At 72.0% G+C, this 57,671-nt stretch carries 46 protein-coding genes and 2 pseudogenes (2 of these 48 only partly in view); 28 read left to right on the forward strand and 20 right to left on the reverse strand.

The genetic code is table 11. The features are described from left to right. Positions 1-145, forward strand: partial view of a hypothetical protein gene (locus tag ACZ7DL_RS31470; RefSeq protein ID WP_470779465.1) — the 3' portion only. The gene continues 335 nt to the left of window position 1, outside the view; only the last 145 of its 480 coding nucleotides appear in the window; the start codon falls outside the window, past its left edge; the stop codon is at positions 143-145. 210 nt (positions 146-355) lie between these two features. Here the strand turns inward: ACZ7DL_RS31470 and ACZ7DL_RS31475 are convergent. Beyond that, positions 356-649, reverse strand: a pseudogene (locus ACZ7DL_RS31475) (family 1 glycosylhydrolase); the annotation flags it as partial. A 465-nt stretch (positions 650-1,114) separates the two neighbouring features. Between ACZ7DL_RS31475 and ACZ7DL_RS31480 the strand changes: the two are divergent. From ACZ7DL_RS31480 to arsM, 4 genes are all read left to right on the forward strand, one after another. Further along, positions 1,115-2,137 (forward strand): carbohydrate ABC transporter permease, encoded by a 1,023-nt coding sequence (locus tag ACZ7DL_RS31480; RefSeq protein ID WP_470779357.1) that lies wholly within the window; start codon positions 1,115-1,117, stop codon positions 2,135-2,137. A gap of 369 nt (positions 2,138-2,506) precedes the next feature. Further along, the gene (locus ACZ7DL_RS31485; RefSeq protein ID WP_470779359.1) at positions 2,507-2,938 is read left to right on the forward strand and encodes a hypothetical protein; all 432 of its coding nucleotides are present in this window, start codon (positions 2,507-2,509) and stop codon (positions 2,936-2,938) included. Continuing rightward, on the forward strand, positions 2,935-5,406 hold the full coding sequence (gene fxsT / locus ACZ7DL_RS31490) for an FxSxx-COOH system tetratricopeptide repeat protein (RefSeq protein ID WP_470779361.1): 2,472 nt from the start codon (positions 2,935-2,937) through the stop codon (positions 5,404-5,406). Before ACZ7DL_RS31485 ends, fxsT begins: the two co-directional genes overlap by 4 nt. Before the next feature lie 129 nt (positions 5,407-5,535). Then, positions 5,536-6,324 carry an arsenite methyltransferase gene (gene arsM / locus ACZ7DL_RS31495; RefSeq protein WP_470779364.1) on the forward strand — a complete coding sequence of 263 codons (789 nt, stop codon included), beginning with the start codon at positions 5,536-5,538 and terminating at the stop codon, positions 6,322-6,324. A 13-nt stretch (positions 6,325-6,337) separates the two neighbouring features. Here the strand turns inward: arsM and ACZ7DL_RS31500 are convergent, their stop codons facing one another. After that, a complete protein-coding gene (locus ACZ7DL_RS31500; protein WP_470779366.1) occupies positions 6,338-6,910 on the reverse strand; it encodes a dihydrofolate reductase family protein in 573 nt (190 codons plus the stop codon). A gap of 161 nt (positions 6,911-7,071) precedes the next feature. Between ACZ7DL_RS31500 and ACZ7DL_RS31505 the strand changes: the two are divergent. Both ACZ7DL_RS31505 and ACZ7DL_RS31510 read left to right on the forward strand, forming a co-directional pair. After that, positions 7,072-7,426: pseudogene (locus ACZ7DL_RS31505) on the forward strand (fumarylacetoacetate hydrolase family protein); the annotation flags it as partial. Between the two features lie 83 nt (positions 7,427-7,509). Beyond that, positions 7,510-9,492, forward strand: a complete 1,983-nt coding sequence (locus ACZ7DL_RS31510; protein WP_470779367.1) for an acetoacetate--CoA ligase — start codon at positions 7,510-7,512, stop codon at positions 9,490-9,492. 101 nt (positions 9,493-9,593) lie between these two features. On the opposite strand, the gene ACZ7DL_RS31515 is transcribed toward ACZ7DL_RS31510, so the two are convergent. Further along, on the reverse strand, positions 9,594-10,796 hold the full coding sequence (locus tag ACZ7DL_RS31515) for a PucR-like N-terminal domain-containing protein (RefSeq protein ID WP_470779370.1): 1,203 nt from the start codon (positions 10,794-10,796) through the stop codon (positions 9,594-9,596). A 10-nt stretch (positions 10,797-10,806) separates the two neighbouring features. On the opposite strand from ACZ7DL_RS31515, the gene ACZ7DL_RS31520 reads away from it, so the two are divergent. The 3 genes from ACZ7DL_RS31520 to ACZ7DL_RS31530 all read left to right on the forward strand — a co-directional run bounded on the left by ACZ7DL_RS31520 (position 10,807) and on the right by ACZ7DL_RS31530 (position 14,568). Beyond that, complete coding sequence (locus ACZ7DL_RS31520) at positions 10,807-11,361, forward strand: hypothetical protein (RefSeq protein ID WP_470779371.1); 555 nt, start codon at positions 10,807-10,809, stop codon at positions 11,359-11,361. A 488-nt stretch (positions 11,362-11,849) separates the two neighbouring features. Beyond that, positions 11,850-13,064 (forward strand): carboxylate-amine ligase, encoded by a 1,215-nt coding sequence (locus ACZ7DL_RS31525; protein WP_470779372.1) that lies wholly within the window; start codon positions 11,850-11,852, stop codon positions 13,062-13,064. A gap of 154 nt (positions 13,065-13,218) precedes the next feature. Beyond that, positions 13,219-14,568 (forward strand): vanadium-dependent haloperoxidase, encoded by a 1,350-nt coding sequence (locus tag ACZ7DL_RS31530; RefSeq protein ID WP_470779374.1) that lies wholly within the window; start codon positions 13,219-13,221, stop codon positions 14,566-14,568. A gap of 204 nt (positions 14,569-14,772) precedes the next feature. On the opposite strand, the gene ACZ7DL_RS31535 is transcribed toward ACZ7DL_RS31530, so the two are convergent. The 9 genes from ACZ7DL_RS31535 to ACZ7DL_RS31575 all read right to left on the reverse strand — a co-directional run bounded on the left by ACZ7DL_RS31535 (position 14,773) and on the right by ACZ7DL_RS31575 (position 23,279). After that, positions 14,773-15,777 carry a 2-dehydropantoate 2-reductase gene (locus tag ACZ7DL_RS31535; protein ID WP_470779376.1) on the reverse strand — a complete coding sequence of 335 codons (1,005 nt, stop codon included), beginning with the start codon at positions 15,775-15,777 and terminating at the stop codon, positions 14,773-14,775. Between the two features lie 185 nt (positions 15,778-15,962). Continuing rightward, the gene (locus ACZ7DL_RS31540; RefSeq protein ID WP_470779378.1) at positions 15,963-16,394 is read right to left on the reverse strand and encodes a DUF5959 family protein; all 432 of its coding nucleotides are present in this window, start codon (positions 16,392-16,394) and stop codon (positions 15,963-15,965) included. Between the two features lie 103 nt (positions 16,395-16,497). After that, positions 16,498-17,907 (reverse strand): FAD-dependent oxidoreductase, encoded by a 1,410-nt coding sequence (locus ACZ7DL_RS31545; RefSeq protein WP_470779380.1) that lies wholly within the window; start codon positions 17,905-17,907, stop codon positions 16,498-16,500. A gap of 33 nt (positions 17,908-17,940) precedes the next feature. Continuing rightward, a complete protein-coding gene (locus ACZ7DL_RS31550) occupies positions 17,941-19,110 on the reverse strand; it encodes a polysaccharide pyruvyl transferase family protein (protein WP_470779381.1) in 1,170 nt (389 codons plus the stop codon). 137 nt (positions 19,111-19,247) lie between these two features. Further along, entirely contained in the window at positions 19,248-19,973 is a 726-nt protein-coding gene (locus ACZ7DL_RS31555) for an alpha/beta fold hydrolase (RefSeq protein WP_470779382.1), read from the reverse strand. Between the two features lie 68 nt (positions 19,974-20,041). Beyond that, positions 20,042-20,266 carry a hypothetical protein gene (locus ACZ7DL_RS31560; RefSeq protein WP_470779384.1) on the reverse strand — a complete coding sequence of 75 codons (225 nt, stop codon included), beginning with the start codon at positions 20,264-20,266 and terminating at the stop codon, positions 20,042-20,044. Positions 20,267-20,570: 304 nt separating this feature from the next. Continuing rightward, positions 20,571-21,791, reverse strand: a complete 1,221-nt coding sequence (locus ACZ7DL_RS31565; protein WP_470779386.1) for a beta-ketoacyl-[acyl-carrier-protein] synthase family protein — start codon at positions 21,789-21,791, stop codon at positions 20,571-20,573. Continuing rightward, positions 21,788-22,096, reverse strand: a complete 309-nt coding sequence (locus ACZ7DL_RS31570; protein ID WP_470779387.1) for an acyl carrier protein — start codon at positions 22,094-22,096, stop codon at positions 21,788-21,790. The genes ACZ7DL_RS31565 and ACZ7DL_RS31570 overlap by 4 nt, the downstream gene beginning before the upstream one ends. Positions 22,097-22,100: 4 nt before the next feature. Further along, complete coding sequence (locus tag ACZ7DL_RS31575) at positions 22,101-23,279, reverse strand: MFS transporter (RefSeq protein WP_470779389.1); 1,179 nt, start codon at positions 23,277-23,279, stop codon at positions 22,101-22,103. A gap of 125 nt (positions 23,280-23,404) precedes the next feature. On the opposite strand from ACZ7DL_RS31575, the gene ACZ7DL_RS31580 reads away from it, so the two are divergent. Next, positions 23,405-23,932 (forward strand): hypothetical protein, encoded by a 528-nt coding sequence (locus tag ACZ7DL_RS31580; RefSeq protein WP_470779391.1) that lies wholly within the window; start codon positions 23,405-23,407, stop codon positions 23,930-23,932. Positions 23,933-24,225: 293 nt separating this feature from the next. Here the strand turns inward: ACZ7DL_RS31580 and ACZ7DL_RS31585 are convergent, their stop codons facing one another. Together ACZ7DL_RS31585 and ACZ7DL_RS31590 are read right to left on the reverse strand one after the other, a co-directional pair. After that, positions 24,226-25,005: a GNAT family N-acetyltransferase gene (locus ACZ7DL_RS31585; protein ID WP_470779463.1), complete on the reverse strand. Its 780-nt coding sequence runs from the start codon at positions 25,003-25,005 to the stop codon at positions 24,226-24,228. Between the two features lie 181 nt (positions 25,006-25,186). Continuing rightward, the gene (locus tag ACZ7DL_RS31590) at positions 25,187-26,143 is read right to left on the reverse strand and encodes a LysR family transcriptional regulator (RefSeq protein ID WP_470779393.1); all 957 of its coding nucleotides are present in this window, start codon (positions 26,141-26,143) and stop codon (positions 25,187-25,189) included. Positions 26,144-26,308: 165 nt separating this feature from the next. On the opposite strand from ACZ7DL_RS31590, the gene ACZ7DL_RS31595 reads away from it, so the two are divergent. Further along, positions 26,309-27,004: a type 1 glutamine amidotransferase domain-containing protein gene (locus ACZ7DL_RS31595; protein WP_470779395.1), complete on the forward strand. Its 696-nt coding sequence runs from the start codon at positions 26,309-26,311 to the stop codon at positions 27,002-27,004. 114 nt (positions 27,005-27,118) lie between these two features. On the opposite strand, the gene ACZ7DL_RS31600 is transcribed toward ACZ7DL_RS31595, so the two are convergent. Beyond that, the gene (locus ACZ7DL_RS31600) at positions 27,119-27,511 is read right to left on the reverse strand and encodes a nuclear transport factor 2 family protein (RefSeq protein ID WP_470779396.1); all 393 of its coding nucleotides are present in this window, start codon (positions 27,509-27,511) and stop codon (positions 27,119-27,121) included. A gap of 268 nt (positions 27,512-27,779) precedes the next feature. On the opposite strand from ACZ7DL_RS31600, the gene ACZ7DL_RS31605 reads away from it, so the two are divergent. The 5 genes from ACZ7DL_RS31605 to ACZ7DL_RS31625 all read left to right on the forward strand — a co-directional run bounded on the left by ACZ7DL_RS31605 (position 27,780) and on the right by ACZ7DL_RS31625 (position 33,236). Beyond that, on the forward strand, positions 27,780-28,976 hold the full coding sequence (locus ACZ7DL_RS31605; RefSeq protein ID WP_470779399.1) for an exo-beta-N-acetylmuramidase NamZ family protein: 1,197 nt from the start codon (positions 27,780-27,782) through the stop codon (positions 28,974-28,976). Positions 28,977-29,075: 99 nt separating this feature from the next. Next, positions 29,076-30,065, forward strand: coding sequence for a GNAT family N-acetyltransferase (locus ACZ7DL_RS31610; protein ID WP_470779400.1), 990 nt, complete (start codon positions 29,076-29,078; stop codon positions 30,063-30,065). Beyond that, entirely contained in the window at positions 30,062-31,414 is a 1,353-nt protein-coding gene (locus ACZ7DL_RS31615; RefSeq protein ID WP_470779402.1) for an ABC transporter substrate-binding protein, read from the forward strand. The genes ACZ7DL_RS31610 and ACZ7DL_RS31615 overlap by 4 nt, the downstream gene beginning before the upstream one ends. After that, entirely contained in the window at positions 31,408-32,370 is a 963-nt protein-coding gene (locus ACZ7DL_RS31620; protein ID WP_470779404.1) for a carbohydrate ABC transporter permease, read from the forward strand. The genes ACZ7DL_RS31615 and ACZ7DL_RS31620 overlap by 7 nt, the downstream gene beginning before the upstream one ends. Further along, on the forward strand, positions 32,370-33,236 hold the full coding sequence (locus tag ACZ7DL_RS31625) for a carbohydrate ABC transporter permease (RefSeq protein WP_470779406.1): 867 nt from the start codon (positions 32,370-32,372) through the stop codon (positions 33,234-33,236). Before ACZ7DL_RS31620 ends, ACZ7DL_RS31625 begins: the two co-directional genes overlap by 1 nt. Before the next feature lie 63 nt (positions 33,237-33,299). On the opposite strand, the gene ACZ7DL_RS31630 is transcribed toward ACZ7DL_RS31625, so the two are convergent. Beyond that, positions 33,300-35,384 (reverse strand): SpoIIE family protein phosphatase, encoded by a 2,085-nt coding sequence (locus ACZ7DL_RS31630; RefSeq protein ID WP_470779407.1) that lies wholly within the window; start codon positions 35,382-35,384, stop codon positions 33,300-33,302. 351 nt (positions 35,385-35,735) lie between these two features. Then, positions 35,736-36,542: a sulfite exporter TauE/SafE family protein gene (locus tag ACZ7DL_RS31635; RefSeq protein WP_470779408.1), complete on the reverse strand. Its 807-nt coding sequence runs from the start codon at positions 36,540-36,542 to the stop codon at positions 35,736-35,738. Positions 36,543-36,643: 101 nt separating this feature from the next. On the opposite strand from ACZ7DL_RS31635, the gene ACZ7DL_RS31640 reads away from it, so the two are divergent. The 4 genes from ACZ7DL_RS31640 to ACZ7DL_RS31655 all read left to right on the forward strand — a co-directional run bounded on the left by ACZ7DL_RS31640 (position 36,644) and on the right by ACZ7DL_RS31655 (position 43,741). Continuing rightward, entirely contained in the window at positions 36,644-37,420 is a 777-nt protein-coding gene (locus ACZ7DL_RS31640; RefSeq protein ID WP_470779409.1) for an AraC family transcriptional regulator, read from the forward strand. Positions 37,421-37,591: 171 nt separating this feature from the next. Beyond that, on the forward strand, positions 37,592-41,785 hold the full coding sequence (locus tag ACZ7DL_RS31645; protein WP_470779411.1) for a molybdopterin-dependent oxidoreductase: 4,194 nt from the start codon (positions 37,592-37,594) through the stop codon (positions 41,783-41,785). 65 nt (positions 41,786-41,850) lie between these two features. Then, positions 41,851-42,813: an alpha/beta fold hydrolase gene (locus ACZ7DL_RS31650; RefSeq protein ID WP_470779413.1), complete on the forward strand. Its 963-nt coding sequence runs from the start codon at positions 41,851-41,853 to the stop codon at positions 42,811-42,813. 121 nt (positions 42,814-42,934) lie between these two features. Continuing rightward, positions 42,935-43,741, forward strand: a complete 807-nt coding sequence (locus ACZ7DL_RS31655; RefSeq protein WP_470779415.1) for a maleylpyruvate isomerase family mycothiol-dependent enzyme — start codon at positions 42,935-42,937, stop codon at positions 43,739-43,741. A gap of 57 nt (positions 43,742-43,798) precedes the next feature. On the opposite strand, the gene ACZ7DL_RS31660 is transcribed toward ACZ7DL_RS31655, so the two are convergent. After that, positions 43,799-44,899, reverse strand: a complete 1,101-nt coding sequence (locus ACZ7DL_RS31660) for a PP2C family protein-serine/threonine phosphatase (RefSeq protein WP_470779417.1) — start codon at positions 44,897-44,899, stop codon at positions 43,799-43,801. 291 nt (positions 44,900-45,190) lie between these two features. Here ACZ7DL_RS31660 and ACZ7DL_RS31665 point away from each other — a divergent pair, with 291 nt between their 5' ends. The 4 genes from ACZ7DL_RS31665 to ACZ7DL_RS31680 all read left to right on the forward strand — a co-directional run bounded on the left by ACZ7DL_RS31665 (position 45,191) and on the right by ACZ7DL_RS31680 (position 52,064). Then, positions 45,191-45,907, forward strand: coding sequence for a FadR/GntR family transcriptional regulator (locus ACZ7DL_RS31665; RefSeq protein WP_470779419.1), 717 nt, complete (start codon positions 45,191-45,193; stop codon positions 45,905-45,907). Further along, entirely contained in the window at positions 45,904-47,298 is a 1,395-nt protein-coding gene (locus ACZ7DL_RS31670; protein ID WP_470779420.1) for a hypothetical protein, read from the forward strand. The genes ACZ7DL_RS31665 and ACZ7DL_RS31670 overlap by 4 nt, the downstream gene beginning before the upstream one ends. After that, on the forward strand, positions 47,295-49,151 hold the full coding sequence (locus ACZ7DL_RS31675; RefSeq protein ID WP_470779422.1) for a GMC family oxidoreductase: 1,857 nt from the start codon (positions 47,295-47,297) through the stop codon (positions 49,149-49,151). The genes ACZ7DL_RS31670 and ACZ7DL_RS31675 overlap by 4 nt, the downstream gene beginning before the upstream one ends. A 129-nt stretch (positions 49,152-49,280) precedes the next feature. Then, positions 49,281-52,064 (forward strand): SpoIIE family protein phosphatase, encoded by a 2,784-nt coding sequence (locus tag ACZ7DL_RS31680; RefSeq protein WP_470779424.1) that lies wholly within the window; start codon positions 49,281-49,283, stop codon positions 52,062-52,064. Positions 52,065-52,101: 37 nt separating this feature from the next. On the opposite strand, the gene ACZ7DL_RS31685 is transcribed toward ACZ7DL_RS31680, so the two are convergent. Next, the gene (locus ACZ7DL_RS31685) at positions 52,102-52,968 is read right to left on the reverse strand and encodes an alpha/beta fold hydrolase (protein WP_470779426.1); all 867 of its coding nucleotides are present in this window, start codon (positions 52,966-52,968) and stop codon (positions 52,102-52,104) included. Positions 52,969-53,203: 235 nt separating this feature from the next. Here ACZ7DL_RS31685 and ACZ7DL_RS31690 point away from each other — a divergent pair, with 235 nt between their 5' ends. Then, a complete protein-coding gene (locus ACZ7DL_RS31690) occupies positions 53,204-54,721 on the forward strand; it encodes an MFS transporter (RefSeq protein WP_470779428.1) in 1,518 nt (505 codons plus the stop codon). Positions 54,722-54,946: 225 nt separating this feature from the next. Then, positions 54,947-55,162, forward strand: coding sequence for a hypothetical protein (locus ACZ7DL_RS31695; protein ID WP_470779430.1), 216 nt, complete (start codon positions 54,947-54,949; stop codon positions 55,160-55,162). A 211-nt stretch (positions 55,163-55,373) separates the two neighbouring features. On the opposite strand, the gene htpG is transcribed toward ACZ7DL_RS31695, so the two are convergent. Next, entirely contained in the window at positions 55,374-57,284 is a 1,911-nt protein-coding gene (gene htpG / locus ACZ7DL_RS31700; protein WP_470779431.1) for a molecular chaperone HtpG, read from the reverse strand. Positions 57,285-57,494: 210 nt separating this feature from the next. On the opposite strand from htpG, the gene ACZ7DL_RS31705 reads away from it, so the two are divergent. Continuing rightward, positions 57,495-57,671, forward strand: the start of a protein-coding gene (locus ACZ7DL_RS31705) for an SRPBCC family protein (protein ID WP_470779432.1). Its footprint extends 300 nt past the window's final position; 177 of the gene's 477 nt are visible here — the first part of the coding sequence; the start codon lies at positions 57,495-57,497; the stop codon falls past the right edge of the window.

Below are 57,671 nucleotides of genomic sequence, written 5' to 3' on the forward strand. Positions count from 1 at the left end.
GGCGAGTGTGGAGGCCGCGACGAACTTCGACATCGTCCTCGCCCCCTGCGGCGCCGCCAATCTCCTGAACGTGGTGCCGGCCGACGAGGCGGAACGTGCGGAGAACCGGCGCGTCGAGTTCGTGATCTCCACCTTCACTCCCTGACCGGCTCCACCGAGTCGCCGTATGGGCGGCGCTCCCCCGCACTGCCTCCGTCAGCAGCCGGTACTGGGCAGCGTCTCCCGGGGCGGTCAGGATGTCGGTGCCGGGAGGCACGACCTCGGGGGGAGCCTGCTGCCCGTCCCGGAGGCGTTCCATCGCCCCGGCCCTTTTGCCGCTTTGACGGCGCTCCGGTCCGAACCGGTGATGCGCGGCGGTGGGAGCCGGCGTCCCGTCGCGGGAACCGGGGTCGTGGTGGCCGTGGGCATACCCCGGGGAGGCGCTGCACCAGGGCTCGTCAAGCGTGATCCACCAGGGCACCCGGTCGGCCAGAGCCTCGGCGGTCAGCCGGGTGCAGTCGGCGCACCGGGCGGCGATGTCACGGTTGCGCCGGCCGCCCTCCTCTTCCAGCGCTTGGGGCAGGTCCCCGTGGTGGAGCGTCACGGCGGGCTGACACCGGCGTCCAGCAGGCCGTCGACCGGGCGCTGACAGCAATCGAGAGCCCCTCACGAGATGTCCGTGTCCTGTCGCTGTCGGTACATCTAGGATCCTCGGGAACTAAACCGGTTCTGTCCAGACACGGTGGCTACTTACACGTTCAATTCACTGAACCGGGGCTCAACTGAACGATCCGGCTGGACAACGTTGCCAGGGGAACCTTGTTGACAACGATGTCACCCTGCTGGAGCGCTCCGAGGCGAAGACCGGCCAGGTCAACGCGATCGACAACGCGGCCGAGATCGGCCTGAACAAGCCGGACTACCGGCAGAAGCTCGTCGACACCGCACGCGGCGCACAGAAGGGCAGCCTCGACGACTTCTTCGCGGACCTCGACAAGAGGTGGAACGAGGCGGCCGGCACCGTCGGTTCCTGACCCCCGCCGACTCCTCTTCCACCAGCCGTCACCGGCCCTGCCCGGACCAGCGGACGGGGCCGTCCGCCCGTCGCAGATCAGCGGACGATGAAAGGCCCGACATGACCGAGACGACCCGCACGGCACCCGCGAAGGTGCCGCGTGCCGCCGCCCCGCCTCCCGGTACGGCGCGCCACCCCTCGCCCCCGCGCGGCAGTCTGCTGCGCCGCCTCACCCCGTGGCTCTTCCTCGCCGTCCCCCTGGCCCTGCTGGTCACGTTCACCTACGTGCCCGTAGGGAACATGATCTACTACAGCTTGACCGACTGGGACGGTGTCAGCCCCGACCGGAACTTCACGGGTCTCGACAACTACCGGCAGATCTTCACCCGGCCCGAGCTGTTCCGGGTGTTCTTCGTCAGCTTCTACTACCTCGCCGCCTCGGCCGTGCAGATCGTGATCGCCCTGTACTTCGCGACCGTGCTCAGCTTCGATCTGCGTTTCCGCAACCTGTTCAAGGGGATCCTGTTCTTCCCCTACCTGATCAACGGCGTGGCCATCGGCTTCCTCTTCCTGTACTTCTTCCAGGGCGGCGACACGCTCGACTCGGTGATGTCCTGGTTCGGCGCCGGCTCCGACCACGCCTGGCTCGGCGACCCCACCTCGGCGAACACCTCGTTGGCCGGGGTGTCCGTCTGGCGCTTCACCGGACTGAACTTCGTGCTGTTCCTCGGCGCGATCCAGTCGATCCCCGCCGAGCTGTACGAGGCGGCCCAGCTGGACGGGGCCACGCGCTGGCAGCAGTTCCGGCACATCATCGCCCCGAGCATCCGCCCGGTGGTCAGCCTGAGCGTCATCCTGGCGGTTTCCGGGTCCCTTTCGGAGGGGATCACCGTCTACAACGACTTCTACATCCCCTTCCTCTACATGCCCTCGGAGGACCTGGGCACCGTCTCCACCGCGCTGTTCCGCTTCAAGGGGCCCTTCGGCGCGCACTGGGAGGATCTCGGCCGGCACCATCCTGGTGATCGCCCCGACTCTCCTCGTGTTCCTCTTCCTCCAGCGCTACATCTACAACGGCTTCGCACAGGGCGCGACCAAGTGACACCGGCCGGCTCCGCGGTCACCGCCGCGGAGCCGAGGTGACGCGGGGCGCGGGAGGTGAGATCACGCGAGGCACGGGAGGTGAGCGGCTTACCGACCGCTACACGAACCAGCCCGGACCGACCCTGCGCGTGCCCCCTCCGAGACGGAGACCGACGGCCACGACGGTATCGGCACTTCCCAGGAGTGAGCAGGGGTTTCGGCTCCGTAGCCACCTTGCGCCCGGTACCCGCCCGGGCCGTCTCGGGGGGCCGCCCGGCAGAACGGGAAACGCCAAGGTTTCTGGACGGTTCCGGTGAATACGGTGCGGGTAGGCCGCTACGGTCTCACCAGAACTGACGGGGCGTCGAGCCGTGGCCACCGGCTGTGGTTCTCCGCGCCCAGGCGCACTGATGTGAAGGACGGTGGCAGGTGGCTCTGACGGGGGCGGCACGCGTGTGGGTGTGGGTGACGGCGGTGGCGACCGGCCTGGCGGCGGTCGGGCTGACGCTGGTGGCGGTGTGGGGGAGCCTGGACACCGCCGGGCAGGCCGCGAGCGTGGCCGGCGCGGTGGTCAGCCTCGCGGGCCTGCTGGTCGCGGTCATCGCTCTGTTCCGCAGTGGCGGCAGCGGTGGGGGCTCCGGGGGCGGACGGAGGGTGCGGGCCGGGCACGGTGGCGTCGCGGCCGGCGGCAACATCACGGGCTCCGCGCTCGGCAAGAACTCCAAGGTGACCGGTCCTCACTCCACGGCGAGTGCCGCTCCCGCACCGTCGAACGGGGACGATGTCCGCGCCGGGCGGAACGGGGTCGCAACCGGCGGCAACATCACCGACAGTGCCCTGGGTGAGGGCAGCGAACGGTGAACCTGCTCCCTCGGCCGCGCAGGAGGAACAAGCCCGGCCAAGCCGCGGACGGCATGGTGCCGCAGCGGCCGGAAGCCCGGCACACCGTGTCCGCCGGCCTGGGCGGCGTGGCGGCCGGCGGGGGGATCAAGGGCTCGGCGCTGGGGGCCGACAGCACGGTCACCTATGCCGAGAACCTGTATCTGACGCAGTCCGACGCGCAGGTGGAGTGGCCGGTGGTCGTGGGCACCGTCCCGGTACTGGCCTCGGCCTTCCAGGCCCGCACCGGACTGCGCCAGGCCATCGACGAAGCCCGCGGCAACGGCCGCACCGTCGTCCTCACCAGCGACGGGACGGATCCGGCCCTGCCGGAGCCCGGCACGCGCACACCGGTGCAGGTGATGTCCGGCGGTGGAGGAGTCGGCAAGTCGCAGCTGGCCGCCGCCTACACCCGGGAAGCCCTCCAGGACGGCACCGATCTGGTGCTGTGGACCCCGGCCACCGAAACCCAGCAGATCCTCACCGCGTACGCCCAGGCCGCCGTCCTCGTCCAGGCCCCTGGCCGCACCGGAGGGGACCTGGAAGCGGATGCACGTGCCTTCGTCGGCTGGCTCGCCGCCACCGACCGGCGGTGGCTGGTTGTCCTGGACGACATCACCGACCTGGACGCGGTCGAAGCCTGGTGGCCGGACAGCCAGCGCGGCACCGGCTGGGTTCTTGCCACCACCCGCCTCAAGGACCCCCGCCTGACCGGCGGCGGCCGCACGCGCATCGACATCGACGTCTACACCCCGATCGAGGCGACCAGCTACCTGACCGCCCGCCTCACCCGCGACCGCAAACTCCACCTCCTGGACGACCAGGCCCCCGCGCTCGCCGAGGCCCTCGGCTACCTTCCCCTGGCCCTGGGGCACGCCGCCGCCTACATGCTCCGCGAGAACATCCCGTGCGGCACCTACCTCGCACAGTTCACCGAACGTGCCGCGCACCTGGACGAACTCCTGCCCCGCTGGGCGGACACCGAACGCTACGGCAGGCAGATCACCACCACGCTGCTCCTCGCCCTCGACGCGACCGACCAGGATCCGCACGGCCCCCTGGCTCGCGCCGCGCTCCGCGTCACCGCCTTCCTCGACCCCGCAGGACACCCGGCCGCGCTCTGGCACACCCCGGCCCTCACCACCTATCTGGCCGCCGGCAAGCAGCCCGCTCGGCCTCGCCGCACGTGGGGGTTCCGCCGCCGCACGTCCCGGCCGAGCCGCATCACCGGTGCTGAAGCACAGGCCGTCCTGCGACTCCTGGACCGCTACGGCCTGATCACCTACGACACGACGGCCGACCAGCATCGCGCCGTGCGCATCCATGCCCTCACCGCACGTGCCGTCCGCGAGAGCACCGCCGAGGACCAGCTGGCGTCCGTCGCCCTCGCTGCCGCCGACGCCCTCCTCCAGCTGTGGCCCCATCCCGACCAGCCCCACCGCGACCTCTCGGCCACCCTGCGCGCCAACACCGACGCCCTCGCCGATCACACCCTGGACCGTCTCTGGTATCCCGACGGCCACCCCCTGCTGTACCGGGCCGGCAACAGCCTCCTGGATGCCGGCCTGATCGCGTCGTCCACCGCGTACTGGGAGAAGATGGCCGCCGACTGTGGGCGGCTGCTGGGCGGTGACCACCCCGACACCCTCACCGCCCGCGCCAACCTCGCCTCCTGCTACTGGCAGGCGGGTCGCACCGGCGACGCCATCGCGCTCGACGAACGGGTGCTGGCCCACCGCGAACGGCTGCTGGGCGACGACCATCCTCACACCCTCGCCGCCCGTGCCAACATCGCTGCCGCCTATTGGCAGGCGGGCCGCACCGCCGAGGCCACAGAACTGCTGGAGCGGGTGGTGGCCGACCGCGAGCGGCTGCTGGGCGACGACCACCCCGACACCCTCACCGCCCGCGCCAACCTCGCCGCCTCCTACTGGCAAGCGGGCCGCACCGGCGACGCCGTACCGATCGAGGAACGGGTGGTGGCCGACCGCGAGCGCGTGCTGGGCCGCGACCACCCCGACACCCTCACCGCGCGCGCCAACCTCGCCGTCTCGTACACGAATGCGGGCCGCACCGACGAGGCCATCGCGATCGAGGAACGGGTGGTGGCCGACCGGGAACGGCTGCTGGGCGACGACCACCCCGACACCCTCAACGCCCGGGCCAACCTCGCCGCCTCGTACTGGCAGGAGGGCCGCACCGACGAGGCCATCGCGATCGAGGAACGGGTGGTGGCCGACCGCGACCGGCTGCTGGGCGACGACCACCCCGACACCCTCACCATCCGGGCCAACCTCGCCGCCTCGTACTGGCAGGCGGGCCGCACCGGCGAGGCCAAAGAGCTGCTGCGACAAGTCCTGGCCCGCAGTGAGGGGCTCCTGGGCAAGCACCACACCACCACCCGCGCCGCCCGCGCGACACTGTCGATGTGGCAGTCGCCCAAGACATGACTCAGGCGACCGGCTCTTGTTTCGACAACTCTCTATGTTGACGTTTCTCGATTCAAGGCGGAAGGTTGAATCAATGAACGTCAATACAGGCCGCGGGTCCCTGCTCTGACCCGTCCCGGGGAGTGCGTCATGAGCGAGCAGTCCGCCCATCTGCGGGAAACCGTCCGCCGCCGGTACGCGGCGGCAGCCGTGAAGGTCACCGAGGGCGGCACCGCCTGCTGCGGGCCGCAGCCGGCCGAGATCGACGAGCACTTCGGCGCTGCCCTGTACTCCGCGGACGAGCACGCCGCTCTGCCCGCCGAGGCACTGGCCGCCTCCCTCGGCTGCGGCAACCCGACCGCGGTCGCGGAGCTACGCGCAGGCGAGCGGGTGCTGGACCTCGGTTCCGGCGGGGGGATCGACGTACTGCTGTCCGCCCGCCGCGTCGGCCCGGCCGGGAAGGCGTACGGACTGGACATGACCGAGGAGATGCTCCGACTCGCCCTGGCGAACGCGGAGCAGGCGGGCGCGCGCAACGTGGAGTTCCTCAAAGGCACCATCGAGGCCGTCCCGCTGCCGGCCCACACGATCGACGTGGTGATCTCCAACTGCGTGATCAACCTGTCCACCGACAAGCCGGCCGTGTTCGCCGAGATCTTCCGGGTGCTCAGGCCCGGCGGCCGGATCGGTGTCCTCGACGTCGTCGCCGAGGACACCCTCACCGCGGAGCAGCGGGCAGAACGCGGCGACTACGCCGGCTGCATCGCCGGCGCGCTGTCCTTCGCCGAATACCGCCGGGGCCTGCAAGCCGCCGGCTTCACCGACGTGGAGATCACGCCGACCCATCCGGTCGCCGACGGCATGCACGCCGCGATCGTCCGTGCGGTCAAGCCGCCACGGGCCGGCGGCGCCCGCCGGGCGGGTCCTTGCTACGCGTAGCGCGAGGACCTGGTCAGCGGACGACGTCGAAGACGTTCTTCTGAAGGCCGTTCGCGTACACCTCGTGCTCGACCAGCTTCAGCTTCTGCGTGTCCTTGTCGGTGGTGCTGAACAGCCGCTTGCCGGCGCCGAGCAGAAGCGGGAAGACGAGCAGGTGGTAACGGTCGATCAGGCCGGCGTCGGAAAGGCTCTGGTTCAGGGCGGCGCTGCCGTGGACGATGATGGGGCCGCCCTCGGTCTCCTTCAAGGCGGCGACCTCGTCGAGCGAGCGCAGGATCGTGGTCTCGCCCCAGTTCGACACCAGGTCGCTCTCGGTGAGGGTGGTGGAGACGACGTACTTCGGCATCACCCTGTAGTCGGCGAAGTCCTCCATGTCCGGCCACACCGGGCTGAAAGCCTGGTAGCTGACCCGGCCCAGCAGCATCGCGGCGGCTTCCTTCTGTTCCCGGCCCTTGATCTCGAACGCCTCGGGGAGGAAGTCGATGTCCTTGAAGGTCCAGCCGGAGTTCCGGTAGCCGGGCTCACCGCCGGGGGCCTCCACGACGCCGTCGAGCGAGACGAAAGCGGTACTGATCAGGGTGCGCATCTGTGGTTCCTCGGTATCTCGTGTCTGGTTGTCGGCAGGAGCGGAGACTGCACGCCCCGATCACCTCGCGGCCGCGGCACGCCCTCCATGATCTCTGACTCCGGGTCACACGGAAAGTAATCGGTCCTCGCCCTGGGACTTGTGGAACTGTCAGCAGTGAAATGAGCACCAACGTCCTGCGCACCGCCGACGGCAGGTGGGTGGTCCTCCACCAGCCTCTCGGACCCCGCCCGGGCAGGGGAGCCCCCGATCGACCGCGCCGTCGCCGTCGGCACCAAGGCCGTCACCACCGCCGAGCTGCCGGCCGACCGGGCCGCCGTGCGCGCCGCGGCCGCGAGCGGCGAGGCGGGCACACCCGTCACCGATCTGGCGCCCCTCTCCCCCGTCACGACCCCCTGCCGAGTCGTCGCCCAGATGGTCGACCACCGCAGTCGCACCCGGGATTCGCGCTTCACCGGGGACCTCCCGCCCGCCTTCTTCCGCAAGGCGTCCGGGTCCGTCAGCGGACCGTACGACCGGGCAGCCCAGCTGTACACCGCATGAGATTCTGTCCAGGCCCAAAGCGCCTTCGAGAAGAGCCCGTTGAGGAGCATGACGCGATGAACACGCCGTACCCGGAACCGTTCTTCACGCCCGATCCGCAGGCCGCGGCGGCCAGCCGCATCGTGGACTTCGCCCGCCACGCGGGGAGGGACGGATCCGACTATGCCGCCCTGCACCGCTGGTCGGTCACCGATTTGGAGGGCTTCTGGAGCGCGGTCTGGGAGTACTTCGACGTCGACGCGGACACCCCGTACGAGCGGGTCCTGGCGGAGGAGACCATGCCGGGAGCCCGCTGGTTCCCGGGCGCCACACTCAACTACGCCCATCACGCCCTGCGCCGTCTCACGGACGATGGCGTGGCGATCATCGCCCTCGCCGAGACCGGCTCCGGGCACGAGGTGACCGGAAAGCAGCTGCGCTCCCAGGTCGCCTCGGTGGCCGAGACCCTGCGCCGGCTGGGGGTGGGGCAGGGCGACCGCGTGGTGGGCTACCTGCCCAACACCCCGCACGCGATCGTGGCGTTCCTGGCCGCCGCGAGCCTGGGCGCCGTATGGTCCGTGTGCGGGCAGGACTACGCCCCGAAGGCCGCCGCCGACCGGTTCGCCCAGCTCGAACCCACCGTCCTGGTCGCCGCCGACGGCTACCTCTTCAACGGCTCCACCCACGACCGCCGCGAGGCCGCCCTCGAACTGGCCCGGGCCCTTCCGACCCTGAAGGCCACGCTGCTGGTGGGCCATGTGGGCCTGCCCTGGCCCGAAGCCGGCCACCCGACCGTGGTGGTGCCCTGGGAGGAGGCGTCCACCCGCACCGCGGAACTGTCGTGTACGCCGGTGCCGTTCGACCACCCGCTGTGGGTGGTGTTCTCCTCCGGCACCACCGGCCTGCCCAAGGGCATCGTCCACGGCCACGGCGGGGTCGTGCTGGAGCACCTGAAGACCCTCGGCCTGCACTCCGACCTCGGCCCCGGCGACCGCCTCCTGTGGTACACCACCACCCACTGGATGATGTGGAACCTGGTCGCCTCCACGCTGCTGACCGGTGCCACGACGTGCACGTACGACGGCAGCCCGGCGCCGCACGCCAAGCTCGACGTGCTGTGGGAGCTGGCCGCGCGGCACCGGGTGACCCTCTTCGGCACCAGCCCCCAGTACCTGCTGGGGATGGCCAAGTTCGGCATCGACCCGTCCGGGCACGACCTGTCGTCGGTCCGGGTGCTCGGCTGCACCGGCTCCACCCTGCCGGCCTCCGCCTACCCCTGGGTCCGTGACCACATCGGCGACCATGTGCTGCTCGCGTCCATCAGCGGCGGCACGGACGTGGTCTCCGGCTTCGCCGGCAGCGCGCCCAACACGCCCGTGTGGGCCGGGGAGCTGTCCGCCCCCCACCTGGGCGTGGCGCTGGCCGCGTACGACACCGGGGGCCTCCCGGTCACCGATCAGGTCGGCGAGCTGGTCGTCACCCGGCCCATGCCGTCGATGCCGCTGTACTTCTGGAACGACCCCGACGGCACCCGTTACCGCGACGCCTACTTCTCCTCCTACCCCGGGGTCTGGCGGCACGGAGACTGGATCACGGTCACCGCTCACGGCTCGGTGATCGTCCACGGCCGGTCCGACAGCACGCTGAACCGCAACGGTGTGCGCCTGGGCAGCGCCGACATCCACGACGTGGTCGAACGCCTCCCCGAGATCACGGAAGCCCTCGTCATCGGGGCGGAGGAACCCAACGGCGGTTACTGGATGCCGCTGTTCGTGGTCCCGGCCCCCGGGGTGACCCTGGACGACGCGCTGCGCGACAAGATCAAGGAAGCGATACGCACCGGCGCCTCGCCCCGCCACGTCCCCGACGAGATCCTCGACGTACCGGCCATCCCGCACACCCGCACCGGCAAGAAGCTGGAGGTCCCCGTCAAGCGCCTGCTCCAGGGCGCGCCCGCCGAGCAGGTCGTCAACCCCGCCGCCGTGGACGCACCGGAACTCATCGACCACTTCGCCCGCCTGGGCGCCGAGCGACGCGGCCGGAGGGCCACCGAGGCATGAGAACGCCGCGGGTCGCCGCCGCCCTCTGACAGCGGCGAGTCGACCTGCGGACGAGGCGACCGGCAAGGCCACCCCGGGCTCCGGCTCGGGGCGGCCTCCGTTCACGCCTCGGCCACCGTCCGCGCACTCCCTCTCGGCGTCAACGCCCGGGTGCGCAGGGCAAGCAGTGCCTCGAACCGGAAGGCGGGGTCGCTGAGTCGGTCGCCGAAGAGTTCCTCCAGCCGCCGCAGCCGCTTCCGTGCCGTCCGGGGGTGGATGTCCAGCACCCGTGCGACCTCCGGGGCGGTACGGCTCCAGGACATCAGCAGAGCGTCGAGGGTCTCCGCCAGCCGTGCGGCCCGTCCCGGCGGGAGGTCCCACAGGAGGCCCAGGACCCGGTCGCCGAGCAGCCGCCCGATGTGGATCCCGTGCCGCAGGTGTGCTTCCGCCAGCCCGTCGCCCGCGCTGACGAACGTGCCCGCGCCGGCACCGGTGGACGTGCCGCTGTGCGCGGTGGAGGCATGGGCGGCCAGCATCAGGCGGGCGCAGTGCAGGGACACCCACGCGTCCCGTGGGGGCACCGCGGGTCCGAGCGCCGCCGTCCGCCCTCGTACGGCCGTCCGCAGCCGCTCCGCCGTGCCCTCGCGGTCCGGGTCCGGGACGATCAGGACCAGGTCGGCACCGTGCGTCAGCGCGAGGACCACCGGGCCGCGCTCCTGCGCCGGCCCGGACAACCGCCCGCCGCCGGCGCCCTGGCGCACCAGCAGGCACGCGACCGCCTCCGGCAAGGGCCACTCCGCCTGCCTGGCGAGGCGCTCCACCATGTCCCCGTGCGCCGCGCGCTGCTGGTCCAGCAGGCATGCGGCCAGCGTCCGCCGACTGCGCTGGAGCCCGCCCTCGGCCGCCGCCTGGGCGGCGGTGTAGCCCTTGACCGACTCGTTCGACAGGACGTTGATATGGGTCAGCACCGCCTCGTGCAGCGGCATCACCACCTCGAGCGGCAGTGACGCGGACTGCGCGGTCTCGGCGTAGAGCCGGGCGCCGACGCGCGCGCCGACCCGGAAGGCGGCCTGGAGCGCGTCGGTGGTGCGGCCGTTGCGGAACTCCAGCCGGCCCAGCGTGCGGAAGTGATGGACATGGTGCTCCTGCCGGCTGTGCGGTTCCTCGGTCAGCTCCACGAACTGTCCGATCGCCCGGCGTACGGATCCGGCCAGGTCCCGGCCGAGCGCGGAGTCCAGCGGCCGGCGGTAGGCCGGGACCTCGTTCCTGCCTCCGTACGACCGCCGGCACGCGCGGCGCCGGCGCGGACCGGTCGCGAGCGCCACGGGCCTCGCGGTGACCCTCGGCCTGGGTCTGGCCTCCCTGACCGGCGGGCATGCCGCCGCCGCGCAGGACCCGGCGACCACCCGCGCGTCGTTGACCGCCGCGGCCACGGACGAGCAGAGCGCCGGCACGGCTCGGACCCTCACCGATCCGCAGGGGCCCGAGCAGTCCGAGCTCGTGGCGCTCACCCCGCCCTACCACGGCACCACCTTGCAGGGAATGGGCCTCATGCCGCGCGCGATACCGGGAGCCGACGTACTGCTCGGCGTCTCCTGCGCCTCCTGCGACCAGCAGATCGTCGGCTCCGATTTCCTCGGGGACCTCAACTCAGGTGAACGCACCGCCCCGGAGGTCGACTACACCGTCATCGCCACGGTCCACGACCAGGTGGTCACGCCCTTCGCATCGTCCTACCTCGTGCCGGCGGCCAACGTCACCGATCAGACCGTGCAGACGTACTGCCTCACGAACGCCGGCGACCACATAGACATCAGCTACGACCCGGTCGCCACCCGCCTGGTCCTCAACGCCCTGGACCCGGCACGGAGCGAACGCCCCGCCTGCTGAGGCGGAGGACCGCCGACGCCGCGCCGACCACCGGTCACCTCGCTGTGACACGGGGTCGGCGCGGCCTTGTGCGCAGCGGTGCCGGCGTGACGGGTCGGCAGGACCGGAGACCCCGCGGAGGGTGGGAGCCCCGCCGGGCGGCACCTGGGGGCACGGCTTCTCGGCCATGCCAGGCGGGTGTGCCCTGGAGCACCATGGGCCCGCCACACCCCGCGCCTCCACCGCGCCCGACTGCCGGACCTGCGGCTGCTCGCACCGGGGGCGGCGCTGTCCGGGACCGCCCGACGGGTCAGGGGTGGTCGGAGCGGCCCGGATGGTGACTGGGCAATCGCTTGCAGCGGCCACGCACGCCGACGAGCATGACCCCACCCCCTTCGTCAGGGAGTGGCCCATGTCCCCGAGCGCGTCGGTAGTGAGCGCGAGCGGTGCAGCGCCCGCGCCTTGTGGTTGTCGTTGTCGGTGCCCCTTGTCTTCCGAAAGGGCTGGACGTGCCAGAGCCGTTTGACGCCGTGACCCCTGCCTCCGCCGGTGCGCCCCTGGCCCCGGCGGACCTGACCGCACCGCCGACGGTCGGCGTGGAGGAGGAGTTCCTGCTGGCCGATGGGCACAGCAGGGCGGCCGCGTACCGGGCCGTCGCCGTGGTGTCCGCCGCCCGCGGTCACCTCGGCGCGTCGCATGCCACACCGGAGGTCTCGCAGTCCCAGCTGGAGACCGTCAGCGCGGTGTGCCGTACCGCAGCCGGCCTGGAGGCGGAAATCGTCCGGCTCCGCAGCGGCGCGGCCACAGCCGCGGCCGAGTACGACTGTCTGCTGGTGCCCAGTGGCACGGCGATCCTCGGCCGCACCGGCCCGCCGCCGGTCGTGGAGAAGGAGCGCTACCGCGCCTTCGCACGCCGCTTCGGGCCCCTGATCCGCAACCAGGGGGTCAACTCCTGCCACGTGCATGTCGGGGTGGCCGATCGCGAAGAGGCCGTACGGGCGATCAACCATTTACGTGGCTGGATGCCCTTGCTGCTGGCCATCACCGGCAACTCCCCGTTCAGCGAGGGCCAGGACACCGGATACGCCAGCTGGCGCGCCATGGTCTGGGGCCGGTGGCCGTCGGCCGGCCCTCCGCCCTACCTGCACGGCGCGGCCCACTACGAACAGCTCGTCGACCAGCTCGTGGCGACCGGCGCGGCGATGGATCCGGGCATGATCTACTGGCACGTCCGGCCCTCGCCCCACCTGCCCACCATCGAGGTACGCGTCGCCGACGTGCTGCCCGAGCCCGCGGTCGCCACCGCCTACGCGCTTGTGGTCCGCGCCCTCGTCGGCTGCGCCGTGGACGCGGTACGCGCCGGTGAACGCGCGCCCGAGGTCCCCGACCCGCTGCTGAGGGCCGCCTGCTGGCAGGCCGCCCGGCATGGCACGGCCGGCACCCTGCCCGCCACCCACACCCGCGACTGCGCGCCCACGGCCGTCGGCCGGCTGGTCGAGGAGCTGTGGAAACGCGTCGAGCCGCACCTCAGCCGCTACGGCGACGACCGCTGCGTCGGCGACTGGCTGAGCGAAGTCCAGCGGCATGGGACCGGCTCCGCGCGACAACGGCGTGTCGCCGAACGCCACGGGGGCCGCCTCCAGGCCGTGGTCGACGAACTCGCCGTCCGGCCCGGTGAGATACCGCCAGGGTTTACACCGGCCCGCTCTGCGCCCCAGGGTTGACGGCGGTGTCCTACGCCTGCCCGATGTGTCCGGCACCCGGCCGCGCCTAGGTTGCGACCTGAGCGATCGACGCATCGGCAGAGAGGATCTGTCCTGCATGTCCCGCACATCGATGTCCCGCATGTTCCGTAGGACGAGAAGAAGACGCGGCCGCGTGCGCAGCACGGCGGTCACCCTCGCGACCGTGTTCGCCACGGCCGCGGGCGCGCTCGCCCTCACGCCCCAGCCGGCCTCCGCGGCCCCGAACTACACCGGCGACCCGGTCCTGTACTGGAACAACGTACTGCTCGACGCGATCAGGACCGCCGGGGGCGCCCCGGGCCCGGTCTCGCGGGCCGCCGCCGAGATGAACGCGGCGATCTACGACGCCGAGAGCTCCTACCGGCTCCGCTGGCACACCATGACCTCCGACCCCTACCTCCAGGCGGTCGACTACGCGGCATGGATGGAGGGTCCGGGCGAGGAGGAGCGGGTGATCGGCCGCACCGCCTACAACATCCTGCTCAAGCTGTTCCCCGACCAGACGACCTACCTGGACAACAAGTTCGAGGAGCGGTTCGGCACCAGCCCCACGGACTTCGACCTCCTCGACGCCACCGTGGTCAACACGGTCGTCACCAACATGGGGAACTTCCGCACCGCCGACGGCTCGGAGAGCCAGGCCGTCTACACCCCGGACGGCAAGCCCGGTGCCTGGCTGCCCACCAGCTATCCCGACCTGCCGGACCCGGGCTGCGGCCAGGGGAACCAGGCCGCCATCCCCGAGTGGGGCAAGGTCAAACCGTGGGCGCTCACCTCCGGATCCCAGTTCCGGCCGTCGACGCCGGGGCAGTTCGCCTCGTACGAGAGCCTGCTCGCCAGCCCGGCCTACGCCGAGCAGGTGCAGCGGGTACGCACCCTCGGCGCCGCCGGTTCCACGGCCCGTACGACCGACCAGACCGCGGCGGCCTGGTTCTGGGCCAATGACGCCAACGGCACCTACAAGCCGCCGGGGCAGCTGCTCGACATCACCGCCCGGGTGTCGAGGGACCGCGGACTGACGACGTATCAGAACGCCCGGCTCTTCGCTCTGGTCTCGGTCGCCATGGCGGACGCGGCCATCGCGGAGTGGGACGTCAAGTACCAGACGCCGATCGACCTCTGGCGTCCTGTCTCGGCGATCCGCGAGGGCCTCGGGGACACCACGTGGAAGCCGCTGTCCGGCACCACGCCGTGCTTCCCGGCCTGGGCATCCGGTCACTCCGCGTTCACCGCCGCGTGGGCGGGGATCATGCGGCAGTACTTCAAGAGCGACAACGTCACCTTCACGGCCTCGACCGATGAGCCGAAGTCACCGGTGAAGACGCGTACGTTCACCAGCTTCAGCCAGGCCGCACGCGAGGCCGCCGACAGCAGAGTATGGCTCGGCGTGCACTACCCGTGGGACGCCGGCGACGGCCTGACCCTCGGTGAGAACATCGCCACCTGGGTCTTCACCCACAAGATGAAGACCGTGGGGTCGTAGGACAGCACGGCACCCCGAACCCGGGCAGCACCCGCCTGGCGTGACCGCGAGGCGGGCGCTTGGCGTCCTGCGCCGTGCCGCCGCGACGACCCGGCCGAGGTGGCACCGCCGCCACGCTTCGGCGGGCACAGCTCCCTTCATGTCACAGACGGCCGCGCTGTTCTGTCTCAGGTGGCGAAGGCAGAGCATGAGCCGCCAGGTCCGTCAGCGCGCCGCGCGCAGCTCGGCGTACAGCTCCGGTCCGGTCCACGTGCGCGGTGTGGACTCCGCCTCGTGCACCAGGGCCACGAGACGGGCGTTCACGGGTGCGTGCTGTCCGTGGGCGGTGGCGAGGGCGACGATCTCCCCTTGCAGGGAATCGATCTCCGTGGGCCGGCCGCGCTGGAGGTCCTCCCACATGGAGGACCGCGCGTGGGCGTCGATCCGGAGGGAGGCGGCCGCCACCCGGCGGAAGAGGGCGTCGGGCAGTCCCAGCACATACGGGGTGACACCGGGCGCGGTGGGGCCGAGGCGGGCGGGAGTGACCCCGGCGGCGCGGTAGGCGGCAAGGGCCTCACGTTGGCACAGGGCGAGGCAGCGGCGGTACGCCCGCCGGCCGAGCTGGTCGCGCAGCGGCAGCCCGGAGAGGGCGTTGATCGCATTGTTGAGATTCATCAGCAGCTTGGCGTGCTGCACCTCGGACATGTCGGTGCGGGTCTCGATGGCCAGACCCGCCTCCCGGAAGGCGGCGAAGAGCCTGTCGTCGGGCTCGGTCATGAGTCTGCCCGGCATGCCCTGGTGCACGGTGCCCGGCTCGGACTGCACCACGTTGTACGGCACCATCCCGGCCAGCACGGTGTGGCCGGGCAGCGCGGCACGGAGGGTGGCGGGGTTGTGCAGGCCGTTCTGGAAGCTGACCACGACGGCGTCGGGGGCGAGATGGGCGGCGAGGTCCTTGGCGGCGGCCTCGGTGCCGGAGGTCTTCACCGTGACCAGCACATAGTCGGCGCCGGCCGCGGCCTCGGGGCCGGTGGCCAGCGTCAGCCGGTCCGGCGTGAGGTGGACGGGCGGCCGGACGGAGGTACTGAGGGTGAGTCCCCGCTCGCGCAGCACATCCATGCCGGCGGGCCGGCCGATGAACGCCACGTCGTGCCCGGCGGCGGCGAGACGGCCGCCGAGATGACAGCCGATACTGCCGGCGCCGAGGACGGCGAAGCGGGGCTTGGGCATGGAGGACTCCTGCGAACAGGCCGGGGCGGGCAGAGGCCAGCATGGACCAGCGGCATGCCGACTGACCAGGCTCCGGTCTCCCACCGGCTCGTCACCCGACCTCGGCCGGCGACAGAACGCAACGGACAGCGCGCCCCGGTCGGCACCAGCTCCCGGCGGAACCTCAGGTGCTGCGTCATCCCGCCTCAGTCTCCGCGCGGACGCCAGGTCTCCCAGATCCGGTCGAGGCGGTGGTAGGCGTCGTCGAACCAGGCGTCGGTCAGCGGGACGGTCACGGTCACGGCCGTGAGGGACATCGCGTGGTCCCTGAGAGTGACCCGGCACCGGTCACCGTCCTCGTCGCGTTCGATGAACAGCCAGGGGGCGCGGGTGCCCTCACGCCAGGCGACGTCGCGTCCGGCATCGAGCAGGTCCAGGGCCTGCTGCCACTGCCGCAGATCATCCGGGAACAGCCAGGTCTGGAGGCTGCCTCGTACGAAGGGGGTGTCGACCTGGAACTCTCCCACCAGGACGTCGGTCCCGTCGGGACCGCTGTGTGCCTCCTTCCCGTTGATCCGGAGGATGACGCTGTTGCGATCGCCCTCCAGGCGGATCAGATCGATCGGTTCCTCAGCCATGACGGCACCTCCCCGCTCGCGCACGTGGTCGAACAGTAACGGTCGGCACTGACACCGGAGCGGCCGGGAGGATCCGGCACTCGCCGACGGCATCGCGGAAGGGTCAGGGCAGGCTTGCGCCCTGTGCGCGGAGTTCGCGCTGGACCGCACCCACCGGGATGTCCCGGGGCCGCCGGCCCCGGGTCGCGGCGAGGGCCGCGCAGACGCCCGCCGCCTGTCCGGTGGCCATCGAGATCGGCATGACGCGGTACGAGGAGTGGGCCACGTGGTCGCCGGAGATACAGCGGCCCGCGACCAGGATCCGGTCCAGGCCGAGGGGGAAGAGACAGCGCAGGGGGATGTCATAGGACTCGCCGCGCGGCAGCCGCTTGAGCATGGTGCCGCGACCGCTCGGGTTGTGGATGTCCACCGGGTAGGCGCCGCGGGCGACGGCGTCGTCGAACTTGCGGGCCGTGAGCACGTCTTCGCCCGTCAGCTGGTATTCGCCCGTGATCCGCCGCGTCTCCCGCACGCCGACCTGGACGCCGCTCTGGACGACGTAGGAGTCGGCGAAGCCCGGCACGCGGTCGCGGAGGAAGCGGGCGATCTGCGCCATCTGGCGGTGAGCCGTGAACTCCGCGCGGGTGAGGTCCCACACGCTCGTGCCGAGCACTTCGGTGATGCGGGTGGAGTTGACCGCCACCTCACCGGTGTGGGGGGTGGCGAAGAAGAGCACGTCCTCGCGCGGGAGGTCCAGTTCCCCGGCGTCCGTGGCGGCGCGGACCAGGTCCCACAGCCCGTGCACGCCCCTCCACTGGTCCGGGTTGGCGCGGGTGTAGGCGGTGAAGTCCTCCTGGTCGAAGCGGACCATGCGGAACATCAGCGACATGGGCTGGGTCCAGCCGTCCTCCGGTCGGCCGATCTCGTACTCCGCTCCGGCCGCGGCGGCGATGTCGCCGTCCCCGGTGCAGTCGACGATCACGTCCGCGTCCATGACGAGCGGCCCCGACTTGGTCTCGAACACCGCACGTGCGCGATCGGGCAGAGTGAAGACGTCGGAGGCGAAGGCATGGAGCAGCGTACGGACCTCGTGGGTCTCCAGCAGCTCGTACACCACCAGTTTGAAGAGCTCCGGGTCGAAGGGCACCGTGTAGCCCGTTTCGAGTGAGGGCCGGATCGCCGCACCGGCTCGGACGAGCTGGTCGAGCAGCACCCACAGCACACCGCCGACGACCGGCTCGCCCTCGCCGTGGTCGGGCGGCAGCAGGCGCCCGGTGTCCCCTGCCACGGCTTGCTTCATCTCGTTGTGGAAACTCATCAGCGGCATCACCAGCGCCGCGGTGGCGTTGCCGCCCAGGAACCCGTAGCGCTCGACCAGGACCACCTCGGCGCCCGCGTTGGAGGCGCCGAGGGCCGCGCCGATGCCGGCCGGGCCGCCGCCGATCACCAGCACCTGGGTGGACCCCGCGTGCAGGGCTTGACGTGGCGGAAGCTCCACCGTCCTGGGGACGCGGGGTGGCATCAGGTAGGACACGGTCACTCCCTCGAATACGGGTGGCGGTCGGCGTCAGCCCGCAGTGGAGGCGGGAACCGGGGTGCTGTCCTGGACGTCTCGCGGAGCGGCTCCCTCCAGATAGGCCAGGAGTCGGTCGGCGGTCTGGGCCGCCCGCAACCGCAGCACCGCCGTGCGAGCGGCCATGTCGGCCGTGCGGGCGGGTCGCTCGTCCCAAAGACGGTCCACTTCCGCCAGCAGCAGCCCCGTCGTCTCCCTGATCACACCGCGCAGGGCGGGCGCGCCGACCTGCTGGGCGAAGTCGAAGACCTTGCCCGCGTAGGGCAGGGGCAGCAGGGGAATGCCGGCGAGCGCGGCGAAGATCAGAAAGTGCAGCCGCATGCCGACGGCCAGGTCCAGCTGCGTGACGATGTCGAGGACCTGCTGCGGCCCGTGATCGCCGTGCAGCACCGTGCAGCGGTCCGCTGTGGCCATGCGGGAGACCACGGCGTGCGCGTGCCGGATGTCGCCGCGTTCCATCGAGACGAAGACGACATGGGCGTCCAGGCGGTGGACGAGGAAGTCCCCCACGCTGGCCAGGAGCTGGTGGTATCCCTCTTCGTCGAGGTGCTCGGCGGCGCGGCCGGGCTCCCGCACGCTCATGCCCACGAGGCGTACTCCCCGGGGCACGGCCTCCTCGCGCAGCAGCGCCCGACCGCGATCGCCGGGTTCCAGCAGCAGCGCCGGGTCGGCGGTGACCGTCACCGAGCGGGTCAGCCCGGCCTCTTCGAGCACGAGCTTCGACTCCTCGTCACGGACCGTGACCTCGACCGCGTCGGAGAGCACCGTGCGGACCCAGGCGCAGTCGGTTTCGTCGCTGAGCGGACCGGCTCCCAGGGCGTAGGCGAAGACGGGTACGCCGAGTTCCTGGGCGGTGCGGGCCATCCGCAGATACCGACGCGCCTCGGTGTCGTAGAGGATTCCGCCGCCCCCGACCACGAGCACGTTCAGCCGGCTCAGATGCCCTGATATACCGTCCCGGCACACACCCTCCCACCCGACGACCTCGACGTCCGGATGGACGGCACGGGTGTGGTCGGGAGTGCGCGAGAAGACCACGAAGCGCGCCTCCGGCCGGCCGGCCCGGACCCGCTCCAGCAGGGCGGTGAGGATCGCCTCGTCACCCACGTTGCGGCCCCCGTAGGAGCCCAGTACGCCCACGGTCACGCTGCCTGCGCTGTTCATGACCGTTTCCTCTCGACGTTCACCAGCAGTGCTCCCACGACTCGGGTGTGGAGAGGTGGCCGCCCGCCACGCGAACGTTTTCAGCCCCTCTGCACCAGTTTGCCGTTTCTCCGTGGGTGCGCGCGCCGAGGGCTCGCTCAGTCGTCGGCGCTCGCGGCACGGCGAACGGCTCCGGCCGCTTCGCGGACGAGGAGCTCCGCCAGGTCGTGCGGCCTGGAGAACATCGGCCAGTGACCGGTCTCCATCTCGACCAGCCGCCACTGCTCGCAGCTGAGCAGTGCGGCCACGTCGGGGCTGAGTGCGGCGCCGTTGAGCAGGCATCTGACGTAGGTCGTCGGGATCTCCGAGAGAGGGCGGGTCAACCGCGCCGGCTCGGTCAGCGTGTCACCCGGATGGGGGGTCGAGCCGTCCATGATGCGGGTGATCCGCTCATCGGTCAGGTCCTGGCCCGCGTAGAAGCGCCGATCGGGCGGTGGCCAGAAACCGCCGTTCCGGGCGATCGCCGCTTCGACCGCCTGGCGGTCCGGCCACCTGGCGAGGCACGGCTCCCCGTCGACGGGAACGGGAGCGTCGACGAGAACAAGGCGGGCCAGCCGGCCGCCGATCCTCCCGGCGGCCCGAGCGGCCGGAGAACCGGCGTAACTGTGTGCGACGAGAACGACGTCCCGAAGACCGAGACGTGACACCTCGCTGACGATGTCCTCGACATGGGTGTACGGCCGTGCCGGCACCCCTCGCTTCTCGGCGAGCCCGGACAGGGTCAACGGCTGCACACCGTGGCCGGAGGCGCGCAGGTCCGGCACGACGTCGTCCCAGGCCCACGCTCCGAGCCAGGCGCCTGCGACCAGCAGAAAATGCGCCACGCCGCTCAGCGTAACGGAAGCGGCGGTGGGCTTTCGGTCCGCTCGCGGATCGCCGGCCGGCCGCGGGGCTAGCGCGATGCGCGGATCGCGGGAGGCCGCCTCGGCGAGGTCCCGCAGCGCGCGGTCCAGGACGACCCCCGCGGGGCGGCCGCACCCGGGTCGCGCGCGAGCAGGTGTTCCAGGTTCTTGCTGCCGCCCGCGACCCGCTCGACCGCCTCCAGCCGCCGCCCGCCGCCCAGCGCGGCCCGCGCCGCACGCGCCAACGGCTCTCGCGCCACTGCTCCGGGTGCCACGTTCCGAACCGCCTCTCCGCCACGACAACGCTCGCACGCCACCGGAGCGCCGGCGCGGGGACCCGTCGGTCAATTTCGCTGCCACCGGCCCGAGTCTGCCGACGGGGCGGGCAAGCACCGGCAGAGCACGGCCCGTTCCGGGCAGCCCACCCTGATCACTCCGATGGCGGACACAGCCGGCCGTGGTCAAGTGCCGGTCGGCTCGGAGGGCGGGCCGACCGCGGCCGTGGAACTGGAACTCCCCGAGGGAGCAGCCGTACCGGGCTGCTCGCGAGCGGCCTTTGCGGCGGCCGGTCGTGCGTGGTCAGGCGGTTTGGAAGACGAGCGCGGCGTTCTGTCCGCCGAAGCCGAACGATGTGCTGAGGACGGTGTCGATCCGGCAGGCGCGCGGGGCCTTGGTGACGACGTCGAGGTCGATGCCGGGTTCCGGTGTGTCGAGGTTGGCGGTCGGGTGGATGGTCTGGTGGTGGAGCGACAGGACACACACGGCTGCTTCGACGGCACCGGCTGCCCCGAGGGAGTGCCCCAGGATGCTCTTGGTCGCGGTGACCGGGGGCGGCCGGCGGAAGACCCGGTGCAGCACGGCGGATTCCGTGCGGTCGTTCAGCGGCGTGGAGGTGGCATGGGCGTTGACGTGGTGGATGTCGCCGGGCGTCAGCTCCGCCTGGGCCAGGGCCTGTCGTACGGCCAGTTCGGCGCCCTCCCCTTCGGGGTGCGGGGTGGTGGGGTGATGGGCGTCGCTGGTGGCACCGAATCCGGACAGGACCGCTTTCCCCCGGACGCCGCGAGCGCGGGCGTGGTCCGCGCGCTCCAGAACGAGGACACCGGCGCCCTCTGCCAGGACGAACCCGTCGCGTTCCGTGTCGAAGGGCCGCGAGGCGCCCAGCGGGTCGCGGCAGCGGGTGGACAGGGCGCCGAGCCGCCAGAAACCCATGCTGGACAGCGGCCCGCAGGCACTCTCCGCCCCGCCGACCAGCACGATGTCGCACAGTCCGCCTTCCAGGAGCTGCCGGCCGATGCCGATGGCGGTCGCGCCGGACGCGCAGGCGGTGCTGACGCCGAGGCACGGTCCACGGGCACTCAGGTCGGCGGCGACCTCACCGGCGGCCATGTTGGGCAGGGCCCGGGGGACCGTGGTCGGCGAGATCTTCTGGTACGTGCCCGCCTCCAGGCACTGCGCGACGTGCACGTCGGTCTCGCGGCTGTTGCTGCCCACTCCGATGACCACGCCGACTCGCTCGCCGTCCCACTCCCCCGGCTGAAGACCCGCGTCCCGGGTCGCCTCGCGGGCGGCCGTCAGGGCCAGGTGGATGAAACGGTCCGTGCGCCAGCGCAGCCCGCGGCCCAGGGATGCGGCGAGTTCCTCGTCCGGCACCCGGCAGCTGAAGTCCACGGGCAGACCGGCGAGCCGCGGATCCGTGGCCGCCGTGGGTGTCCCCGCGCACAGCCGCTGCCAGGTCGCGTCGGCGACACCTCCCGGGGTGACCAGACCGATGCCCGTGACGACGGTCTGGTACCCCCTCATGCGTCCACGTCCGCCGGCGCGGCGGCCAGGGCGTGCAGGGCGGCGCGGGTGGACTCGTCGGCGAACCGGGCGACGTAGTCGGCCACCGCCGCCACCGTGACGCCGGGACCCGCCGGCATCGTCTCGTCCGTGAGGGGAACGTCGATGCCGGTCTCCTCCTCGACCACGACGAGCAGTTCCGCCAGGGCGATCGAGTCGAGACCCAGGTGCTGCAGATTGCTGTCGGCGCTCAACTGCCCGGGATCCATTTCGAAATGGCGGACGATGAGCCGAATGACGGTGTCGACGAACAGCTGGTCAGCCAAGAATTCACTCTTTGGGATGCAGGGATTTTCCGGTCGGGAGGCAGCCAGCAAAGCGCACCCGCGGCAGGCCCGCCCACTCGCCGACGCTCTCCATCACCGCGGCGGTGCCGGCCGCGGCCGTCAGCCCCGCTCCCGCACCGGCGATGATCTGCACCAGGGCCAGGTGCGGGTATCCGGACTGTGCCGTGGTGCCGGACAGCAGCACGAAGGCGGCCGCGACCACGGCGAGGCCGCTCACCATGACGGACCGGTGGGTCAGCCGCGTGGTGAGCACCGCGGCCAGCGCCGCACCGGCGACGAGGGCGGCGGGCAGGGGCAGCGTGCGCAGGCCGGCCTGCCACGGAGTACAGCCCAACACGCCTTGCAGATAGAGGGAGATGACGAAGAGGGCGCCGAACATCCCGAACGACATCATGGCCAAAACCGCCGCCGGGACCGTGACGGCACGGCGCATCACATGGCGGGGCAGTATGGGTGCCGGAGCCCGTCGTAGCCGCACGCCGAAGGCGGTCAGCAGCCCGGTCGCGGACAGGACGGTCCCGGGCAGGTCGACGCGCTCGGTGCGGGCGGGCGGCGGCGAGGGGACCACGAGCAGCGTCAGCGCGATGACCACCGCGGCGAAGGGGACGTTCAGCCAGAACACCGCCCGCCAGGAGTGATGGCTGACCAGCCAGCCGCCGATCAGCGGCCCCAGGGCACCGCCCACCCCGCCCCCCGCCGCCCACAGGGAGATGGCCCGACGCCGCAGGACCGGCTCCGGGAACAGGCTGGTGAGCAGCGACAGCGTCGCAGGCATGATCAGCGACGCGCCCGCGCCCATGGCACCGCGCGCGGCGATCAGCTGCCACGGTACGGCGGCCACCGCACCGGCCCAGGAGGCGAACCCGCAGACGGCCAAGCCGGCCAGGAACGCGTGTCTGCGGCCGATCCGGTCGGTGACGCCGCCCGCCGTCAGTACGAGGCCGCCCAGCACCAGTGCGTAGGCGTCGACGATCCACTGCGTCTGCCCCGCGGACGAGCCGAGGGCGGTCTGGAGATCGGGGACGGCGACGTTGAGCACCGTGAGATCCATGCCCAGCAGAAACAGCCCCGAGCAGACGGCGCCGGCGCTCGCCCAGCGTCTCCGTGTTTGTGCCGCAGCCGCGTGAAGGGCGTCGATATCCGTTCCGCGTTCACCCGTCATGTGCACTATTTATCAGAGGGTGTGCGGGATGCCGCGGCAATGGGGTTCTCCCGGCGTCTTCGGTAAACAGCGGAATGACGGGCGAGATCTGTATGGAAGCATCCGATACGTTCATCGACTGTCTGATGAGGCAGTTCCCCTTCGATGTCGGCACCGAGGAGTTCATCCACGACCCGTACCGTTTCTACGAGCAGGTGCGCCGTACGAGCGGTCCGCTCCACCGCACCCCGTCGGGCGATGTGGTCGTTCTCGGCTACTTCGAGGCCCAGGCCGTTCTGCGCGATCCGCGCTACGGTCATGGCGCCCAGACGGCACAGGAGCAGACCGGCTACGGGGTACCCGCCCGCACGTTCCTGTTGACCGATCCGCCCGGCCACACCCGCCAACGCGAACGCGTGCGGCGTGCTTTCACGGCACGTGAGGTGCTGTCCCTGCGCCGGAAGATCGGCGGGTTGGCGGCCGGTCTGGTCGAGGAGGCGGCACGGTCGGGTACGGCGGACGTCGTCGCGGATGTCGCCCGGCCCTTGTCCGCGAGGGTGGTCGCCGATCTGATCGGGGTGCCAGGAAGATTTGCACGACCGGTTCACGCAAGCGGCCGCCCTTCTGGTCCGCGGATTGGATCCGCCCGATCTGATTCCCCCCGACACCCGTGAGCGGATCGCGCGGGCGCGGGTCTGCCTGGCCCGGGACATCGGCGTCGCCCTGCGGCGTCCGGGCGCCGGCGGCCTGCTGCGCGTCCTCGCCCAGGGCGCCGACGGCCAGATGGCACGAGCGGAGACGGTGGCCACGTGCGCGCAGCTCGTCGCAGCCGGATACGAGCCTCTCGGAGTTCCGGAGGGTCACTCGTCGTCCCTACCCGCCCAGCCTGGTCCGTAGCAACCCCTTGCCCGGCGCCCTGCCCGGAGCGCCCGGGCAACCCTTGTTCCCGGGTCGGGCCGACCGGAGGTCAGTCCTGCAGGGCGTAGAAGTGGATCGGCGAGTTCGGCCTGAATCCGATGCGGGGATACACCGGCGCCCCCGCCACCGTCGCGTGCAGGGTGGCGCGGGTCAGGCCGGTGGCCCGGGCGCCCTCGTACAGGGCCTTGCGGGTCACGGCCTCTCCATAGCCTCGGCGCTCGCATTCCGGGTCGGTGGCGACGAGCACGACGAACAGCCGGCCTTCCGCTTCCACGGTCGCGGCGCACGTCACCGGGACACCGTCCCGCAGGCCGAGGTAGGCGTGCACCTGGTTCTTCCACAGCGCCGACCCGAGGAGCCCGTCCCGGCCGGCCTCCAGCGCGAAGCCGTAGGCGCGTGAGTTCAGGTCCGCGTACGCTTGCAGCTGCTCGTCTGTGGTGACGCGTACGAAGGTCAGCTCCGGGTGGGACGGCTCGGGGATGGGCAGCAGGTCTCCGGCCATGCCGGTGCCGGGGAAGGCGTACGCGAGGCCCGCCTTCTCGGCCGTTTCCCGCACCTGTGCACGCGCCTCGGCGCCGAGGAGGTCCTCGAAGAGCCACAGGAATCCGGGGTGCTTCTTCGAGCGCATGATGCCCGCGGCCTGGCGCAGCCGTTGCCCGAGGAGCGCGCTGTCCACGTCGACCTCGGTCAAGGTGATGCAGTTCCAGAACGGGAACCGGCAGTCGGCCCAGCGGACGGCGATACCCGGGAGGTCCCGCACATCGGCATCCGGGTCACGGTCGAGCACCATGGCGTGCCAGACCACGGCGAGCTGCTCCATCGATTCCATCGGCTCCGTACGATCGGTCACCAGGTCCTCCGAGATGGCGAGTTGCGGAAATCCACCCAGTCATACGCCACTTCCCGATGCCGGGGCAGTCGCCCGTTCGGCTACAGGTGTCGAACTCGCCATCAATGCACGGAGGTTCATACGCGGGGGGCGGAGGGCCGCTTGCCCCGGGTGCGGGAGGTCACGACCGGCCGCGGGCGGCCTGCGCCAGGTGGTCGCGGACGCGGATGACGTCCGGGTTGTCGGGGACGCCCGGCCGCTGGACCAGGTACGCCGTGTTGATCGGAGGGTCGCCGGGTTCGTGCAGGAGGACGAGGGCGCCGGTGGCCAGTTCGTCGGCGCACAGGTAGCGGGGCAGCACCGTGAAGCCCGCACCGGCCACGACCGCGGACTTCACACCGCGCAGGTCCGGCACCGTGAGGGCGGCGGGGCAGGAGAGCCGGCGGCCGAACACGTGGCGCCAGTAGCGGCGGGCGATGGGCAGATCCTCCGCGTACGTCACCAGCGGAACCTGGTGCAGGGCCGAGGGGCCCTGGACGGCGAGCGGCTCCTTCAGCCGCTCGGCCCACGCGGGTGCCGCCACGAGGACGAACTCCTCGTCCTCCAAGGGGACCGCGGGCAGCGCACGGCCCCGGGGGCGGGTGGTGGCGATCACCAGGTCGTGGCGCCCGGCCCGCAGTTCGTCGAGCAGCGCGTCGGTCAGCCCCGTGGCCACGCGCAGGCGCACTCCGTCGGCCACGAGGGGCGCCAGCGTCGGCAGTGCGCTGACGCAGAGGAACTCGGCCGGGCCCGCCAGGTGCACCGGCTCGGCCGTGCGGCCCGCCGCCGCGTCCGCGCCGGTCGCCGCGGCGAGCATGTCGAGGCCCGGGGCGACCCGCGCCGCGAGCTCGTCGGCGACGGCTGTGGGCGCGACCCCGCGCGACAGACGCTGGAACAGCTCCCGTCCCGTCTGCCGCTCCAGGGCGCGCATCTGCGTGGTCACCGTGGGCTGCGAGAGCCCCAGCAGCCGGGCGGCACCGGTGAAGGAGCCCGACCGGTACACGGCGAGGAATGTGCGCAGCAGGTTCAGATCGGGTTGCTGGGAGGCGCCGGCCGGATACGGAGCCGGAGAGCCGCCGTGAGACTTTCGCTCGCTCATACGCAGACTCTAAGCGCACCATAGAAATTCCCATGGCAGGCATTGGAGTCTTCATTGGAAACAAATGGCTTCGCGCCCTACGTTCGAGAGCGTCGCCGCGCTGACGATCCGCGCGCACAGCGTCAGTGAGGCGACAACTTACGCTCTCACCGAAAGAAGCACTCCATGTCGAAGATCCTTTTCGTGATGACCGGCGCCGACCACTGGACGCTGGCCGACGGCTCCAAGCACCCGACCGGATTCTGGGCCGAGGAGGCCGTCGCCCCGTACGAGGCGTTCAAGGCCGCGGGCCACGAGATCGTCGTCGCCACCCCCGGCGGCGTCGTCCCCACCGTCGACCAGGGCAGCCTCGCCCCCGAGGTCAACGGCGGCCAGGAGGGCGCCGACAGGATCGCCGCCGCTCTCGCCTCCATGACCGAGATCAAGAACCCGATCCGCCTGGAGGACGTCAGCCTCGACGACTACGACGCCGTCTTCTACCCCGGCGGCCACGGCCCGATGGAGGACCTCGCCGTCGACGCCACCTCCGGCCGGCTCCTCATCGACACGCTCGCCTCCGGCAAGCCGCTCGGTGTCGTCTGCCACGGCCCGGCCGCGCTGCTCGCCGCCGAGCGGAGCGACGGCTCCAACGCCTTCGCCGGGTACGAGGTGGCCGCGTTCACCAACGCCGAGGAGACCCAGGCCGGCCTGGCCGAGAAGGCCAAGTGGCTGCTCCAGACGCGCCTTGAGGAGGCGGGCGTCGACGTCCAGGTGGGCGAGCCGTGGGCGCCGAACGTGGTCGTCGACCGCAACCTCGTCACCGGACAGAACCCCTCCTCCTCCGCCCCGCTGGCTGCCGAGCTGCTGAAGAAGCTGGGCTGACCGAGTGGGTCGACGGACGACAGCGTCCGACACCCTGGTGGCCGGGCTTCTGGCCGTGCCCGTGGCCTCGACGGGGGCAATCAGCCGGCGCACCCCGGTCGGCGTCGACGTCGGTCAGCGCCCGGCCGCCTCGCGGGCTATCTGGTCGAACTGGGCCCCCATGGCCTCGGCGAGCGCCTGCGCGGCGGACAGCGGACGGACCATGACCTGGAAGTCGTCGATCTTGCCTTCCTCATCGAAGTGGAGGAAGTCGCAGCCCTGGATCCGCTTGCCGTCGACGGTCGCGGTGAAGACGAAGGCATGGTCGCGGCCGTCGGGGTTCGCTATCTCACGGACGTAGGTGAAGTCCTCGAAGACCCGCATGACTCCGCGCAGGATCGCGGCGGTGATCGCCTTGCCCGGGTACGGCTTGAAGGCGACCGGGCTGGTGAAGACGACGTTCTCGGCGAGCAGCGCCTCGATGGCGGCGCCGTCGCGGTTCTCGACGGCCGTGCGGAAGGGATGCACGAGATCTCCTCGGGTCCGTTGGTTGATCAGGTGGGGTGGAGCCTAGGCGTCCGGCCACGACCTTGCGAAGCACTCCGGTGCCGCGAGATCTCCCTCCCGCCGTCTCGGACGCAGACATGAGCGGGCCTGATCGCACGGTCCACGCAGTCGCTGACACGACTTCAGCATCCTCCGGCGCGAACGTGTGTGCTTCATTGCAAAATTCCGGGACATAGAAGTACATTTCCGAGCACTGCTTCTCAATGTCACCGGCAGACGGGGCCAAGGGATGAGCACGGACGACCGCGTCACGGTGACGACCGGGATCGCGCGGCTGCACGCGTCGCCCGGTCTTGCCGGGCCCGGCCGGTTCGGGCTGGTGACCAACCACACCGGGGTCCTCCCCGACCTGCGCTGGGCCGCGCCCGCGCTGCTCGAGGCGGGTGCGCGGCTGGTCGCCCTGTTCGGTCCCGAGCACGGGTTGCGCGGCACCGGCCAGGCCGGCACGAGCGAGGCCGCTCGGACGGATCCCACCACCGGCCTGCCGGTCCACGACACCTACCGGTGCAGCCGCGAGCGCCTCGACGAACTGCTGATCGACAGCGGCGTCGACGCCCTGGTCCACGACCTCCAGGACATCGGGGCCAGGTTCTACACCTACGTGTGGACCATGTTCGACCTGATGGTCTCGGCCGCCCGTACCGGCGTACGGTTCGTGGTCGCCGACCGGCCGAATCCCCTCGGCGGACTCGTCAGCGAGGGCCCGCTGCTCGACCCGGCGTGGGCCGGCTTCGTCGGGCGCGCCCCGATCCCCGTCCGCCACGGTCTCACCTGCGGCGAACTCGCCCGGCATCTCAACGCCTCGGCGGTGCCCGAAGCAGCGGGCGCCGCCGTCGATCTGACGGTGATCGAGGCTGTCGGCTGGCAGCGCGCCATGGACGCCGAGACCACCGGCCTGCCGTGGGTCGCGCCCTCGCCGAACATCCCGACGCCCGCCACCGCCGCCGTCTACCCCGGCACCTGCCTGTTCGAGGGCACCAACCTCTCGGAGGGCCGCGGTACCACGCAGCCGTTCGAGATCGTCGGGGCCCCGTACATCGACGCGCGCTTCGCGCCCTCGCTCGCCGAACTCGCCCTGCCCGGAGTGCACTTCCGTGATCTGTGGTACGTACCGACCTTCCACAAACACGCCGGACGGCCGCTGCGCGGGGTCCAGCTCCACATCACCGACCGCGAGGCGTTCGCTCCGGTACGCACCGCCGTCGCGATGCTCGGCACGCTGCGGCGGCTGTACCCGGACGACTTCGCCTGGCACACCGTGGACGGCGGTGCGGAGGGGACCGAGCACCGTCACTTCATCGATCTGCTGTGGGGGTCGGACCGGTTGCGGCGCGCCGTCGACGCAGGCGACGATCCGCTGCCGCTGTGCGATCCGCCGGCGCCGCCCGGGCGGTGGGCCGGCGACGACGTGCTGCTCTATCCCTGAGACCTCCCGGCCCACCGCCGCGCCCGGCCCTGTCGCCGTAGCGCTCCGGGCGGCGTCCGACGCCGTCCGCGACCCGCGTTTGGAAGGACAACAGTGTCGATGACCATCCGCACGACGACATCCCGGGCAGACAGTGCGGACATCCGTGGCTTCCGCGCTGGCGACGGGCCGCAGGTGGTGGAGGTGTGGCGCCGGAGTGCGCCGGCCGACCCGATCGCGCCGGACCGCTTCCGCTCCCTGGTGCTGCTCGACGCCAATTTCGATCCGGAGGGGCTCCGGGTCGCCGTCGCCGGTGGCCGTGTCGTCGGCGCGGCCTACGCGGTGCGCCGGCTGACGCCCATGACCGGCACCGACCTGGAGCCGGAGCAGGGCTGGATCCCGTTCTTCTTCGTCGACCCGGCCGCCCGCGGGCGCGGCCTCGGCCGCCGGCTGCTGACCGACGCCCTCGACTGGCTGCACGGCCACGGCCGTACCCGGGTGGACTTCTCCTCGTACACGCCGAACTACGTCCTTCCCGGCCTGGACGCCGAGGAGTACCCGGAAGCGGCCAAGCTCCTCGAGTCCCTGGGCTTCGGCACGCTGTACGAGGCGGCGGCGATGGAGCGCCGCCTGGTCGGCTATCGCGTCCCGGCGGAGGTCGCGCGCCGCCTGGACGAACTGACGGCGCAGGGGTACCGGTTCGGCTCCCCGTGCGACGACGACCTGGTGGACCTGTTCGCGCTCGCCGGGAACCACTTCGGCCCGGACTGGGCGTGCATGATCCGGGACTGCCTGGCCGCGGGCACACCGCTCGACCGGATCGTCGTCGCCCGGGACCCCTCGGGCCGCCTGGTCGGCTGGGCGATGCACGGCACGTACGAATCGGTGGACGAGCGGTTCGGCCCGATCGGCGTGCTGGAGGAGATGCGCGGCACGGGACTCGGCAAGGTCCTGCTCCACCTGGTCCTGGAGCGGATGCGGGCGCGCCGTGCGCACGCCGCGTGGTTCCTGTGGACCGGCGAGCGGTCCCCGGCGGCGCACATGTACCGTACGAACGGTTTCACCACGACCCGGGTGTTCCGCGTGATGCGTCGGGAAGCCGCACGATGACGCCGGCGCACCGAGCCGGCGGCCTGAGCCCGCGCCGAACCGGCCGCCTGAGCCGCCGTCACTTCGCGCTCGCGCTCCCCTCGGCAGTGCTCGCCTCCGGATGCGCCGCCTCGCACCAGGGCACCGGGCGGCCCGGGGATCCGATCGTCCTGACCCTGCTCTCCCACTACGCGAGCGGAGAGCTCAAGGCGGCCCTCCAGAGCCCGGTGGACGAGTGGAACGCCACGCACGACCGGGTCAAGGTGCGCACCAAGGCCGTCGAGTTCACGGACCTGCTGACCACGTTCATGGTCCGGCAGGCCGCGGGCCAGGGCGCCGACATCCTCCACCCGTACTGCCTGTGGAACGGCCAGCTCGTCCGGGCCGGCGTACTGCGGCCCGCTCCGTCCGAGCACGCCGAGGAGATCACGCGCGGCTACAGCGCGGCCGCCGTGCGCGCCGCGTCGGTGGGGGGCAGGGTCTACGGCTACCCCACCGAGGTGCAGACGTACGCCCTCTACTACAACAGGCGGCTGCTGCGCGAGGCCGGCATCGACGGCCCGCCGCGCACCTGGCGGGAGCTGGAGGAGGCGGCCCACCGCACCGCCAGGCGGGACCGGTACGGCAACACCCTGGTCCAGGGGTTCGGTCTCTCGACGTACGACGACTCCACCACCGTCGGCCAGACGCTCGCCCTGCTCAACGCCGCCGGCGGGACGTTCGTCTCCGCGGACGGCAGGAGCACCGCCATCGACTCGCCGGCCGGCCGGGCCGTGTTCGAGCTGGAGCACCGGCTCGTCACCGAAGGCGCGAGCGCGCCCGGTGTCAATGTCTACAAGGCGTTTCCGTCCGGGCAGGTGGCCATGGTGGTCAGCGCCGGCTGGTGGACCGGGAGCCTGAAGCCCCTGATGGGAAAGGACTACCAAGATGTCGGCGTCGCGCCCGTCCCCGTCCCGAAGGCGCACGAGGAACCTGCCACGCTCTCCACCGGCTTCATGCTGGGGGTCAACACGGCCAGCAAGTACCCGCGCGAGGCCTGGGAGTTCCTGCGCTGGCTCAACGCCGACAAGGTACCCGGCAAGGGCGCGACGGCGACCCGGATGAGTTCCCTCCAGGTGTCGGTAGGCTCCCTGACCGGCCGCGCCGACGACATGCGCACACTCCTCGGCGGGGGCGGCGATCCGAACCTGCGGCCGTTCCTGGACGCGCTGGCGTACGCGGTGCCGGAGCCGAACGTGCCGGGGGCGCAGCAGGCCAAGTCGCTGCTGCGCAAGAACATCGAGGCGCTGTGGACCGGTCAGCAGTCGGTCGAGCAGGCACTGCGCACCACCCGCCGCCAGGTCGATCAGGAGGTGTCCCGCTCATGGTGAACACCCTGGCGCCGGAGACGACCGGGCGGGCGGCGGCCGGCCCGCGGTCCGCCGCGCCGTCCGTCGACGGCGGCAGCCGGTCCCGGCGCCGCCAGACCGTCGTCGCCTATCTGTTCCTGACGCCGACGCTGCTGTTCTTCGCGGTCTTCCTGATCCTGCCGCTCGGCTTCGCGCTGCTGTTGTCGCTGTCCCGTTGGGCCGGGTTCCACCTCGGTGACATCGATCCGGTCGGCCTGGACAACTTCACCGGCCTCTTCGCGGACGGATCGACGTTCCTCGCGCCGATCCTCACCAACACGCTGCTGTTCGCGCTGGGCACCGTGACCCTCGCGCTCGCCGGCTCGCTGCTCGTCGCCACCTGCATCGACAAGCTGCGGTTCCAGGGGCTGTGGCGCACCCTGTACTTCCTGCCGATCGTCACGACCGTCGTCGCCGTCGGCAACGTGTGGAAGTACATGTACGAGCCGGGCGGGCTCGTCAACGGCATCCTCAACGCCCTCGGGCTCGGCTCGGTGGCGTTCCTCCAGGACCCGGACACCGCGCTGCCCTCGGTCGTGTCCGTCCAGGCGTGGGCCTCGGTCGGCTCGGCGATCCTCATCCTGACCGCCGGGCTGAAGTCCATTCCGGAGTCGTACTACGAGGCGGCCGCGCTCGACGGTGCCGGGCCCGTCACCGTCTTCTTCAGGATCACCCTGCCGCTGCTGCGGCCGTCTCTGCTGTTCGTGTGCGTCACCCAGTTCCTCACCGGCCTCCAGTCGTTCGCGCTGATCATCGTGATGACCAAGGGCGGGCCGGGGGACGCGACCAATGTGGCCGCGCTGGAGATGTACCGGCAGGCCTTCAGCTACGGCGACTGGGGCACCGCGAGCGCCGCCGCCTTCGTACTGTTCGTGGTCGTCCTCGGGGTCACCCTGGTGCAGTTGTGGATCTTCCGGCGCAAGGGGGAGGACGCGTGATGCGCCGCCGTTTCCCGTGGCTGTCGTATCTGCTGGTCGTGACCGGCGCCGTGCTGACGGTGGTGCCGTTCGCCGACATGGTGATGACGTCCTTCAAGGGGCCGGGCGAGGCGGGCACGCTGCCGTACCGGTTCCTGCCCAAGGCGTTCGACCTGTCCAACTACCGGGCGGCGATCGCGCAGTTGGATCTGCCGGTGCTCTTCCGTAACAGCGTGGTCGCCACCGTCGTGATCACCGGCTCGGTGCTGCTCACGTCGTCGCTCGCCGGGTACGCTCTCGCCAAACTCCGCTTCCCCGGGCGGGACTTCGTCTTCCGGCTGGTGCTGGCGACGATGATGTTCCCGCCGTTCCTCTTCTTCATCCCGCACTTTCTGATCCTGGTGCACTGGCCGCTGGCGGGCGGCAACGACCTGTTCGGGCGCGGCGGCGGGGGCCTGACCGTCAGCATCGTGGCGCTCGCCATGCCGTTCCTCGTGAACGGCTTCGGGATCTTTCTGATGCGCCAGTTCATGGTGTCGATCCCGGACGAGGTCCTGGAGGCCGCGCGCATCGACGGGGCCGGCGAGTTCGCCGTGTGGTGGCGGATCGTGGTGCCGCAGACCAAGCCGGTGCTGGTGACGCTCGGGCTGCTGACCTTCGTGGACGCCTGGAACGAGTACATCTGGGCGTTGCTCGTCTCGACGGCGAACCCGGACGTGATGACCCTGCCCGTCGGCATCCAGCTCCTCCAGGACTACGTCGACCCGACGCGCACGATGCCCATCGTCATGGCCGGCCTCGTCCTGAGCGTCCTGCCGGTCCTGATCCTCTTCCTGCTGCTCCAGAAGTACTACATCCGCGGTGTCATGCTCAGCGGCCTGAAGTGAGGAGGTGAGCAGGCGGGCGTGCTGTGTCCGCCCGCTGCCCGGGGCAGGACGGGCCCGATGGGCTCAGGGTTCGGTCGTGAGGGGTTCCGCGTGGGCGATGAGAAGGGCGACGTCGTCGTGGCCGGCGGGGTGGCGCAGCTGCTCCAGGAGGCGGTCGCAGGTCTCCTCTATGGACTGGTCCGCCGGTGTCAGGAGACGCACGAGGTCTTCCAGGCGCTCGTCGATGGGGTCGTGGCGGGTCTCGACCAGTCCGTCGGTGTACAGGACGAGGCGGTCGCCGGGCCGCAGCTCGCAGGTGGTGGTCTCGAAGGGGACGCCGCCGACTCCGAGCGGAAGGCCCGTCGGCAGGTCGAGGAGTTCCGGGAGCCCGCCGGCCCGCACCAGGACCGGCGGCAGATGGCCCGCGGATGCCACGTGCAGTCGGGCGTGGCGGGGGTCGTAGACCGCGTACACGCAAGTGGCGAGGTACGGGTCCAGGTCGCGGGTGATCTTGTCGAGGTGTGTGAGGATCCGGGCGGGGTCGAGGTCCAGGTCGGCCAGGGTGGAGGTGGCGGTGCGCAGGCGGCCCATGGTGGTGGCGGCCGGGATCCCGCTGCCCATGACGTCGCCGACCACCAGGGCCGTCCGGTGGCCGTCGAGCGGGATCACGTCGTACCAGTCGCCGCCGACCTCGCTGAAGGCCTGGGCGGGGCGGTAGCGGGCGGCGAGCTCGAGGCCCGGACGCCGGGGCGGCAACTGCGGGAGCAGGCTGCGCTGGAGGGTCTCGGCAGCGCTGCGGATGTGCTGGTGCAGGACGGCGTTGTCGATGCTCAGCGCGGCGGACGAGGCCAGCTCGCAGGCGAGGGTGAGGTCGTCCGCGTCGAAGGGCAGGGGGTTGCGGGCCCGGGCCAGGCCCATGACGCCGATGATCTGTCCGCGGGCGATGAGCGGGACGGCCATGTCGGTGTGGACGCCGGCCCGGGCGAGCAGGCCGGCGGCCTCGGAGTCGGTGGCGATGCGGGAGTGGTCGCCGCCTGACAGGTGGGTGATCAGATGCGGGCGGCGGGTGCGGATGCAGTGCGACGCCGGGTGGTCGGCGTGGTAGGTGGTGAGACGGCCGGGCGGCACGATCGCCTGGGCGGCGTCCGTGGGGTAGGCGGTCTTCACCGCCAGGGCGCGGAACAGCGCCGGCTCCTCGTCGAGGTCCGTGCGGCCCGTCTGGAGGACCGAGTCCAGCAGGTCCACGGCGACCATGTCGGCCAGGTCGGGCACCACGACGTCGGCCAGTTCCTGTGCCGTGCGCTCCACCTCCAGGGTGGTACCGATCCTGGCCGAGCCGTTGGCGATGAGGCGCAGCCGCTGCTGGGCCTGGTCGGCCTGCTTGGCCGCCCGGTACCGGTCGGTGACGTCGACCACCACGTTGGCGATGCCCAGGACGTTCCCGTGGTGGTCCTCCAGGCGATAGAGCGACACCGCCCAGGCGTGTTCGTTCTCCGGGTCGGCGGCGGTACGGCCCACCACCTGCTGGTCCACCACCGGGGCGCCCGAGGCCAGGACCTTCCGCATCACTGCCTCCGCTCCCATGAAGGGCGCGCCGGGGAGGATCTCGCGGTAGCTCCGGCCGATGTGCTCGGCCTCCGGGACGCCGTGCATGGCGGCCAGAGCCGGGTTGATGTCCAGATACCGCAGATCGGTGTCCAGGACGGCCACTCCGATCGGCGCCTGGGTGACCAGCCGGGTGGACAGGGCCAGCTTGCGTTCCACCTGCCGCAGGGTGGTCCGGTCGGTGGCCAGCCCCAGGGCGTAGTGGTCGCCGAGGCTGTCCGTCAGGCGCATGTTGCGGAACTCGATCATCCGGGAGCTGCCGTCCTTGCGCCGGACGGGGAACGCCCCCGCCCAGCCGCGGCCGGTCGCCATCACGTCGGCGAACAGGGTGATCGCCGCGTCCTGGTGTTCCGGGTGCAGGAGCAGCGGCGCCGCGTACTGCCCGACCGCCTCACCGCGGGAATAGCCGAACAGTTCCTCGGCCTGCGGACTCCACATGTCGATCCGGCCGTCGGCTTCCAGCAGCACCGCGGCGACGCCCAGCAGATCCATCAGCCCACTAGGGTCCGCCGCGGCGCCCGCCAGACGAGCCGCCTGCTCCGGGCGCTGCTTCGCTCGCCTCATCGCACGCGCTCCTTCCGCCCACCGGCCCCACCGGCGCGGCCGCCTCGCCTCGCAGGTCGGACGAGACGTTCTTCCGCCAGGTCGGCAGCCCTCTCGACGCGGCACGGGACCTGGGCCGGCCGGCGCCGCGAGCCGGCGAGAGCGCCGCGACCGAAGGTGCTCCCCGCATCCCGGGCAACCCGTACGCGATCCGTATGCGGCCTCCTCACCGGTCCGGTCCTCACTCCACTACTACCCCTCCGCGGCGCCGAGCGTCGGGCGAGGACACCGGCACGACACTCGGTCGGCGGTAGGAGACGCCCGGCCGAGGCGTCCGAGGGATCACCGGGTCGGCCTTCCCTGGCCGCCATCTCAGGCTCCCCTGGCCACCATCACGACGAGGACGACGAGGAGCAGGACGACATAGGCTGCGGAGTACACGCGGTCCGGGACGCGGCCGCTGATCCGCCTCGCCACGGCGATGGTGGGCAGCGAGCCGATGAGCAGGGCGGCGCCCGCGGCAAGATCGACGTAGCCGAGCCGCCCCGGGCCGGCGGGCGGGGTGGGGGCGAGGGCGTAGACCAGGGTCGCGGCCACGGCGACGGGGACGCTGAGGGGGTTGGCCATGGCGGTCGCCTCGGCCATGGGCAGGCCCCTGCGGCGCAGGAGCGGAACGGTCATGACACTGCCGCCGACCCCCAGGGCGGCGGCGACCAGGCCGATGCCCATGCCGCCGAAGGTGGTCGTGCCCCGGCTCAGCGGCTCGGGACGGGTCCGGTGGGTCACGGACAGGAAGCCCTTCCGCAGCAGACTGTCGGCGATCGTCACCAGCAGATAGGCGGCGAACAGCAGGCGCAGCGCCGTACCGCCGATCGCGGTGGCCGCCAGGGAGCCGGCGGCGGCGCCGATGGTGATGAACGCGGCCAGCGGCCAGACGTACGCGCGGCGCAGCCGTCCCTGCCGCCACTGGGCCAGCGCCGCCACCGCGGCGTTCACGACCATGACCGCCGCCGAGGTGGCCACCGCGACATGCATGGCGTCCGCTCCGGGACGCGCCGTGGCGGTCAGGACGCCGTAGACGACGGGGACCGTGACGAAACCGCCGCCGAAGCCGAAGAGCACGGTCGTGATGCCGGTCAGGCACCCGAAGAACAGGAGGGTGGAGAAGGAGGTCAGCACCGGTACGACGCTAGGGATCACGCGGGGTGGCGGGCAATCGGTGAGTTGCCTGTTTCCTACGCGCAGCAGACAGGACGCGGGGTCGCCCGTACGCTCGCGGCATGCGCAACATCCCGGTCGCGGAGGTGGACGGCCTCGATCGTGCCGTGCTGGCCATCGGCACCGACTATCCCCCTGCCCACCGGCTCGTCTGGCACGAGCACCGCCGCGCCCAGGTCCTCTACGCGGCCACCGGTGTCATGCAGGTCGAGACGGCGGACGGCAGCTGGACGATTCCCACCGCCCGGGCGGTGCTGATCCCGCCCGGGACCAGGCATCAGGTCACGATGACGGGGGTCAGTACCCGCAGCCTCTACATCGAACCCGCCGCCGTGCCGTGGTTTCCCGCCCGCTGCCGGGCCGTCGACGTCTCCGGCCTGCTCCGGGCCCTGATCCTGGAAGCCGTCGAGATGGAGCCGCGCTATCCCGAGCACAGCCGCGACGCGGCGGTCGCCGCCCTCCTCCTCCACGAGCTCAGGAACCTCGCCCCGCTGCCGCTCGATGTGCCGCTGCCGTCCGATCCACGGCTGCGCGGCCTGTGCGAGGCTTTCCTGCGCAGGCCCGACATCCACGACCCGCCCGCGCGCTGGTGTGCGGCCCTCAACATCAGCGAACGCACCCTCGCCCGCCTGTTCCGGCGGGGCACCGGCCTGAGCTTCTCGCAGTGGCGGCAGCGCGCCTGCGTCCTGCACTCGCTGGAGCACCTCGCCACGGGCGTGCCCGTCACACGTATCGCGGCGGTGCTGGGCTACGACAATCCGGCCGCCTACACCGCCGCGTTCAAGAAGCTCCTGGGCAAACCGCCCACGGCCTACCGGAGCCCGCACGGCGCCGCCTGAAGCCTCGCCTCACACGACAACGCCGTGGCGTGTGCGTGGGGCGTAACCCCGGACGCGCCCGACCTGTGATGGGCCGGAAATTCGATCTTCCTACGGTGCTGGTCCAGGGCCTGCCGCCACCGGCGGGACGGTCCCGGACCGGGAAGGCACACACCGCGGGATGGGGTTTCGGTGGCATCTGGCTCGACGGACGGCAGCGTCCGCACGGTCTGCTCGTACTGCGGCGTCGGCTGCGGGATCGTGCTGGACGTGGCACGCGACCCCGCCGACGGCCGCCGTCGTGCCGCGAAGGTGTCCGGGGACAAGGCGCATCCCACCAACGCCGGCCGCCTGTGCACCAAGGGCGCGACCAGCGCGGACCTGATGGCCGCGCCGGGGCGGCTGGACAAGGCGCTGGTGCGGGCAGAGCGGGGCGCCGAGGCGGTCGGGACGGATGTGGACGAGGCCGTGGCGTCGGTCGCGGGCCGGCTGCGGGCGATCCTGGACGAGCACGGGCCGGACGCCCTGTCCTTCTACGTGTCCGGGCAGCTGTCCCTGGAGGCGCAGTACCTGGCGAACAAGCTGGCCAAAGGCTTTGTGCGGACCAACCAGATCGAGTCGAACTCACGGCTGTGCATGGCGTCCGCGGGCTCCGGTTACAAGCTGTCGCTGGGGTCGGACGGCCCGCCGGGCTCGTACCAGGACTTCGACCACGCGGACGTGTTCTTCGTCATCGGCGCCAACATGGCCGACTGCCACCCGATCCTGTTCCTGCGCATGATGGACCGCGTGAAGTCCGCCGGCGCGCGGCTGATCGTCGTGGACCCGCGGCGCACCGCCACCGCCGACAAGGCCGACCTCTTCCTCCAGATCAAGCCCGGCACCGACCTCGCCCTGCTGAACGGCCTGCTGCACCTGCTGGTCGCGAACGGCCGCACGGACGAGGAGTTCATCGCCGAATGCACCGAGGGCTGGGAGGAGATGCCCGCCTTCCTCGCGGACTACCCGCCGGAGAAGGTCGCGGAGATCACCGGCGTTCCCGAGAGCGACATCCGGCGGGCCGCGCGGTGGATCGGCGAGGCCGACGAGTGGATGAGCTGCTGGACCATGGGCCTGAACCAGTCCACCCACGGCACCTGGAACACCAACGCCCTGGTCAATCTGCACCTGGCCACCGGCGCCATCTGCCGCCCCGGCTCCGGCCCGTTCTCGCTGACCGGCCAGCCCAACGCCATGGGCGGACGCGAGATGGGGTACATGGGACCGGGGCTGCCCGGCCAGCGGTCCGTGCTCGTGGACGCCGAGCGCGCCTTCGTCGAAGACCTCTGGGCCATCCCCGAGGGCTCCCTGCGCACCGAGGTCGGGCGCGGCACCGTCGAGATGTTCGAGCGGATGGCCGCAGGCGACATCAAGGCGTGCTGGATCATCTGCACCAACCCGGTCGCCTCGGTCGCCAACCGCAAGACCGTCATCGCCGGTCTGGAGGCCGCCGAACTCGTCGTCACGCAGGACGTGTTCGCCGAGACCGAGACCAACGCGTACGCCGATGTGGTGCTGCCCGCGACGCTGTGGGCGGAGTCCGACGGCATCATGATCAACTCCGAGCGGAACCTCACTCTCGTACAGGGGGTCCTCGACCCGCCCGGACAGGCACTGCCCGACTGGCAGTTGATCGCCCGCGTGGCCTGCGCGATGGGCTTCGCCGAGGGCTTCACCTACGCCTGCGCCGAGGAGGTCTTCGAGGAGCTCAAGCGGGCCTGGAACCCCACGACGGGGTGGGACCTGCGCGGGGTGACCTACGACCGGCTGCGCACCGCCCCCGTCCAGTGGCCGGCACCGGCCGCCGACGGACCGGACCGCAACCCGATCCGCTACCTCAACGACGGCGTCAGCCAGACCCTGCTGGAACGCGCGGACGGCACCCGCCCCCGCCTGGCCTTCCCCACCGCGAGCGGACGCGCCCGGTTCTTCGCCCGGCCGCACCTGCCGGCCGCCGAACTCCCCGACGATGACTATCCGTTCGTCCTCAACACGGGCCGGCTCCAGCACCAGTGGCACACGATGACGAAGACCGGCAAGGTCGCCAAGCTCCAGAAACTCACCCCCGGCCCGTTCGTGGAGGTCCATCCCGAGGACGCCGAGGCTCTCGGCGTCGCCGACGGCGACCACCTGGAAGTGGCCTCCCGCCGCGGACGCGCCGTGCTGCCCGCCGTGGTCACCGACCGCGTCCGGCCCGGCACCTGCTTCGCCCCCTTCCACTGGAACGACCTGTTCGGGGAATACCTCAGCATCAACGCCGTCACCAACGACGCCGTCGACCCGGTCTCCTTCCAGCCCGAGTTGAAAGTGTGCGCCGTCGCCCTCGCCCGGACGGCCGCCCCCGTCGAGGCGGCCCGACCGAGCACCCGGCCGGAGACCACGCCCGTACCTCCCGTGCCCGTACCGGCTGCGGCCTCGGCCCCGGCGGGCTCCCCCGTCCATGCGCTCGCCACGGTGTTCGGCATCACCGACCTCGCCCCGGTGTCCCTGGCCGAACCGGAGCGCCGTTATCTCTCCGGCTATCTCTCCGGCCTGGCCATGACCCCACCCGACGGGCGCGTCCCCGTGCTGCCGCCGGACGCGCCGTTCGACCCCGGGCACGCCCTGTGGGTCGACGGCGTCCTCGCCGGCATGTTCTCCCGCGCGGGCACCGACGCGCCCGCCCCGGTGCCCGCGCGGACCGGCGCACCGGCCGGCGGCCCGGCCGTACCGACCCGCCGCCTGCTCATCCTGTGGGCCTCCCAGACAGGCAACGCCGAGGAGTTCGCCGCCGGCACCACCGCCTACCTCACCGACGTGGGCCTCGCCCCCGAACTGCTGCCCATGGCCGACGCGCACCCGGCCCACCTCACCACCGACGCCGACGTCCTCCTCGTCACGAGCACCTTCGGCGACGGCGACGCCCCCGACAACGGCACCGCCTTCTGGCAGGCGCTGGCCGCCCCGGACGCCCCACGGATGGAGGGAGTGCGGTACGCGGTCCTGGCCTTCGGCGACTCCAGCTACGACGACTTCTGCGGCCACGGCCGCCGGCTCGACGAACGCTTCGAAGCCCTCGGCGCCACCCGCCTCGTCCCCCGCGCCGAGTGCGAACCCGACTTCGAGGGGACCGCCGAGCGGTGGCTCGGCCAGGTGGTCACCGCCCTGGCCGCGGCCGACGACCGGCAGCCCGTGCCCACACGGGCGGCACCCACGGCTGCGGCGGCGCCCGCTCCCGCACCGGCCGGCGCCGGCAAGTCGTCACCGTTCGCGACTCTGCTCATCGGCAACCGGCTGCTGAGCCTGCCCGGTTCGCAGAAAGAGGTACGGCAGTTCGCCTTCGACACCCGCGACGGCGAACTCGCCTACGACGCCGGCGACGCCCTCGGCGTGTGGCCGGTCAACAGCGCCGGGCTCGTCGCCGAATGGCTCGCGCTCACCGGACTCGACTCCGACGAGCCCGTGGACCTGGGCGACGGCGCCCCGCTCCCCCTCGAAGAGGCGCTGCGCACCCGCGTGGACATCTCGCGCATCACCACCGACCTGCTCCGGTTCGTGACGGAGCGCACCGGCAACCACGATCTGAAGCGCCTGCTGCGGCCCGACAACAAGGACGCCCTCGCGCAGTGGAGCTGGGGCCGCCAGGCCGCCGACGTCGTCGCCGCGTTCCCGGTCCGGGCGTCGGCCGTGGAGTGGACGGCCGTGCTCAGGCGCCTCCAGCCCCGGCTGTACTCCATATCCTCCAGCCCCCTGGCGCATCCCAGCGAGGTCCGTCTCACGGTCTCGGTGGTCCGCTACACCAACGATCTCGGCCGCGACCGCAAGGGGGTGTGCTCCACCTATCTCGCCGACTGCGCCGACGACGGCCCGGTCCAGGTCTTCGTGCAGCGCTCACCGCACTTCCGCCCGCCCGCCGACCCCGCCACCCCCATGATCATGGTCGGGCCCGGCACCGGCGTGGCCCCCTTCATCGGCTTCCTCGAAGACCGCCTGGCCCGCGGGCACACCGGGCCCAACTGGCTCTTCTTCGGCGAACAGCGCCAGGCCACCGACTTCTACTACCGCGAGGACCTGGAGGCGTTCCGGTCCTCCGGCCATCTCCACCGCCTGGACCTCGCCTTCTCCCGCGACCAGCGCAACAAGATCTACGTCCAGGAGCGGATGCGCGAGAACGGCGCCCGCCTGTGGCAGTGGCTCGAGGACGGCGCCCACTTCTACGTGTGCGGCGACGCGGGCCGCATGGCCAAGGACGTCGACCGAGCGCTCAGGGACGTCGTCGCCGCCCATGGCGGCATGGCCGCGGACGAAGCCACCGCCTACGTCAGGCGCCTGTCCACGGAGAAGCGCTACGTCCGCGACGTCTACTGACCTCCCCGACGCGCTCCCGGCGTCGATCCCCCGGCCGGAAGAACGCGGCACGTACCCTCGTTCCCATGGTCGAGCACCGGATGATCGACGTGAACGGCGTGCGCCTGCACATCGCCGAGCAGGGCAGCGGGCCCCTGGTGGTGCTGCTGCACGGCTTCCCCGAGTCGTGGCACTCCTGGCACCGCCAGTTCGGCCCGCTGGCCGCCGCCGGCTTCCGCGTGGTCGCCCCCGACCAGCGGGGGTACGGGCGCAGCGACCATCCCGACGACGTCGGCGCGTACACCATCTTCCACCTGGTCGGCGACGTCGTCGGGCTGATCCGGGCGCTGGGCGAGGAGAAGGCGTACGTCGTCGGCCACGACTGGGGCGCGCCGGTCGCCTGGCACACCGCGCTGCTGCGGCCGGACGTGGTGCTCGGGGTGGCCGGCCTGAGCGTGCCGCCGCCGTTCCGCGGGACGGAGCCTCCGCTGGCCGCCATGGACAAGAAGTTCGGCGGCCGCTTCTACTGGAACTACTTCAACCGGCCCGGCGTCGCCGACGCCGAGTTCGCGAAGGACACCCGCACCACGTTGCGGAAGTTCATCTACGGAGCCTCCGGAGACGCTCCCGACGCCGGTGCGGGCAAGCAGCCGCTGGTCGACCCCGAGCGCGGCTGGCTCGCGGCCATGCCGGACCCCGAGGTGCTGCCGGAGTGGTTCACCGAGGACGATCTCGACGCGCTCACCGAGAGTTTCTCCAAGGGCTTCACCGGAGCCCTCAACTGGTACCGCAACCTCGACCGCAACTGGGAACTGACCGCCCCCTGGCACGGCGCCGTCGTCACCCGGCCCGCCCTGTACGTCTACGGCGACCGCGACGCCGTTGCCGCCTTCCCCGGCACACCCGAACTCATCGAGCGCCTGCCCCAGCTGATGCCCGGTCTCCAGCGCGAGCCGGTCGAGCTGGCGGGCTGCGGTCACTGGACCCAGCAGGAGCGCCCGGAGGAGGTCAACGCGGCGCTCATCGCCTTCCTCAAGTCCTGTTCCTGAGGAAGGCCGGCCTGCCGACCGCCGGACCTGCGCCGAGCGGCGCCGATTTGCCTTCGAGTGGACTCCAGCCTTCACACTGATCGCGACGAGAACCCGTGCCGAGACAGAATGGCGGCAGCAGATGGCTACGACGAGTGGGGCGGGGCATCCCCTGCCGTACGACACCTACCGAGAGGCGATCGAGCGGGAGACCCACCGCTTCGTCGAGGCGGTGCGAGGCGCCGACCCCGCGGGCGCCGTGCCCTCCTGCCCCGACTGGACGCCGGCCGATCTCACCCGGCACGTCGGGTCGTTGCAGCGCTGGTTCTGCGCACTGCTGACCCAGCGCGTGCAGGAGCCTCCGCGCAGCCGCGATGTGGAGCTGGGGCTGCCCGAGGACGCGCGGGAGTATGCCGACTGGGTGGCGGCAGGCGTTCCCGAGGTGGCGGCCGTGCTGCGGGACACGGACCCCGAGGCGGCGATGTGGTCCTGGGGCGAGGACCAGCATGCGCGGTTCTGGGCCCGCCGGATGCTCTTCGAGACGCTGGTGCACCGGGTGGACGCGGAGCGTACCGCCGGCCGGGAGACGGATCTCGATCCCGTGCTGGCGGCGGACGGGGTGGACGAGTTCCTCGTCAACCTGCCCTACGCGGGGCTCTTCGCCCCCGGTGTGACGAAGCTGCGCGGCGACGGCGAGACCATCGCGTTCCGGTGCGCGGGCTCCGGCGGCACGAGCGGCGAGGAGTGGCGGGTGCGGCTGGACCCGGAGGGTTTCCGCCTGCTGCCGTCCAGCGGCGCGGAAGCCGAGCCGCCCACGGCGACGGTACAAGGGCGGGCGGCGGATCTCCTGCTGCTGCTCTACGGGCGTCGGTCGTACCAGGAGCCCGCCTTCGACGTCTCCGGTCAGTCCGCGGTCCTCGACCGCTGGTTCACGCACACGGCCTTCTGACCCCCTCCCGGGTCCTACCGGTTCGCCGGCGGCATGCGCGGTCCCTCTCCGCCGTGCTCAACCCGCCGGTGCCGGAGGCGGTACGGGCGGCTGGGCGGCGGGGAGGCAGACGGCGAGGGCCGCGATGTCGTCCTGGAGCCGGTTGCCGCTGTGGGCCATCAGGTCGAGGTGGAGCCGTTCCAAAAGCTCGCGGGGCGGGAGGGAGTTCCAGGAACCGAGGCGCTGGAGCAGGGGGTAGAAGGAGCCGTTCGCGTCGCGCGTCTCCGTGATGCCGTCCGTGTACAGCAGGAGCTGGTCGCCGGGGCGGAGCGCGTAGTCGTCGACGTGGTACGGCTCCCCGACCAGCATGCCGAGGTTCAACGGCGGCGCCGAGCGTCCTCGGTCCAGTTCGAGCACCTCGCCGGAGCGGATGAGGATCGGGGGCGGATGGCCGCAGTTGACGACGCGGATCAGCGGAGCTTCGGCGGGGATCTCGGCGAAGACGGCGGTGACGAACCGTTCGCCCGTCTCGCTGCCGCCCAGCAGCATCGCCCTGCGGTTCATGCTCGTCTCCACCCGGTCCGCCAGGGCGGGTAGAGCGGGTTCGTCGTGCGCCGCCTCGCGGAACGCGCCGAGCAGGGCCGCGGCGGTCTCCACCGCGAGCAGCCCCTTGCCCCGGACGTCACCGATGAGCAGCCGGACGCCGTACCGGGTGGGGACGGCCTCGTAGAGATCGCCGCCGATGCGTGCCTCGGCGGCGGCGGACAGGTAGAGGCTCTCCAGGTGGAGGGAGCCGATCCGGTGGGGAACGGGGCGGAGCAGGACCCGTTGGGCGATGTCGGCCACGAAGCGTACGTCGGCCAGGGTGCGTTCCCGGTGGGTGCGATGCGCGGCCACGATCGTGCCCAGGACGCCCACCAGGGCGGTGCAGAAGTAGGCGGCCACGTAGTGACGGTCCCACAGATAGCCGACGGCCCGGCCGGCGCAGCACGGGGTGCCGGCCAGGACCCCTTCCATGACGATGGCGAATACCGTGGCACCGGCGACGACGACGGGCCCGTGTGCGAAGGCGGTCACGAGAGGCAGTGCGATCAGCAGGAAGCTCACCGGCCACTCCACCGGCGTCACGGGCTCCAGCAGCAGAACGGCCAGCACGTACAGGGCCGGCAGCCATCGCATCCACGCAGGAGGCGCCGGCAACCGCGTCCGCGTACCGACGCCGCCCTCCGGGTCCCGACCGGTATGTCCGGGCTTCGGCATACGTGGTCTTCGCACACGGACTCCTGTTCCAGGAACTCGACAACGGTTCAGCCTGGTGTGCCGGGCGGCGGCGCGCCGGGATTGCTCCACTCAGCGGCATGTTCCGGCGGCAGGGCCGGCATCACCGGGCCCTGCCGGGCCCGTTGACGCCACCGGTACGCAGTGGTTGAGTGGCTCAGCCACTGACCCACTACGTCGCTGGAGGCCGGAGTGGAAGCACTGCCACGCGAGACGATCGTCGACGTGCTGGAGAGCAGGCTGCGCGAGGACATCCTCGCCGGGCGCCACCCGGCCGGGAGCCTTCTGCCCCCCGAACGGGAACTCGCCGACGGGTTCGGGGTCACCCGCACCACGCTCAAGCACGCGTTCGGCCGGCTGGTGCAGTCCGGTCTGCTGGAGACGCGCCATGGAGTGGGGACGCGCGTACGGGACTTCCTGCGCCTGGGCGGGGCCGATCTCCTGCCCATGCTCGTGCGCCACAGCCCCGACTGGATCGGGGAGGTCTTCGAAGTCCGCCGCGGCATCGGCACGTTGATCGCGGAACGCGCCGCGGCCCGCGCCACGGCGGCACAGGTCGCCGAGCTGCGCCGGCTGCTGGCGGCCGTGGGCGAGGCGGACGGCGGCGATCCGGTACAGCTGGCGGACGCCGAGGTGCACCGGGCCCTGGCCCGGGCCACGGGCAACCGGGTGTACGTCCTGCTGACCAGCACCCTGTTCAACGCGTACCTGCCGGTGCGCGCCGCGCTGGTCGGCCCGTTCGAGGACGCCCGGTCCGCTCGGGACCGCCTGGCACCGGTCGTCGAGGCCGTGGCGGCCGGCGACCAGGAGGCGGCACGGGCAGCCGCGGGACACTACCTGGCGGCGACGGAACGCATCATGCTCGAAGGGCTCGCGCGCTCCGGCGGACGCCGAGGCGCGGCCCTGTGACCGCGCGCGGAACGACGTTCAGGGAGACCATGCTGGGCCGGGTCCGCCTGGCCGTCGACACGGCCGGCCGCCCGGTGCGGCTGGACCTCCTGGCCCGCGCCGACGCCCTGCTGCTGCCCCATCGCACCACCCGGGCGCGGCTGACCGGACGGATCCGGATAGCGGGACGGGTGGACGACCCCGCGGCCGAGGGCGAGTTGGAGATCTCGCCGCTGGCACGCCGCCGGATCCGCTACCGGCTCCGCTTCGAGCTGGAGGGCCGGCGGCTGCTGCTGGACGGCTGGAAGTCGGTGTCGTTCACACGCCCCCTGTCCTCGCTGACCGTCCTGCCGTACACCCTGTACGAGGACGGTGGGCGCGTCGGTGAGGGCACCCTGCGCTTCCCTCTCGCCACCGGCCTGCTGCCCTTCCTGACCGGATTCCGGTTCCCGCGGGCGGCCGAGCCCGGCGCCGACCGGTACCTGGCGCCGCGCTGGGACGGCACACCGGGGCGGACAGAGGTCTGGTACACCACCCTGACCGATCCGGTGACCGGCAGCGGCCTCTGGCTGCACCACGAGATCGTCGCCCCGCGCGACGGCGCACCGGCCTACGCGCACGGCTGGATCGCCGTGTTCCCCCAGGACGGCCCGGTCGAGCACGCCCGCTTCGGCCCCGCTCCCTGGACGAGCCCGTCCCACGGCTTCGCCGCCGAGGGCACCACCGCCGCCCCCGGCCGCCTCACCGGCTCGGCCGGGCCGTTCAGCTGGGCGCTCACCGAGGAGCCCCAGGGGCCGCCGCTGCACACCTTTCCGCGCTGGTCCTGGCGACGCCCCTGGCTGCCGGCCGCGCACATGCTGCCGGCCGCCCGCGCCCGCTACCGCGGAACCGTCCGTCACGGCACCGGAGAGCTGCGGCTCACCGACGCGCCCGGTGCGAGCGCCCGCATCTACGGCCACGGCAACGCCCGCCGCTGGGCCTGGCTCCACGCCGACCTGGGCGACGGTGGCGTCCTGGAGATCGTCGCCGCGGTGTCGACGCGACGCGGCCTCGACCGGCTGCCGCCGCTGGTGTTCCTGCGCCTGCACCGCGACGGCCGCACCTGGCCCCGGCGGGCGGAGCGGACCGCCGTGGGCTGGGCGGGCCTCGGCCGGTTCCGCGCGGACATCGGCCTTCCGCGGTGGCGGGTCGAAGGCCGTGCGGGCCTGCGTCGCATCCGGGTCACGGTGACCCAGCCACCGGACGGCACACTCGCCCTCGGCTACACCGATCCGGACGGTTCCACCGCGGTGTGCCGCAACAGCGAGCGGGCGGACGCGGAGGTGCGCCTGGAGCGCTGGTGGGGTCGATGGCGGCCGGAGGCGACCTGGCGACTGTCGGGCACCGCGCACGCGGAGGTCGGCGACCGATGACCTCATCTCCCCACGCCCTGACCGGGCTTGCGGCCGCGGTCCTCGCCGACGACGGAACGGCCGAGTGGACCAGGGCCGTGCCCCGGCGCGTCGCGGCCCTGCTCGACGCCATGCCGGCTCCGGCACGCACCGCCGTACGCGGCGCGGCCGCGGCGATCGACGCCTACGCCGTCGCCCGCACCGGCAGACGGCTGGCGGCGCTCGGCGCCGAGGATCGGGAGCGTGTCATGACGTCGCTCGCCGCCCGCCGGTCCCTGCTGCCGCTGCTGGACGCGGTCAAGGTGCCGCTGTTGCTGGCCGCCGGCACCGAACGGATGCTGCACCACACCGCCACGCCCGCGGTGTCCGCCCCCGAGGACCCGCCGCTGGACTGCACGCCCTCCCGGCACTGGCCCACGCGGTCCACCGCCGACGCGGTCGTCGTCGGATCGGGTGCCGGCGGCGCGATGGCCGCCCGGACGCTCGCCGCGGCCGGCCTGCGCGTCGTCGTGCTCGAAGAAGGGCGGCATCACTCCACCGAGTCGTTCGGACGGCGGGCTCCGCTCGACCGTTTCATCGATCTGTACCGGGACGGCGGCGCGACCGTCGCCGTGGGCAACCCCCCGCTGGTGCTGCCCGTGGGCCGTGCCGTCGGCGGGACCACCGTCGTCAACGCCGGTACCTGCTACCGGACGCCGGACCACGTCGTCGCCCACTGGCTGAGCCGGCACGGATTCGCGGCCGCCGAGGGCTTCGACACGCGGCTCGACGAGGTCGAGCGGTCACTGAAGGTCGCGCCGCAGCCGCTGGGCGTCCTCGGCGACAACGGGCTGCTCGCCCTGGCCGGGGCACGGGAACTGGGCTGGGCCGCCGCGCCCCTGCGCCGCAACGCCCCGGGCTGCCGGGGTTCGTGCCAGTGTGTCGTCGGCTGTCCCACCGGCGCCAAGCAGAGCGTCCAGCTGTCCGTGCTGCCCGCGGCCTGTGCGGCCGGCGCCCGTATCGTGACCGGCGCGCGGGTACGGCGGATCCTCACCGACCGGGACGGGCCCGCCGGCCTGCGGGCCGCCGGCGTGCTGGCCTGCCGCCCGGACGGCAGCGAGCTGGAGATCCTCAGCCCGTTGGTCGTGGTCGCCGCCGGGGCTCTCCACACGCCACCCCTGCTGCGCCGCTCCGGCCTGGGCGGGCACCCGCGGCTCGGCCGCAACCTCAGCGTGCACCCCGCCCTCAGCGTCGCGGGCCGCTTCAGCCGCCCGGTCACCGGCTGGAAGGGGGTGCTGCAAAGCGTCGGGGTGGAGCAGCTGCGCGCCGACGGCATCCTGATCGAGGCCACCGCGGCGCCTCCCGGGATGAGCTCCTTCATACTCCCGGGCATCGGTCGCGCACTGCGCCGCGAACTCGAGCGGACACAGGAGCTGGCGACCCTCGGCGCCATGATCGCCGACCGCCCCTCGGGCCGCGTCCTCGGCCGCGAGCGCCCGCTGCCGCGCTACGACCTCGCGGCGCGCGACGCGGGCCGGCTGCTCCGCGCCCAGCGGGCCATGGGACGCCTGCTGTTCGCCGCCGGCGCCGAGGAGGTGCTGACGGGCGTCCCCCACGCGCCGCGCGCCTCCTCCTCTGCCGAACTGGAGTCGCTGCTGGACACGGTGCACGCCCGCCACCTCCACCTCTCCGCGTTCCACCCCACGGGCACGGTGGCGGCCGGCGCCGACCCCGAGCGGTGCCCGGCCGACCCGGAGGGCCGGCTGCGGGGCGTTGACGGAGTGCTCGTCGCCGACGGTTCCGTACTGCCGAGCTGTCCGGAGGTGAACCCGCAACTGAGCATCATGGCCGCGGCGCTCGCCATCGCTCGGCGTTTCGTGACGCAGTCCCGGTGACGGTGAGCGGCGTCCGCCCCGGTTCTTCCGCCCTCCTCGGGTGCGCGGGGCTCGCCGCCCGGCACCCCGACGATCCAGTTCGGCCGCGTGCGGTCGCCGATCACGGAGTTCCAGTGCTAGAAAAGGTAGATGAGCGGACGTTTTCGCCGGCCATGGGCGAGAGCGGCGCCGCCGCCCGGCACACGGTGGCCATCCGATCCGTCCCGTCGAAGGCTCTGGCCCGGACGCGGACGCCGCCTTTCGCGATCCCTGAGCGTCCGCACGCTCGCCGCGCAGGTCTTCCTGCTCCAAGTGCTGATCATGCTGGTGCTGGTCGCGGTCGCGGCCGCCGCCCTGGTGGTGCAGGGAGGGTACGACGCCGAGCGCAGCGCGAGGGATCGCTCACTGGCCGCCGCGGAGGCGTTCGCGCACGCCCCCGGAACGGCACCCGCGCTGCGGTCGGCGGACCCGACGGCCCTGCTCCAGCCGGCGGCGGAGCAGGCCCGGAAGGGTGCCGCCGTCGACTTCGTCAGCGTCCTGGACGCACACGGGGTCCGGCTCACCGACCCCGAGCCCGCCCTGATCGGCACGAAGGCCCAGGGCGTCGGCCGGGCCATCGGGGGTGAGACCTTCACCGAGACCTTCCACGGTGAGCCGACCGACGCCGTGCGCGCGGTCGTCCCCGTGACGGACGCCAGCCGGCGCGTGGTCGGGATCGTGAGCGCCGGGATCCAGTACGCCAACGTGGGGCATGTGCTGCACGAGCAGCTGCCGATGCTGCTCGGCGCGGCGGCGGGGGCCCTCGTGCTGGCGACCGGCGGCGCGGCTCTGATCAGCCGCCGGCTGCTCCGGCAGACCCATGGACTCGGGCCGGTCGAGATGACCCGGATGTACGAGCACCACGACGCCGTGCTGCACGCGGTGCGCGAGGGGGTGCTGATCGTCGGCGGCGACGGCCGGGTACTGCTCGGCAACGACGAGGCACGCCGGCTGCTGGACCTGCCGGAGGACGCCGACCAGCGGCACGTGCGCGAGCTGGGGCTGGGACCGGGGCTGACGCGGTTGCTGGTGGCGGGCGAGGCCGCCACCGACGAGGTCATCCCGGCCGGGGACCGGTTGCTGGCGGTGAACATCCGGCCCACCGCCCCCTACGGCGGCGTGCAGGGGCTGGTCGCCACCTTCCGTGACAGTACGGAGCTGAGGGCACTTTCCGGGCAGGCGGAGCTGGCGCGGGGCCGGCTGGCGTTCCTGTACGAGGCGGGTATGCGGATCGGCACCACGCTCGACGTACGGCGTACGACCGAGGAGCTGTCCGAGGTGGCGGTCCCGCGCATGGCCGATTTCGTCACCGTGGAACTCCTCGACTCGGTGCTGCGCGGCGAGGAGCCCACGAGCGCGGTGCGCGAGATGCGCCGTACCGCGCTGCGTGCGTCGCGGGCCGGGCACACCCTCCAACCGGTGGGCGATGTGATCCGGTTCGTGATGGCCGACACGCCGATGGTGGTGGCGCTGCACCGGGGCAAGGCCGTGCTGGTGCCGGACCTGCACACCGCCCAGGACTGGCGGGCCCAGGACCCGGAAGGGGCGCGGCGGGCGCTCGACTACGGCATCCACTCACTGATCACGGTGCCGCTGCGGGCCCGCGGGGTGGTCCTCGGCATGGCCAACTTCTGGCGCGCCACGGGCTCCCCCCGGTTCGAGGAGGAGGACGTCGCAGTCGCCGAGGAGCTGGTGGCGCGTGCCGCCGTCGCGATCGACAACGCGCGCCGGTACGACCGCGAGCACGCGATGGCCGTGACCCTCCAGCGCAACCTGCTGCCGCTCGGTCTGCCGGAGCAGGACGCGCTGGAGGTCGCCTCGCGCTATCTGCCGGCGCAGTCCGGCGTGGGCGGCGACTGGTTCGACGTCATCCCCCTGCCCGGGTTCCGGGTGGCCCTCGTCGTCGGGGACATCGTGGGGCACGGGCTCCAGGCCGCGGTGACCATGGGACGGCTGCGCACGGCCGTGCTGAACTTCTCCTCGCTGGACCTGGCCCCGGACGAACTGCTCGGACATCTCGACGAGATGGTGGCCCGGCTGGACACGCAGACCGCGACCGCCGGTGACGACCGGGTACCGCTCACCGGTGCCACCTGCCTGTACGCCATCTACGATCCGGTCGGCGGGCACTGCACCGTCTCCCGCGCCGGCCATCTCGCCCCGGCCGTGGTCGATCCCCAGGGCCGGGTGACCTTTCCCGACCTTCCCCTGTCGCCGCCGCTGGGGGTGGGCGGGCATCCCTTCGAGACCGGCGAGCTGGCCCTGCCCGAGGGCAGCCGGCTCGTCCTGTTCACCGACGGTCTGATCGAGAACCGCGGGCGGGACATCGACGAGGGTCTGGCACTGCTCTCCGCGACCATCGCCGACGCCGACCGGACACCGGAGGAGACCTGCCGCGTCCTGGTGGACACGATGCTGCCGAAGCACCCCAGCGACGACGTGGCGCTGCTGGTGGCCCGGACCCGGCTGCTCGATCCGTCGTCCGTCGCGGCCTGGGACGTCCCGTTCGACGTGGAGGCCGTGCCCCGGGTGCGCGGCGAGGTGAGCCGGCAACTCGCCGCATGGGAGCTGGAGCAGACGGCGTTCTCCACGGAACTGATCCTCAGCGAACTCCTCACCAACGCGATCCGCTACGGCGCCGCGCCCGTGCGGGTCAGGCTGCTGCTGGGCCGCACCCTGGTCTGCGAGGTGTCGGACGGCAGCAACACCTCCCCGCGGCTGCGCCGCGCGGCCACCACCGACGAGGGAGGCCGCGGGTTGTTCCTCGTCTCCCAGTTCGCGGACATCTGGGGTGTCCGCTACGCGGCGCGGGGCAAGGTCATCTGGGCCGAGCAGACGCTGGACCGCGCCCCGGAGCCGGATGTGTCGGCCCTGTTCGACATGATGGATTTCTGACCCCGGCCGCGGGGGAGCAGGCGGCCGGCGGCCGTCTTCACGGCAGGGTCTTCGCGAGGAAGCGCCGGACGGTGTCCGCGACGTCGTCCAGGTGGCTTTCGAGCAGGAAGTGACCGCCGTCGAGCAGGCGGATCTCGGCGCCCGGCGCGTCGTCGGCGAAGGCGAGCGCGCCCTCGGGGCGGAAGATCTCGTCGTTGCGGCCCCAGACGGCGAGCACCGGGACCCGGCTGTCGCGCAGATAGGCGTGCAGCTTCGGGTAGAGCGGGAGGTTGTTGCCGTAGTCGGCGAACAGCCGCAGCTGTACGAGGTCGTTGCCGGGCCGGGACAGCAGGGCGAAGTCGTGCTGCCAGGTGTCGGGGCTGACCAGGCTCTCGTCCGGCACGCCGTGCAGATACTGCCACCGCGTGACCTCCAGGGTCAGCGCCTGGCGCATGGCCGCCTCGGTCCGCGGGTTGCGCTCCTGCCAGTACTCCCGCACCGGCTTCCAGAACTCCTCCGCCAGGCCCGCCTCATAGCCGTTGCCGTTCTGGGTGATGATCGCCGTGACGGCGGCCGGGTCCGCCAGGGCGAGCCGCCAGCCCACGGGCGCCCCGTAGTCCTGCACGTACATCGCGTACCGGGTGACGCCGAGCTGCGCCAGCAGCTGCGCGGTCAGGTCCGCGAGGGCGTCGAAGGTGTAGTCGAACTCGTCCGCGGACGGCGCGTCCGACAGGCCGAAGCCCAGGTGGTCCGGGGCGATCACGTGGTACCGGTCGGCCAGCAGCGGGATCAGGTTCCGGTACATGAACGAGCTGGTGGGGAAGCCGTGCAGCAGCACCACGGTGGGCCCGTCCGCCGGCCCCGCTTCCCGGTAGAACAGCCGCCGGCCACGGACGGTGGCGTACCGGTGGTGGATCGTCGTCATGTCTGCTCCCTTCGGCATCACCCGGTCGGCCGACCGGGCGAACCCCTAACCCCTATAGGTGATTTAAGGGGTTAGCTGGAGTCAATCAGCGACTAACTAACCTGTCAAGTTAACTAGAGGGGTTAGGGCGTCAGGGTGGGCGGCGGGAGCGCATCCGGTAGGAGACTGGGGCATGTGTGCCCGTGCCCGGCGGGGGAACCTGGTCGCGGGTGCGGCCCTGGTGAGAGGAGTCCGGGTGAGCGCGTCGACATCAGCGGCAGGCGGCCGGAACCCGGGCGGGCAGGAGGCCGGTGACGAGCCGGACCCGCAGCGGTGGCGCGCACTGTGGGTCACTCTGGTGGCCGGCTTCATGAGCCTGCTCGACGTGACGATCGTGGCCGTGGCCCTGCCGACCATCCAGCGCGACCTGCACGCCTCCCCCGCCCAGGTGCAGTGGGTGGTCTCCGGATACGCCCTGGCCTTCGCCCTCGCTCTCGTCACCGCCGGCCGCCTCGGCGACGCGCTGGACCGGCGCCGTATCTTCCTGCTGGCCCTCAGCGGCTTCGTGATCTTCAGTGCGGCCTGCGGAGCGGCCCCGGACATCACGCTCCTGGTGGTGGCCCGCCTCGCCCAGGGACTGGCGGCCGGCTTCATGGCCCCGCAGAACTCCGCGCTCATCCAGCAGATGTTCCGCGGCGCCGAACGCGGCCGGGCCTTCGGCTTCTTCGGCGCCACCGTCGGTATCTCCTCCGCTGTCGGACCCCTCACCGGCGGCGCCATCCTCGCCCTCGCCTCCGGCGCCCAGGGCTGGCGGTGGATCTTCTACGTCAACCTCCCCATCGGCATCCTCGCCGTGCTCCTCGGCCGCCGTCTGCTGCCCCGCACCCGACGCTCCGGGCGGGGCAGCGTGGACGTGCCCGGCGTCCTGCTCCTCGGCCTCGGCGTCCTGGCGCTCATGTACCCGCTGGTCCAGGCGGACTCCGGCGGACTCCGCCACCTGTGGTGGCTGTTCCCCGTCGGCGCGGGACTCCTCGCCGTCTTCGCCCGGTGGCAGCGCCGCCTCGTCGCCCGAGGCGCCCAGCCGCTGCTCGACCCGCGCCTGTTCAGCACGGTGCGCGGCTACGCCGTCGGGGCCGGCATCGGCACCCTGTACTTCATCGGCTTCAGCGGCGTCTGGCTGGTCTTCGCCCTCTTCTACCAGCGCGGACTCGGCTTCTCCCCGCTCCGGTCCGGCCTCGCCGTGACCCCCTTCGCCCTCGGCTCGGCGAGCGCGGCCGTGGTCGCCGGCCGGCTGGTGGACCGATTCGGCCGGCTGCTCACCGTGTGCGGCCTCACGGGCGTGATCACCGGCCTGGGCGCCACCGCGCTGCTGCTCCGCTTCGCACCGCTCCACGTCGCCCCCTGGGTCGCCGCCCCGGTTCTGTTCCTCGGCGGCATCGGCGGCGGTTTCGTGGTCTCCCCCAACATCACCATGACGTTGCGGGACGTACCGGTGCGCATGGCGGGTGCGGCGGGCGGAGCCCTCCAGACCGGGCAACGGCTGGGCGCCGCCCTGGGCACCGCCGCGCTGCCCGGCCTCTTCTACCTGGTGCTCGGCAGGAGCGGCGACTACCGCGGCGCCCTCTTCACCGCGCTGGGCGCCGCCCTCGTCGGCATGGTGGCGTCCCTGGCTCTGGCGACGCTCGACTGGCAGCGCGACCGGCGGAGACGCCGGCCGCACAGGAAGTGCCCGGACGAGGTCGCCAACGACCCGGTACACGCCCGGCAGACCTGACGGCCGCCCGTCCGTGCCCGATCACCACGCCGACGGGCCCGTCGTACGACGATGACGGGATTCCGCGACGCCCGATACGCGACCGGCCGAGGCGCGGCGTAGTCGCTCACTCCTCGTGCGGCGGGGCCATCAGGGTGGTCTCGGGCCGTGTCGGGCGGCCGGCGCGTGCGCGGTTGGCCATGCTGGGCCCAGAGCGGCCCCCTGAGCGGCGACGAGGAGCACTGCATGCCGACGGACCCGGTTGAACGTTTCCTGGCGGCGCTGGACCCCGACCACCGGGAGGCCGTCGGCGCCGAGCCGCGCGAGGAACAGGAACGGCTCGCGGCGGCCTGGGAACGGGAACTCGAAGCGGACGACGAGCTGGACACCCTGGACGAGCTGTCCCCGCCGGCGGCGGAGGCGGAGGCGGCCCGCCGGGTCCTGGGACGCGAAACCGACTAGCGTCCGGGCGATCGCGGCCTACTCGGCCGCGGTCAGGGCGGCATCGTCACACCCGGGCACCGAACCCGGTGTTGCGGCGCGGCCGTCGGCGTGAGGGCTTCCAGGGCCCGGAACGGTCGTGCCGACGGCCCGCGCGCCCGGCGGTCGGCGGCCTGCCCGGTTTTCCCGGGTGTCTCCCGTGGGCAGGCCGCCGGTGTCCGGTGCGGGCGCGTTACAGCGCGCGTTCGAGACGGTCCGCCATCAGCTTGACGAACCGGGCCGGTTCCTTCGGCTGGCCGCCCTCGGCGAGCACGGCCAGGCCGTGCAGGAGCTCGGCGGTCTCGGCGAGCTCCGTGCGGTCCTCGCGCTCCTTGTACGCCTGGTTGAGGCCCTTGACCAGCTGGTGGCCCGGGTTGAGCTCCAGGATCCGCTTGGCGCGGGGCACCTCCTGGCCCATCGCGCGGTACATGTTCTCCAGGGCCGGGGTCAGGTCGTGCGCGTCGGAGACGACACAGGCCGGCGAGACGGTGAGGCGGGAGGACAGGCGTACCTCCTTGATGTCCTCGTCCAGCTGCTCCTTCATCCAGCCGAGCAGTCCGGCGTACTCCTCGCTCTGCTTCTCCCGCTCGCCGTCGGCACTGTCCTCGTCCTTGGCGTCGAGGTCGATCTGTCCCTTGGCGACGGACCGCAGCTTCTTGCCCTCGTACTCGCCGACGGCATCCGCCCACATCTCGTCCACCGGGTCGGTGAGCAGCAGAACCTCGATGCCCCGCTCCCGGAACGCCTCCATGTGCGGGGAGTTCTCGATGCTCTGCCTGGACTCGCCGGTCAGGTAGTAGATGTCCTCCTGACCTTCCTTCATCCGCTCGACGTACTGCTTGAGCGTGGTCGGCTCGGTGTCGTGGTGCGTGCTGGCGAACGACGCGACGGCGAGGATGGCGTCGCGGTTCTCCGAGTCGGTGACCAGTCCCTCCTTCAGGACCGTGCCGAACTCCCGCCAGAACGTGCCGTACCGCTCCTGGTCCTTGGTCATCATCTCCTTGACCGTGGACAGGACCTTCTTCGTCAGCCGTCGCCGCATCATCTCGATGTGGCGGTCCTGCTGGAGGATCTCGCGGGACACGTTGAGCGAGAGGTCCGCCGCGTCGACCACGCCCTTCACGAAGCGCAGGTACGGCGGCAGCAGCGCCTCGCAGTCGTCCATGATGAACACACGCTTGACGTACAGCTGGACGCCGCGCTTGAAGTCCCGCGTGAACAGGTCGTGGGGGGCGTGCGCGGGGAGGAACAGCAGGGCCTGGTACTCGAAGGTGCCCTCCGCCTGGAGCCGGATCGTCTCCAGCGGGTCACGCCAGTCGTGGCCGATGTGCTTGTACAGCTCGTGGTACTCGTCGTCGGACACCTCGTCGCGCGGCCGCGCCCACAGTGCCTTCATGGAGTTGAGCGTCTCGGGCGCGGGCGCCTCGTCGCTCTCGTCGGCGGTGGCGGGCCGCTCGGGCACCATCCGGATGGGCCAGGTGATGAAGTCCGAGTACCGCTTGATGATCTCCCTGATCTTCCACGGGTCGGTGTAGTCGTGGAGCTGGTTCTCCGGGTCGGCCGGCTTGAGGTGGAGCGTGACCGAGGTGCCCTGCGGCGCGTCGTCCACCGAGTCCAGCGTGTACGTCCCCTCGCCCCGCGACGACCAGCGGGTGCCCTGGCTCTCGCCGGCGCGCCGGGTCAGCAGGGTGACCTCGTCCGCCACCATGAAGCCCGAGTAGAACCCGACGCCGAACTGGCCGATCAGACCCTCCTCCCCGGCCGAGTCCTTGGCCTCCCGCAGCTCTTGGAGGAACTTCGCGGTGCCCGAGTTGGCGATCGTGCCGATGAGCTGCCCGACCTCGTCGTACGACATTCCGATGCCGTTGTCCCGCACGGTGAGCGTACGGGCGTCCTTGTCGAGGTCGATCTCGATGTGCAGGTCGGACACGTCGGCGTCGAGCGAGTCGTCCCAGAGCTTCTCCAGGCGCAGCTTGTCCAGTGCGTCGGAGGCGTTGGAGACGAGCTCCCGCAGGAAGACATCCTTGTTCGAGTAGACCGAGTGGATCATCAGCTGGAGCAGCTGACGGGCCTCCACCTGAAACTCAAACGTCTCAGTCGGCATGTTCGCGATACCTCACAGGTCCTGTCGGCGGAACCGATGGCAGCCACTGTAAAACACCATGTCAGGGCGTTGGCGGGAATGTGGGGCGGTGGCTGGAATTCCGCGGTCATGACCGCGGGCTCCGCGGGTACCCGGCCGGTCCGGGGCCGGGTCCGCCACGCGGGCCGACGGGCCCTCCGACAGTCAAGCAGCGACCACGGAGGCGCAGAGATGAGCACGGTCAAGGAAGCGGTGGAAGTCGCCGTCCCGGTCCACACCGCCTACAACCAGTGGACGCAGTTCGAGGAGTTCCCGAACTTCATGGAAGGCGTCGAGCAGGTCACGCAGCTGGACGAGCGGCACAACCACTGGACCACGAAGATCGGCGGGGTACGGCGGGAGTTCGAC

The organism is Streptomyces sp. NPDC036984 (assembly GCF_055607665.1).

Coding starts and splice junctions, on each gene's coding strand:
- ACZ7DL_RS31685 (WP_470779426.1), bottom strand. CDS start 52,968: ATGACGACGATCCACCACCGGTACGCCACCGTCCGTGGCCGGCGGCTG.
- ACZ7DL_RS31680 (WP_470779424.1), top strand. CDS start 49,281: ATGAGCGGACGTTTTCGCCGGCCATGGGCGAGAGCGGCGCCGCCGCCC.
- ACZ7DL_RS31510 (WP_470779367.1), top strand. CDS start 7,510: ATGAACACGCCGTACCCGGAACCGTTCTTCACGCCCGATCCGCAGGCC.
- ACZ7DL_RS31595 (WP_470779395.1), top strand. CDS start 26,309: ATGTCGAAGATCCTTTTCGTGATGACCGGCGCCGACCACTGGACGCTG.
- ACZ7DL_RS31620 (WP_470779404.1), top strand. CDS start 31,408: ATGGTGAACACCCTGGCGCCGGAGACGACCGGGCGGGCGGCGGCCGGC.
- ACZ7DL_RS31625 (WP_470779406.1), top strand. CDS start 32,370: ATGCGCCGCCGTTTCCCGTGGCTGTCGTATCTGCTGGTCGTGACCGGC.
- ACZ7DL_RS31585 (WP_470779463.1), bottom strand. CDS start 25,005: ATGGAATCGATGGAGCAGCTCGCCGTGGTCTGGCACGCCATGGTGCTC.
- ACZ7DL_RS31500 (WP_470779366.1), bottom strand. CDS start 6,910: ATGCGCACCCTGATCAGTACCGCTTTCGTCTCGCTCGACGGCGTCGTG.
- ACZ7DL_RS31650 (WP_470779413.1), top strand. CDS start 41,851: ATGGTCGAGCACCGGATGATCGACGTGAACGGCGTGCGCCTGCACATC.
- htpG (WP_470779431.1), bottom strand. CDS start 57,284: ATGCCGACTGAGACGTTTGAGTTTCAGGTGGAGGCCCGTCAGCTGCTC.
- ACZ7DL_RS31610 (WP_470779400.1), top strand. CDS start 29,076: ATGACCATCCGCACGACGACATCCCGGGCAGACAGTGCGGACATCCGT.
- ACZ7DL_RS31605 (WP_470779399.1), top strand. CDS start 27,780: ATGAGCACGGACGACCGCGTCACGGTGACGACCGGGATCGCGCGGCTG.
- ACZ7DL_RS31580 (WP_470779391.1), top strand. CDS start 23,405: ATGAGGCAGTTCCCCTTCGATGTCGGCACCGAGGAGTTCATCCACGAC.
- arsM (WP_470779364.1), top strand. CDS start 5,536: ATGAGCGAGCAGTCCGCCCATCTGCGGGAAACCGTCCGCCGCCGGTAC.
- ACZ7DL_RS31480 (WP_470779357.1), top strand. CDS start 1,115: ATGACCGAGACGACCCGCACGGCACCCGCGAAGGTGCCGCGTGCCGCC.
- ACZ7DL_RS31615 (WP_470779402.1), top strand. CDS start 30,062: ATGACGCCGGCGCACCGAGCCGGCGGCCTGAGCCCGCGCCGAACCGGC.
- ACZ7DL_RS31575 (WP_470779389.1), bottom strand. CDS start 23,279: ATGACGGGTGAACGCGGAACGGATATCGACGCCCTTCACGCGGCTGCG.
- ACZ7DL_RS31565 (WP_470779386.1), bottom strand. CDS start 21,791: ATGAGGGGGTACCAGACCGTCGTCACGGGCATCGGTCTGGTCACCCCG.
- ACZ7DL_RS31630 (WP_470779407.1), bottom strand. CDS start 35,384: ATGAGGCGAGCGAAGCAGCGCCCGGAGCAGGCGGCTCGTCTGGCGGGC.
- ACZ7DL_RS31695 (WP_470779430.1), top strand. CDS start 54,947: ATGCCGACGGACCCGGTTGAACGTTTCCTGGCGGCGCTGGACCCCGAC.
- ACZ7DL_RS31535 (WP_470779376.1), bottom strand. CDS start 15,777: ATGCCCAAGCCCCGCTTCGCCGTCCTCGGCGCCGGCAGTATCGGCTGT.
- ACZ7DL_RS31550 (WP_470779381.1), bottom strand. CDS start 19,110: ATGAACAGCGCAGGCAGCGTGACCGTGGGCGTACTGGGCTCCTACGGG.
- ACZ7DL_RS31660 (WP_470779417.1), bottom strand. CDS start 44,899: ATGCGATGGCTGCCGGCCCTGTACGTGCTGGCCGTTCTGCTGCTGGAG.
- ACZ7DL_RS31640 (WP_470779409.1), top strand. CDS start 36,644: ATGCGCAACATCCCGGTCGCGGAGGTGGACGGCCTCGATCGTGCCGTG.
- ACZ7DL_RS31655 (WP_470779415.1), top strand. CDS start 42,935: ATGGCTACGACGAGTGGGGCGGGGCATCCCCTGCCGTACGACACCTAC.
- ACZ7DL_RS31540 (WP_470779378.1), bottom strand. CDS start 16,394: ATGGCTGAGGAACCGATCGATCTGATCCGCCTGGAGGGCGATCGCAAC.
- ACZ7DL_RS31675 (WP_470779422.1), top strand. CDS start 47,295: ATGACCTCATCTCCCCACGCCCTGACCGGGCTTGCGGCCGCGGTCCTC.
- ACZ7DL_RS31590 (WP_470779393.1), bottom strand. CDS start 26,143: ATGAGCGAGCGAAAGTCTCACGGCGGCTCTCCGGCTCCGTATCCGGCC.